The 56959-nt window shown below is 61.3% G+C and carries 52 protein-coding genes, 1 tRNA gene and 2 riboswitches (1 of these 55 cut by a window edge); of the genes, 34 read left to right on the top strand and 19 right to left on the bottom strand.

The annotated features are described in order from the left end of the window. Positions 1-321, top strand: the end of a protein-coding gene (locus tag GH659_RS09660) for a type II restriction endonuclease (protein ID WP_153111196.1). The gene continues 993 nt to the left of window position 1, outside the view; the window shows 321 of its 1314 coding nt (coding positions 994-1314); its start codon lies off the left edge, out of view; the stop codon is at positions 319-321. A gap of 81 nt (positions 322-402) precedes the next feature. Here GH659_RS09660 and thiC read toward each other — a convergent pair whose 3' ends face one another. Further along, positions 403-2319 (bottom strand): phosphomethylpyrimidine synthase ThiC, encoded by a 1917-nt coding sequence (gene thiC, locus GH659_RS09655; RefSeq protein ID WP_153111195.1) that lies wholly within the window; start codon positions 2317-2319, stop codon positions 403-405. Positions 2320-2442: 123 nt separating this feature from the next. After that, positions 2443-2542, bottom strand: a riboswitch (TPP riboswitch). Positions 2543-2755: 213 nt separating this feature from the next. On the opposite strand from thiC, the gene GH659_RS09650 reads away from it, so the two are divergent. Next, positions 2756-4024, top strand: coding sequence for a carbonic anhydrase (locus GH659_RS09650; protein WP_211364189.1), 1269 nt, complete (start codon positions 2756-2758; stop codon positions 4022-4024). On the opposite strand, the gene GH659_RS09645 is transcribed toward GH659_RS09650, so the two are convergent. Then, positions 4021-4965 (bottom strand): ROK family protein, encoded by a 945-nt coding sequence (locus tag GH659_RS09645; RefSeq protein WP_211364188.1) that lies wholly within the window; start codon positions 4963-4965, stop codon positions 4021-4023. The two genes, GH659_RS09650 and GH659_RS09645, sit on opposite strands and share 4 nt — an antisense overlap. A 112-nt stretch (positions 4966-5077) precedes the next feature. On the opposite strand from GH659_RS09645, the gene GH659_RS09640 reads away from it, so the two are divergent. Together GH659_RS09640 and GH659_RS09635 are read left to right on the top strand one after the other, a co-directional pair. Further along, the gene (locus GH659_RS09640; RefSeq protein WP_153111194.1) at positions 5078-5446 is read left to right on the top strand and encodes a DUF1840 domain-containing protein; all 369 of its coding nucleotides are present in this window, start codon (positions 5078-5080) and stop codon (positions 5444-5446) included. Positions 5447-5459: 13 nt separating this feature from the next. Further along, on the top strand, positions 5460-6164 hold the full coding sequence (locus GH659_RS09635) for an N-acetylmuramoyl-L-alanine amidase (RefSeq protein ID WP_153111193.1): 705 nt from the start codon (positions 5460-5462) through the stop codon (positions 6162-6164). A 43-nt stretch (positions 6165-6207) separates the two neighbouring features. Here the strand turns inward: GH659_RS09635 and GH659_RS09630 are convergent, their stop codons facing one another. Next, entirely contained in the window at positions 6208-7125 is a 918-nt protein-coding gene (locus GH659_RS09630; protein ID WP_153111192.1) for an EF-hand domain-containing protein, read from the bottom strand. A 391-nt stretch (positions 7126-7516) separates the two neighbouring features. Here GH659_RS09630 and GH659_RS09625 point away from each other — a divergent pair, with 391 nt between their 5' ends. Together GH659_RS09625 and GH659_RS09620 are read left to right on the top strand one after the other, a co-directional pair. Then, positions 7517-8248 (top strand): response regulator transcription factor, encoded by a 732-nt coding sequence (locus GH659_RS09625; RefSeq protein WP_153111191.1) that lies wholly within the window; start codon positions 7517-7519, stop codon positions 8246-8248. Positions 8249-8284: 36 nt separating this feature from the next. Next, positions 8285-9493, top strand: coding sequence for a sensor histidine kinase (locus GH659_RS09620; RefSeq protein ID WP_153111190.1), 1209 nt, complete (start codon positions 8285-8287; stop codon positions 9491-9493). A 4-nt stretch (positions 9494-9497) separates the two neighbouring features. On the opposite strand, the gene pssA is transcribed toward GH659_RS09620, so the two are convergent. Continuing rightward, positions 9498-10913, bottom strand: coding sequence for a CDP-diacylglycerol--serine O-phosphatidyltransferase (pssA, locus tag GH659_RS09615; protein ID WP_211364187.1), 1416 nt, complete (start codon positions 10911-10913; stop codon positions 9498-9500). Between the two features lie 93 nt (positions 10914-11006). Further along, positions 11007-12179: a benzoate/H(+) symporter BenE family transporter gene (locus tag GH659_RS09610; protein ID WP_153111189.1), complete on the bottom strand. Its 1173-nt coding sequence runs from the start codon at positions 12177-12179 to the stop codon at positions 11007-11009. Between the two features lie 98 nt (positions 12180-12277). Here GH659_RS09610 and GH659_RS09605 point away from each other — a divergent pair, with 98 nt between their 5' ends. From GH659_RS09605 to GH659_RS09595, 3 genes are all read left to right on the top strand, one after another. Further along, positions 12278-12898, top strand: coding sequence for a helix-turn-helix domain-containing protein (locus GH659_RS09605; protein WP_153111188.1), 621 nt, complete (start codon positions 12278-12280; stop codon positions 12896-12898). Positions 12899-12946: 48 nt separating this feature from the next. Continuing rightward, positions 12947-14197 carry a formate-dependent phosphoribosylglycinamide formyltransferase gene (purT, locus tag GH659_RS09600; protein ID WP_153111187.1) on the top strand — a complete coding sequence of 417 codons (1251 nt, stop codon included), beginning with the start codon at positions 12947-12949 and terminating at the stop codon, positions 14195-14197. A gap of 61 nt (positions 14198-14258) precedes the next feature. Next, positions 14259-14332: transfer RNA gene (locus GH659_RS09595), tRNA-Gly, on the top strand. A gap of 80 nt (positions 14333-14412) precedes the next feature. Here the strand turns inward: GH659_RS09595 and GH659_RS09590 are convergent. Both GH659_RS09590 and GH659_RS09585 read right to left on the bottom strand, forming a co-directional pair. Continuing rightward, positions 14413-14847: a potassium channel family protein gene (locus GH659_RS09590; protein WP_153111186.1), complete on the bottom strand. Its 435-nt coding sequence runs from the start codon at positions 14845-14847 to the stop codon at positions 14413-14415. Positions 14848-14860: 13 nt separating this feature from the next. Beyond that, positions 14861-15328, bottom strand: a complete 468-nt coding sequence (locus GH659_RS09585; protein WP_153111185.1) for a glycine zipper family protein — start codon at positions 15326-15328, stop codon at positions 14861-14863. 272 nt (positions 15329-15600) lie between these two features. Here GH659_RS09585 and GH659_RS09580 point away from each other — a divergent pair, with 272 nt between their 5' ends. The 6 genes from GH659_RS09580 to trmB all read left to right on the top strand — a co-directional run bounded on the left by GH659_RS09580 (position 15601) and on the right by trmB (position 21210). Next, positions 15601-16140, top strand: a complete 540-nt coding sequence (locus tag GH659_RS09580; protein WP_153111184.1) for a hemerythrin domain-containing protein — start codon at positions 15601-15603, stop codon at positions 16138-16140. Positions 16141-16305: 165 nt separating this feature from the next. Beyond that, the gene (locus tag GH659_RS09575; RefSeq protein ID WP_153111183.1) at positions 16306-17931 is read left to right on the top strand and encodes a bifunctional aminoglycoside phosphotransferase/ATP-binding protein; all 1626 of its coding nucleotides are present in this window, start codon (positions 16306-16308) and stop codon (positions 17929-17931) included. Positions 17932-18052: 121 nt separating this feature from the next. Then, complete coding sequence (locus GH659_RS09570) at positions 18053-19393, top strand: cyclic 2,3-diphosphoglycerate synthase (RefSeq protein WP_153111182.1); 1341 nt, start codon at positions 18053-18055, stop codon at positions 19391-19393. A gap of 42 nt (positions 19394-19435) precedes the next feature. Continuing rightward, a complete protein-coding gene (gene thiS, locus GH659_RS09565; protein ID WP_153111181.1) occupies positions 19436-19636 on the top strand; it encodes a sulfur carrier protein ThiS in 201 nt (66 codons plus the stop codon). A 33-nt stretch (positions 19637-19669) separates the two neighbouring features. After that, complete coding sequence (locus tag GH659_RS09560) at positions 19670-20452, top strand: thiazole synthase (protein WP_153111228.1); 783 nt, start codon at positions 19670-19672, stop codon at positions 20450-20452. Positions 20453-20544: 92 nt separating this feature from the next. After that, positions 20545-21210 carry a tRNA (guanosine(46)-N7)-methyltransferase TrmB gene (gene trmB, locus GH659_RS09555; RefSeq protein WP_246167798.1) on the top strand — a complete coding sequence of 222 codons (666 nt, stop codon included), beginning with the start codon at positions 20545-20547 and terminating at the stop codon, positions 21208-21210. A 3-nt stretch (positions 21211-21213) separates the two neighbouring features. Here the strand turns inward: trmB and GH659_RS09550 are convergent, their stop codons facing one another. Continuing rightward, positions 21214-21774 carry an energy transducer TonB gene (locus GH659_RS09550; protein ID WP_211364186.1) on the bottom strand — a complete coding sequence of 187 codons (561 nt, stop codon included), beginning with the start codon at positions 21772-21774 and terminating at the stop codon, positions 21214-21216. 61 nt (positions 21775-21835) lie between these two features. Between GH659_RS09550 and GH659_RS09545 the strand changes: the two genes are divergently transcribed. The 4 genes from GH659_RS09545 to murB all read left to right on the top strand — a co-directional run bounded on the left by GH659_RS09545 (position 21836) and on the right by murB (position 28711). Continuing rightward, a complete protein-coding gene (locus tag GH659_RS09545; RefSeq protein WP_170285863.1) occupies positions 21836-22951 on the top strand; it encodes an ankyrin repeat domain-containing protein in 1116 nt (371 codons plus the stop codon). A gap of 19 nt (positions 22952-22970) precedes the next feature. Beyond that, a complete protein-coding gene (gene bamE / locus GH659_RS09540; RefSeq protein WP_170285862.1) occupies positions 22971-23462 on the top strand; it encodes an outer membrane protein assembly factor BamE domain-containing protein in 492 nt (163 codons plus the stop codon). A gap of 373 nt (positions 23463-23835) precedes the next feature. Beyond that, positions 23836-23913, top strand: a riboswitch (SAM riboswitch). A 57-nt stretch (positions 23914-23970) separates the two neighbouring features. Continuing rightward, positions 23971-27651 carry a methionine synthase gene (metH, locus tag GH659_RS09535; RefSeq protein WP_153111177.1) on the top strand — a complete coding sequence of 1227 codons (3681 nt, stop codon included), beginning with the start codon at positions 23971-23973 and terminating at the stop codon, positions 27649-27651. 13 nt (positions 27652-27664) lie between these two features. Further along, positions 27665-28711: a UDP-N-acetylmuramate dehydrogenase gene (gene murB, locus GH659_RS09530; protein ID WP_153111176.1), complete on the top strand. Its 1047-nt coding sequence runs from the start codon at positions 27665-27667 to the stop codon at positions 28709-28711. A 9-nt stretch (positions 28712-28720) separates the two neighbouring features. Here the strand turns inward: murB and GH659_RS09525 are convergent, their stop codons facing one another. Further along, positions 28721-29566: a hypothetical protein gene (locus GH659_RS09525; RefSeq protein ID WP_153111175.1), complete on the bottom strand. Its 846-nt coding sequence runs from the start codon at positions 29564-29566 to the stop codon at positions 28721-28723. A 129-nt stretch (positions 29567-29695) separates the two neighbouring features. Between GH659_RS09525 and GH659_RS09520 the strand changes: the two genes are divergently transcribed. Beyond that, complete coding sequence (locus GH659_RS09520; RefSeq protein ID WP_153111174.1) at positions 29696-30595, top strand: cation diffusion facilitator family transporter; 900 nt, start codon at positions 29696-29698, stop codon at positions 30593-30595. Between the two features lie 7 nt (positions 30596-30602). After that, positions 30603-31565, top strand: coding sequence for a S1/P1 nuclease (locus tag GH659_RS09515; RefSeq protein WP_153111173.1), 963 nt, complete (start codon positions 30603-30605; stop codon positions 31563-31565). On the opposite strand, the gene htpX is transcribed toward GH659_RS09515, so the two are convergent. From htpX to def, 3 genes are all read right to left on the bottom strand, one after another. Beyond that, positions 31553-32410, bottom strand: a complete 858-nt coding sequence (gene htpX / locus GH659_RS09510) for a zinc metalloprotease HtpX (RefSeq protein ID WP_153111172.1) — start codon at positions 32408-32410, stop codon at positions 31553-31555. The two genes, GH659_RS09515 and htpX, sit on opposite strands and share 13 nt — an antisense overlap. Before the next feature lie 85 nt (positions 32411-32495). Further along, positions 32496-33434, bottom strand: a complete 939-nt coding sequence (gene fmt, locus GH659_RS09505; protein ID WP_153111171.1) for a methionyl-tRNA formyltransferase — start codon at positions 33432-33434, stop codon at positions 32496-32498. Further along, positions 33431-33934 (bottom strand): peptide deformylase, encoded by a 504-nt coding sequence (gene def / locus GH659_RS09500; protein WP_153111170.1) that lies wholly within the window; start codon positions 33932-33934, stop codon positions 33431-33433. Before def ends, fmt begins: the two co-directional genes overlap by 4 nt. A 195-nt stretch (positions 33935-34129) precedes the next feature. Here def and GH659_RS09495 point away from each other — a divergent pair, with 195 nt between their 5' ends. From GH659_RS09495 to GH659_RS09485, 3 genes are all read left to right on the top strand, one after another. Further along, entirely contained in the window at positions 34130-35164 is a 1035-nt protein-coding gene (locus GH659_RS09495; protein WP_153111169.1) for a LysM peptidoglycan-binding domain-containing protein, read from the top strand. 11 nt (positions 35165-35175) lie between these two features. Next, positions 35176-36291: a DNA-processing protein DprA gene (gene dprA, locus GH659_RS09490; RefSeq protein WP_153111168.1), complete on the top strand. Its 1116-nt coding sequence runs from the start codon at positions 35176-35178 to the stop codon at positions 36289-36291. Between the two features lie 165 nt (positions 36292-36456). After that, positions 36457-39048 carry a DNA topoisomerase III gene (locus GH659_RS09485; protein WP_153111167.1) on the top strand — a complete coding sequence of 864 codons (2592 nt, stop codon included), beginning with the start codon at positions 36457-36459 and terminating at the stop codon, positions 39046-39048. Positions 39049-39108: 60 nt separating this feature from the next. Here the strand turns inward: GH659_RS09485 and GH659_RS09480 are convergent, their stop codons facing one another. The 7 genes from GH659_RS09480 to dnaA form a co-directional block, all read right to left on the bottom strand. Next, positions 39109-40035, bottom strand: coding sequence for a hydrogen peroxide-inducible genes activator (locus tag GH659_RS09480; protein ID WP_153111166.1), 927 nt, complete (start codon positions 40033-40035; stop codon positions 39109-39111). A 42-nt stretch (positions 40036-40077) separates the two neighbouring features. Beyond that, a complete protein-coding gene (locus GH659_RS09475; RefSeq protein ID WP_153111165.1) occupies positions 40078-40794 on the bottom strand; it encodes a 16S rRNA pseudouridine(516) synthase in 717 nt (238 codons plus the stop codon). Positions 40795-40828: 34 nt separating this feature from the next. After that, positions 40829-41599 (bottom strand): type VII toxin-antitoxin system HepT family RNase toxin, encoded by a 771-nt coding sequence (gene hepT / locus GH659_RS09470; protein WP_211364185.1) that lies wholly within the window; start codon positions 41597-41599, stop codon positions 40829-40831. Between the two features lie 64 nt (positions 41600-41663). Next, a complete protein-coding gene (locus tag GH659_RS09465) occupies positions 41664-42611 on the bottom strand; it encodes a DUF5655 domain-containing protein (RefSeq protein ID WP_153111164.1) in 948 nt (315 codons plus the stop codon). A 168-nt stretch (positions 42612-42779) separates the two neighbouring features. Then, the gene (gyrB, locus tag GH659_RS09460) at positions 42780-45251 is read right to left on the bottom strand and encodes a DNA topoisomerase (ATP-hydrolyzing) subunit B (protein ID WP_153111163.1); all 2472 of its coding nucleotides are present in this window, start codon (positions 45249-45251) and stop codon (positions 42780-42782) included. A gap of 48 nt (positions 45252-45299) precedes the next feature. Next, a complete protein-coding gene (dnaN, locus tag GH659_RS09455) occupies positions 45300-46412 on the bottom strand; it encodes a DNA polymerase III subunit beta (protein WP_153111162.1) in 1113 nt (370 codons plus the stop codon). 225 nt (positions 46413-46637) lie between these two features. After that, a complete protein-coding gene (dnaA, locus tag GH659_RS09450; protein ID WP_153111161.1) occupies positions 46638-48053 on the bottom strand; it encodes a chromosomal replication initiator protein DnaA in 1416 nt (471 codons plus the stop codon). Positions 48054-48350: 297 nt separating this feature from the next. On the opposite strand from dnaA, the gene rpmH reads away from it, so the two are divergent. The 10 genes from rpmH (at position 48351) to GH659_RS09405 (ending at position 56878) form a co-directional block, all read left to right on the top strand. Beyond that, positions 48351-48485 (top strand): 50S ribosomal protein L34, encoded by a 135-nt coding sequence (gene rpmH, locus GH659_RS09445; protein ID WP_081444259.1) that lies wholly within the window; start codon positions 48351-48353, stop codon positions 48483-48485. Next, the gene (gene rnpA, locus GH659_RS09440) at positions 48482-48874 is read left to right on the top strand and encodes a ribonuclease P protein component (protein ID WP_153111160.1); all 393 of its coding nucleotides are present in this window, start codon (positions 48482-48484) and stop codon (positions 48872-48874) included. Before rpmH ends, rnpA begins: the two co-directional genes overlap by 4 nt. A 4-nt stretch (positions 48875-48878) precedes the next feature. Beyond that, positions 48879-49088, top strand: a complete 210-nt coding sequence (yidD, locus tag GH659_RS09435; protein WP_153111159.1) for a membrane protein insertion efficiency factor YidD — start codon at positions 48879-48881, stop codon at positions 49086-49088. Between the two features lie 21 nt (positions 49089-49109). Further along, a complete protein-coding gene (gene yidC / locus GH659_RS09430; protein WP_153111158.1) occupies positions 49110-50831 on the top strand; it encodes a membrane protein insertase YidC in 1722 nt (573 codons plus the stop codon). Beyond that, entirely contained in the window at positions 50818-52185 is a 1368-nt protein-coding gene (gene mnmE / locus GH659_RS09425) for a tRNA uridine-5-carboxymethylaminomethyl(34) synthesis GTPase MnmE (protein ID WP_153111157.1), read from the top strand. Before yidC ends, mnmE begins: the two co-directional genes overlap by 14 nt. Before the next feature lie 343 nt (positions 52186-52528). After that, the gene (locus GH659_RS09420) at positions 52529-53857 is read left to right on the top strand and encodes a tyrosine-type recombinase/integrase (RefSeq protein WP_343030105.1); all 1329 of its coding nucleotides are present in this window, start codon (positions 52529-52531) and stop codon (positions 53855-53857) included. 48 nt (positions 53858-53905) lie between these two features. Then, a complete protein-coding gene (locus GH659_RS09415; protein WP_153111155.1) occupies positions 53906-54187 on the top strand; it encodes a hypothetical protein in 282 nt (93 codons plus the stop codon). A 310-nt stretch (positions 54188-54497) separates the two neighbouring features. Then, complete coding sequence (locus GH659_RS09410; protein WP_153111154.1) at positions 54498-54734, top strand: helix-turn-helix transcriptional regulator; 237 nt, start codon at positions 54498-54500, stop codon at positions 54732-54734. A gap of 9 nt (positions 54735-54743) precedes the next feature. Next, entirely contained in the window at positions 54744-54923 is a 180-nt protein-coding gene (locus tag GH659_RS14790; protein WP_170285861.1) for a hypothetical protein, read from the top strand. Further along, positions 54920-56878, top strand: coding sequence for a DUF927 domain-containing protein (locus GH659_RS09405; RefSeq protein ID WP_153111153.1), 1959 nt, complete (start codon positions 54920-54922; stop codon positions 56876-56878). Before GH659_RS14790 ends, GH659_RS09405 begins: the two co-directional genes overlap by 4 nt. Positions 56879-56959 lie beyond the last annotated feature (81 nt).

The raw sequence follows: 56959 nt of genomic DNA, 5'->3' as shown, positions 1-56959 counted from the left end.
CCGAACGTGGTGACGCTCCAAAAAACTGATCGGACCTATGATGAGGCGTTGATTCTTTCTGCAAAAACGACTTTGAGAGAGCGCTGGAAACAGGTAGGTCTTGAGAAATTCCGGTGCACACTTTTTCTCGCCACTGTTGATGATCGTGTTTCCGCGAGTGCAATTTCCGACATGGAAAGCCATGGAATTCACCTTGTAGTTCCCGAATCGCTAAAGAGCTCCAAGGAAACGTGTTACGCGAAGAGGTCGAATGTCATTTCATTTCGTGACTTTTTCGATGAGGAAATAGCTAATAAGCGTGCAGTGCTGGTTTGTTGCTAAGCGCATTTCAAGTCTGGAAATAGCACGGGCCGCATTCGCGGCCCGCTTTCTTGCTGCGCCGTTATCGCGCCACGGCAGCAATTACAGCTTGTGATACACCTCGGCGCCGGTCTTCACGAATTCGATGGACTTCGCCTCCATTCCCTTTTCCAGCGCGGCTTGCTCGTCGATCCCTTGTTGTGCCGCGAAGTCGCGCACGTCCTGGGTGATCTTCATCGAGCAGAAGTGCGGGCCGCACATTGAGCAGAAGTGGGCGACCTTGGCCGATTCCTTGGGCAGCGTTTCGTCGTGGAAGCTGCGCGCCTTGTCCGGGTCGAGGCCGAGGTTGAACTGGTCTTCCCAGCGGAATTCGAAGCGCGCCTTGCTCATCGCGTTGTCGCGGATCTGCGCGCCGGGGTGGCCCTTGGCGAGGTCGGCGGCGTGGGCGGCGAGCTTGTAGGTGATGATGCCTTCCTTGACGTCGTCCTTGTTCGGCAGGCCGAGGTGTTCCTTCGGCGTGACGTAGCAGAGCATGGCGGTGCCATACCAGCCGATCATGGCGGCGCCGATGCCGCTGGTGATGTGGTCGTAACCCGGGGCGATGTCGGTGGTCAGCGGGCCAAGAGTGTAGAACGGGGCTTCCTTGCAGTGCTTGAGCTGCAGGTCCATGTTCTCCTTGATCATGTGCATCGGCACGTGGCCGGGGCCTTCGATGAAGACCTGGCAATCGTGCTTCCAGGCGATGTCGGTGAGTTCGCCGAGCGTTTCGAGTTCGCCGAGCTGGGCGGCGTCGTTGGCGTCGTAGATCGAGCCGGGGCGCAGGCCGTCGCCGAGCGAGAAGCCGACGTCGTAGGATTTCATGATGTCGCACATTTCTTCAAAGTGCGTGTAGAGGAAGCTTTCCTTGTGGTGGGCGAGGCACCACTTGGCCATGATCGAGCCGCCGCGCGAGACGATGCCGGTCATCCGGTTGGCGGTCATCGGCACGTAGCGCAGCAGCACGCCGGCGTGGATGGTGAAGTAGTCGACGCCTTGCTCGGCCTGTTCGATCAGCGTGTCGCGGAAGATTTCCCAGGTCAGTTCCTCGGCTTTGCCGTCGACCTTTTCCAGCGCCTGATAGATCGGCACGGTGCCGATCGGCACCGGGCTGTTGCGGATAATCCATTCGCGCGTTTCGTGGATGTTCTTGCCGGTCGACAGATCCATCACCGTGTCGCCGCCCCAGCGGATCGACCAGGTCATCTTCTCGACTTCTTCCTGAATCGACGAACCGAGCGCCGAGTTGCCGATGTTGGCGTTGATCTTGGTCAGGAAGTTGCGGCCGATGATCATCGGCTCGGCTTCCGGGTGGTTGATGTTGGCCGGGATAACGGCACGGCCGCGCGCGACTTCGGAGCGCACGAATTCCGGGGTGATTTCCTCGGGAATGGCGGCGCCGTAGTTGTGGCCAGGGTGCTGGCGGGTCATCAGCTCAGCCAGCTTGGCGCCCTGCGGCCCGGAGGTTTTCAGGGTTTCGATGTAGGCGCGGCGGTTGTTGTTCTCGCGGATGGCGATGTATTCCATTTCCGGCGTGATGATGCCTTGCCGGGCGTAGTACATCTGGGTCACGTTCTTGCCGGGCTGGGCGCGTAGCGGCTTGCGGTGCAGGCCGGGGAAGCGCAGTTCGTCGAGCGATTTGTCGGCGGCGCGCTGGCGGCCGAATTCCGAGGAAAGTTGCGCAAGCTCTTGGGTGTCGTTGCGCTCGGCAATCCATTTGGCGCGCAGCGCCGGCAGGCCGTTGCGGATGTCGATCTTGGCATTCGGGTCGGAGTAGGGACCGGAACAATCGTAGACAAAGATCGGCGGGTTTTTCTCGCCACCGAACGCCGTCGGGGTGTCGTCCTGCGAGATTTCACGCATCGGCACCTGAATATCCGGACGGCTGCCTTGGACGTAGATCTTGCGTGAATTCGGCAGTGGCTTGACGGCCGCTTCATCCACGTGGGCGTCCGAGGCGAGGAATTTATCTTTGGCGTTCATGGCGTTTCCTGGCAAATGCGTGAAAGCGCGTGAAAAGCAGGCCTTTTCACGGCAAAATCAAAAAAACTGTTCGGACAGGCTTGGGCGAGGGGAACGAAGGCGGGAAAAGAGGCAAACTAATTCCTCGCGAGTCTTTCGCTTCCCTGCATCGGCATTATCCGTACAGGTTCAAAGGGTCTTTCTCAGCTACGCCTGACTCGGCGCGGCACCCCCAACGAGACCGCCCAAGGTACTGTAATTACTGAATTTAGGCAAGAACTCGCCGCTCTTCGACGCCCTTGCACCGAAGAAGTTTCACCGCACAGAATCGCTTTGACACTAAAGAATCCGACGACGCGTCCGTGATTAGACGAGTAGACAGAAAAACAGCCATCGGCCCCCACAGGAAAACTCGAACATGCGAGCCTCGATTTTTGCGCTCATCCTAGGTGAACTAATGCTCCCGGTTACCGCCACAGCCGCCTCCTGGAGCATGCTGGTCGCCGAACCGGGCAAGCGCCTCGAACTCGACCGTGACAGCATCGTTGCCGACCCGGCCGGCAAACGAACGCTGGCGTCAGCGCGCATCGTGCTCGACAAGCCGATCGTCGATCCACGCACCTCGGATTCCTACCGGATCATCCAGGCGCAAAACCGCTTTGATTGCAACGCCCGCACTTACGCGACCGTCGGTCGCATCTATTTCAAGAGCGAGACCGAGATCCTGCGCGAGGACGACATCATCAATCCGAACGAAATGCCGGTGCGCTCGGGCACGCCGGTGGATCGCCTGATGCGCGAGGTTTGCCGCCCGAAGCCCGGCACGCCGGCGCTCGCCGACGCAACGCGAACGGCCGACAAGGTCAGCGAAGCCGCCGCCGAACTGCGCAAGGCGAACGAGCGCCTGGTCGCCGACGCGGTCAAGAAAGACCTGCAGCGCATCTCCCCGACGCCGCGCCCCGCCGCCCCGGCGGCAAGCAAAGCCCCCGTAGCCGACCAATCGACCGTTGCACGTCCGACGCCCCGGGCCCGCAAGGCGGCGCCCCCCGTCCATCCGGCCTGGAGCTACGCCGGCGACGGCGGCCCCGAAAACTGGGGACACCTGCATGCCGATTATGCGCTGTGCGGTAGCGGACAGCGTCAGGCGCCGATCGACATCCGCGACGGCATCGCCGTCGATCTCGAACCGATCCGCTTTTCCTACGTACCGGCACCTTTCCGCGTCAAGGACAATGGCCGCACGCTCCAGATCAGCACGGCCGCGGGCGGACTCAGTCTGCTGGGCAAGGAATATGCGCTGCTTTACGTGGAATTCCGCCGCCCGGCCGAAACCACAGTGAACGGCATACGCTCGGCGATGGAGGCGCAACTCGTGCACCGGGCCGGTGACGGCGCGCTGGCCGTGCTCTCCGTGTTGCTGGAGCAGGGAGCCGAAAACCTGCTCGTGCAGACGGCGCTGAACCACCTGCCGCTCGAAAAAGGCGGCGAAGTCGAACCGCCGGGCCGACGCATCGACATCGGCCAGTTCGTGCCCACCGATGGCCGCTACTACGCCTTCATGGGCTCGCTGACGACGCCGCCCTGTCCGGAAAACGTGCTCTGGCTCGTCCTCAAGCAAGCGCAGCAGATTTCACCCGAACAGCTTTCCATCTTCCAGCGCCTCTACCCGCCCAACGCGCGTCCGGCACAATCGCTGCACGGCCGGATCATCAAGGAATCGCGCTAAGACGCGCGGTACTCCGTCGCGTCATTCCACAACCAGGCCGCGCCGCGCACGCCGGAGGAGTCGCCGTGGCGGTTGCGCACCAGCCGCGTACAGACCGTGTCGGAAAAAACATACGGCGACCAGTACGCCGGCACGTTCGCATACAAGCGCTCCAGATTGGACAGGCCGCCGCCGAGCACGATCACATCCGGATCGAGCACGTTGATGACCTGCGCCAGCGCCTTGGCCAGCCGTCGCTCATAACGCTGCAGCGTCGCCTTGCAAGCGGCATCGCCTTGCGCGGCACGGGCGGCGATTTCGGCCGGCAACAGCGTTTGCCCCGCATGGCGCAGATGGTCGCCAGCCAGCGCCGGCCCGGACAGCCACGCCTCGACGCATCCCGCGCGGCCGCAATAGCAGAGTGGCATCTCGCCGGACTCCTCGCCGGGGTAGGGCAAGGGATTGTGCCCCCATTCCCCGGCGATGCGATTGGCCCCGGCCAGCACGCGGCCATCAACCACGATGCCGCCGCCGACACCGGTACCGAGAATGACGCCGAACACGACGCCCGCCCCCTGGCCGGCACCGTCGATGGCCTCGGACAGGGCAAAGCAGTTGGCGTCGTTGGCAAGACGCACCTCGCGACCAAGACGCGTCTGCAAATCGGCGCGCAATGGCTGACCGATCAGGCACGTCGAATTGGCATTCTTGATCAAACCGGTCGCGACCGACTCCGCCCCCGGAATTCCGACGCCGACCGTACCGCACCGGCCCAATTCGCGTTCGACACGCGCTACGAGGCCCGCCACAGCGGCGACCGTACCGGCGTAGTCCCCCTGCGGCGTCGCCACGCGGCGGCGCAGGAGTTCATTTCCGGTTTCATCGAGCGCGATGATTTCGATCTTGGTGCCGCCAAGGTCGATACCGATGCGCAACGGGGGCTGGGGGGACGGGTCTGTCATGTCTTTTCTTTCGAATACGCTGATGATGCATTCGCCCATCATTCTAACCGCGGCCGATACCGGGCGATGCGAGGTGTAGAATTCCCGTCGCCACTAACAGCGGAGGCGATTCATGCTGGTCAAACTGATATCGAGCACGTCGGGTGAAATGATCATGTTTGGGGAACACGCGCACGGCCTTTTCGAGCAGATCGGCAAAGCCTGTACGGCGCGCGGCGTCTTCACCAAGGAACAGTTGCCCGAGGCCATCGAACGACTGCAACGCGCCGTCGATGAAGAAAAACTGGCGCGCCATCTCGCCGAAGCCGGCAAGCGCACGGCCCGGGAACAGGAAGACAGCGAGCGCGACGAAAAGGAAAGGGACAAGGAGGCTGACGAGCCCGTCTGCCTCTCACAGCGGGCCATTCCGCTGATCCGGCTGATGGAATGGACGTTGAAGGAAGGCGGCTTCATCCTCTGGGAAGCTCCCGGAGATTTCTGATCTGCGTCGCACGATGACCCGGCATCGCTTGCTCGGTGCGTTCGCCTTGCTTGCCGGCCTTGCCGCGCAGGCGACCGAAGTGGCCGTCGACGTCGGACATACGCTCGCCGCGTCCGGCGCGGTCAGCGCGCGTGGCCGCAAGGAATTCGACTTCAACCGGGAATTGGCGGCACGCGTTGCCGCCGAACTTGCCGCCCGCCGGCTGGCCGTCAGAAAGATCAACTTCGACGGCCGCATCGGCAGTCTGTACGAGCGGCCGCAACAAGCCGCCGGCAGCGACCTTTTCATTTCGATCCACCATGATTCGGTGCAGGCCGCCCTGCTCGAAGAATGGGAGTTCGAAGGAAAAAAACAGACGTACAGCGACCGCCACATCGGTTTTTCGCTCTTCGTGTCGCGCGACAACCCCGATCTGGAGACCAGCCTGCGTTGCGCCTCGGCCATCGGCGCCCGGCTGCGCCGTCTCGGCTTTCCGCCGGCCACCCACCACGCGGATTCGATGCCGGGCCGCCACCGGCCCTACGCCGACGTCGAGAACGCCGTGCATTACTACGACAATCTGGTCGTGCTTTACCGCACGACGCTGCCGGCCGTTTTGTTCGAGGCCGGCATCATCAAGCACCGGGCCGAGGAAATGGCGCTGCGCGACCCGTTGCTGCAGGCGCGCATGGCCGACGCCGTGGCCACCGGCATCGCCGCCTGCCTTTCCGTTCGATGAACCGGTCCGGCAAGCGGCGGGGCCACAGCCGCTACGGAAGCAATCAGGCGCTTGTCGAGATCGCCGAGCTGAGCGTGCTAAACAGGTTGTTTTCCCCGGCCTGGAGGCCGTAAGCCTTCATCAACTCCATCATCTGCTGATAGACCTGTGAATCGGCGACGCTGCTGTCGCTGCTCGTTCCCGAGCCCGATACGCCCGACGAGTCGCTCGAAGCATTCACCGAGATATCGTTCGCCTCGGCGTAAGCCATCGCTTCGGCGTTGCTCACGGTGCCGTCCTGATTCGTATCGGCCGTATCGAAGTCCTCGAGAATGCTGCTGATCAGCGACGAGCGCGCCGAATCCGTTTCACCGATCTCGGACAGTTGTTCCGTCAATTCCTCGGCGGTGAAACCGGTCGAACTCGCGGCACTGGTGGTCGTACTTGCCGCCGTGCTGTTTTCCGGCGTAAGGCCATTGGCCTCGGCATACGACATCGCTTCCGAGCCGGTCACCTTGCCGTTGCCGTCGGCATCGGCCGTGTCGAAGTTTTCCAGCACGCTGCTGATCAGCGTCGACCGCGCCGAATCGCTGTCGCCGATTTCCGAGAGCTGCGCCGTCAGCTCTTCCTCGGTAAACCCGGTGTCTTCAGCGTTGTTGCCGGAAGGCGGAGGCGGGGGAGGCGGCGGCATCGCGCCCTGCATGCGCGTCTGGTTGAACTGCTCGTCCAGCGCGCTGGCCAAATTCTCGAGCGACGAGGAAAACTCGTCCTCGGTCACCTTGCCGTCGCTGTCGCTGTCCAGCTGGCTGAAAATCTCGCTGACATCGGTTGTCGACGATGAATCGCTGCTGCTCAAGGTCGAAAAGGCGCTCGCCAGATCGCTTTCCTCGATGTATCCCTTGCTCGTGCTGTCGATCTTCGAGAACAAGTTGGACACTGCACTGCTGTAATAACTGCTACTGAGTCCTGAAATCGCACTCATGATGCGCTCCTTGAATGATTGATCAATCGGCCAGCCAACTCCGCTCACTTATGCCGGGTCATGCCGAACCTCTTTTCCCACTGGCAAGATATCGGCCAAATGCCCGGCAGACCAACGGCGTTTTGCGTTAAGCAAGGTAAAAGTCGGTGAAATCTCGGCGCGTTTTGCGGCGGCTATCCGAAGGCCGCGCGGATCGTCCTGAACACAGCCGGCCCCCCACGTGGTTTGCGGTGCCGCCAGCCTTCATCCGGCAACAACTTTATTGTTTATATTCATTACGTTAGAAGCAGATTGCCGCTATCCCGGCAAGATTTACCGTTGGTCTGTAAATCCCGGTAAAGCGCTGCTAGCGCCACGAACGCGCCGAGCAGCCTGACGGTATCATTTCGCCATGCTTGATACGCCCATCCCCACCTCCGAAAGCGCGCATGTTCTGCTGGTCGACGACGACGTTGAACTGGTCAGTCTGCTGCGCACCTACTTGGCCAGCGACGGCTTCCGCGTTTCGCTGGCTCATGACGGTGAAACGGCCCTGCGCACCCTGCCGACCATCACGCCGGACATTGCCGTCATCGATGTGATGATGCCAGGCTTATCCGGCATTGAAGTCCTCCGCCACATCCGGGCGCGCAGCAGCCTGCCGGTGCTGATGCTGACCGGGCGCGGCGACGATGAAAGCCGTATCGTCGGCCTCGAACTCGGTGCCGACGACTATGTGCCGAAACCGTGCACGCCGCGCGAACTGTCGGCCCGCCTGCGCGCCATCCTGCGCCGGACGCTGCCCAGAACAGCCGCCGAGCAAGACAAGGCCATCGCCGTCGAACCGCTGCATGTCGGCGATTTGTCGCTTTATCCGGCGCAGCGCCGCATCACCTGGGCCGGTCAGGACATCGCGCTGACCAACGCGGAATACAACCTGCTGGAAATCCTGCTTCAGCACGCCGGCCAGGCCGTCAGCAAGACACTGCTTTCCGAACAGGGTCTTGGACGCCCCTTCGAGCGCTACGACCGCAGTATCGACGTGCACCTGAGCAGCATCCGGCGCAAGATTCCGCCACTCGCCGATGGCCGGCCGCGGATTCAGGCCGTGCTGCGCAAGGGCTACCAATTACTGACCGACTAGCCTTTGCTTCACCGGCAGGCAGCGCTGGAGACGGACATGCCGATCTTTCCCCTCGGCCGTTTATTCTGGAAATTCCTGGTTTTCTTTTTTCTCGCGCAGGCCGTGACCATCATTGGCGTCGGGCTCGCCATCTGGCTGGAGCATGACCCACACCTGCCACCGCCATACGAACCGCCGTCGGCGACCGCTTCCAGCCCCAATTTCGCGCCACCTCCCGGCCTGACAGCGGAACAGAACGCCGGCTCGCCTCCGCCGCCCCCGGCGCGACGCGGACCGAAGCCGCCGGTCATGCACATCATCGCCGGCGCCCTGGTCAGCCTGATCTTCGCCGCCTTGCTCGCCATCTACATCTCGCGCCCGATCCAGCGTCTGCGCCAGGCCTTGCAGGCCGGCGCCAACGGCCAGCTCACCCCCGGACTCAGCGACGCCATGGGCAAACGGCGCGACGAACTGGCCGATCTCGGCCACGACTTCGACCGCATGGCACAGCACCTGGCGCAACTGATGGAAGGGCAGCGCAGTCTGCTGTTCGACGTTTCCCACGAATTGCGCGCCCCGTTGGCCCGCCTGCAGGCCGTCATCGGCCTGGCGCGCCAACAGCCGGAAGCGCTCGACAACCTGCTGACGCGCCTGGAACACGAATCGCAGCGCATGGACCGCCTGCTCAGCGAATTGCTGACCCTGTCACGCCTCGAATCCGGCATGGTTGGGCCGCGCAACGAAGCTGTCGACCTCGCCGAACTGCTCGTTGACGTCGTCGACGATGCCGCGCCGGAAGCCCGGCAAGCCGACTGCACGATCGACTTGCAGACGTGCGACGGGGCACTGGTGCACGCCGATCCGGAAATGCTGCACCGGCTGTTCGACAACCTGTTGCGCAACGCGCTCAAGCACGCCACCAGCGGCAAGTGGGTGGGAATGACGGTCCGGCCCACGTTACCGGCCGCCGGCACCGAAGCGGGAGAAATCGTTGTTTGCGTCGAGGATCGGGGGCCGGGAGTTCCGGACAACGAACTGGGCCGCCTGTTCACGCCGTTCTATCGCGGCCAGCATGCCGCCGCCGTGACGCCGGAGAACGGGCACGCACACGGTCACGGCCTCGGATTGGCCATCGCCCGGCAGATCGCCGAGAACCACCACGGTCGCATCGAGGCGGAAAACCGGCCGGGCGGCGGATTCCGCGTGACCGTGACGCTGCCCCGGCTTGAAGCCTCCGACAACGCAGCCGACCCGGCGGCGAGCTAAAGGATCAGAGCATCCGATTGACGAGCCGGTCGGCACGGATGCGCGACAGGCGCTTGAGCAGGCGTTGCACCGGCAGCGGATAGTCGTTCACCGAATCGAGCGCACTGTGGTGCGCCAGCCGCCGCGTGTGCTGGAGGATGCCTTCGAGCTCGGCCACATGCTGGGCGAGCAGCAACTTCTGCGGATCGTGGATCAGCAGGCCGTTTTCCAGATCGAGACGCCAGGCACGCGGATTGATGTTGTTGCCAGTGATCAGCGCGTAATCGTCATCGACCAGCAAACCCTTCAGGTGGAAGGTGTTGTTGTCATGGCGCCAAAGATGAATGCTCAGCGTGCCGGCATCGATGGCCTTCTGATGCGCCTTGCAGAAACGGCGCAGGTTGGCTTCGTACAGATAGGGCAGGGCACCGATGGCCTTGAACGGCTCTTCGGGCGGAATGTAAAAGTCGTTCGCCGTCTTGTCGCCAATCACGATGCTGACCTGGCAACCGGCCTTGATGCGTCCGTCCAGAACGCGCCGCACCGGGTCTGGCAAATTGAAATAGGGCGTGAAGAGCACGAGGCGCTTTTCCGCGTTCCGAATCAACTGCAGCAGCACACGGTTCAACTCGTTGTTGCGTGCGCCAAGTCCGAGCAACGGCGTGATACCCACTTCGCCCGGAGCGCATTCGCCCTCGGCCACGGCGAAATCATAACGGCTCTGCATCAGCTGACGGCGCAGGCCGGGAATCACGCCCCGGACATCGACCGTTTTCGCCGTCGTCTCGGTATTGAGCAGCCGCACGGCCGGGCTCATGCGAAACACGTCGGTCAGTAGCGCGGCCATGCTGTCGGCCAGCGTCCGGTTGCGGATCACGTGGTAGCGATCGAGCCGATAACGCCCGTGCCGCTGCAGATAAACGTCGTTGAGACTGGCACCGCTGTAGAGCACCACGTCGTCGATGACAAAGCCCTTGAGGTGCAGCACGCCCATGAACTCACGCCGCTGCACCGGCACGCCGTAAACCTCGACGCCGGGACCGTGGCGCCGGGCCATCGCCTTGTACATGGCCGCATTGCCTTCCGACTTGGCCTTGCCGATCAGGCCGCGCTGGGCGCGGTGCCAATCGACGAAAACGGCGATGTCGAGTTCCGGCCGAGCCCGCTTGGCCGCGTAAAGCGCTTCGAGTACCTCGCGGCCGGCATCGTCGTCCTGCAGGTAGAGCGCGGCGATGAGAATGCGTTGCCGGGCCTGCGCTATCAGGTCCAGCAACGTCTTGCGGTAATCCTCCGGGCCGGCCAGTGTCGCGATGTTCGTCGCGGCCACGTGGATTTGCGGCAGGGCGCGCAGCGCCTGTCTGTCGCGCGAATGCTTGCGCCAGCGCTGCCAGGCCGAAGCGAGTCCGGAGGATTTGAGAAGGTGGGCTCGGGTCAAATTCACCGGCGCATTATACCGGTCCCCATTCACTGGCAAAGCCCGTATCGGAAAACCCGTACGGGAGTAGCACAACCACGCAGCCACCGTACGCCGCGCTTACCGCCCCGGATTGATGCGCAGCACGACCAGTCCGGCCAGCAGCCCCCAGAAGGCGCCACCGATACCGAACAGCGTCAGGCCGGATGCGGTAACGAGAAAGGTCATCACTGCCGCATCGCGTTCCTTCGACTCGGTCAGCGCGGCCGACAGGCTGTTGCCGATGGTGCCGAGCAGGGCAATCCCGGCAATCGCTGCCACCAGTTCCTTCGGCAAGGCGGTGAACAGGTTGGCGACCGTTGCGCCGAGCAGCCCCGTCATCACGTAAAAAATCCCGGCCCAGACAGCCGCCAGATAGCGGCGCTGCGGATTCGGATCGGCCTCCGGGCTCATGCAGATCGCCGCCGTGATCGCCGCCAGATTGAACGAGAAACCGCCAAACGGCGCCAGCAACAGGCCGGTCAGCCCGGTCCAGCCGATCAGCGGCGACACCGGCGTCGGATAGCCGTTGGCGCGCAGTACCGCGATCCCGGGCACGTTCTGCGACGACATGGTGACGATGAACAGCGGGATGCCGACGCCGATCAACGTCGAGAACGAAAACTCCGGCGACGTGAACACCGGACGCGCAAACTGCAACGCCAAGGCCTCGACGTGAATCGTCCCGCCCAATCCGGCCCAGACCAGCCCGCCAAGGAAGGTGAGCGGAATCGTGTAGCGCGAGTTGAAGCGACGCCCGACGAGATAAATCGCCAGCATCGCCGCCACCAGCCCGAGTTGCGAAGCGAGCGACAGAAACACGCCCAGGCCGAAACGCAGCAGCACACCGGCCAGCATCGCGGCAGCCAGCGATTTCGGCACATGTTTCATGAACGTTTCGACCCAGCCGGTGACGCCGCACAGCAGGAACAGCGCCGACGCGAACATGAACGCCCCGATCGCCTCGCCCATCGGCAACCCGACCAGCGCCGTCGCCAGCAGCGCCGCACCGGGCGTCGACCACGCCGTCAGCACCGGACTGCGGAAACGAAGCGACAAGCCAATGCAGGTCGCCCCCATGCCGAGGCCGAGCGCCAGCAGCCAGGAACTGATGTGCGCCGCGCTCCCGCCGGCGGCTGCAGCGGCCTGAAAGACGATCGCCGCCGAACTCGTGTAGCCGACGAGCACGGCAATGAACCCGGCGGAAATGTGCGAAAGACCGAAGAACCGGCTGAGAAACCTACCCCTACCCATAGCTGCCTCGTTGTGCTGTAATCGGAGCGGCTGTGCGTTATCACGCACACCATCGCCAATCCTAACACCGTGCGTTAAAGCGCACAACGACACCCGCCATGAGTCCACCGCCCGCCACAGAACCCAACCAATACCTCCCCGGCGCCTTGCGCGCCCTGCGCAGCGAGCGCGGCTGGAGCCTCGACCGCGCCGCCCTCGAAACCGGCGTCAGCAAGGCCATGCTCGGCCAGATCGAGCGCGGCGAGTCGAGCCCGACGATCGCCACGCTGTGGAAAATCGCCAGCGGCTTTCACGTCTCGCTCTCCAGTTTTCTCGAACCGGTGCCTGACCTGAGCGCCAGCGGCGCCGTCTTCCGCAACGCCGACACATTGCGCCACCAGCCCGGCCCGGACGGCATGCTCGTCGCGCCGCTCTTCCCCTACGAAGCGCAATTCGGTTTCGAACTGTTCGAACTCACGCTGCTGCCCGGTTACGAGCGGCGGTCGGAAGCGCACGAACCCGGCGTCACCGAATCGGTCATCGTCCTCCGCGGTGCGATGGAGGTGCTCATCGACGGCGCCTGGCGGCGGCTGGCAAACGGCGAGGCCGTGCGCTTTCCCGCCGACCGCCCGCACGGCTACCGCAACCGCGGCGAAACGCCCGCCGTCTTCCACAACCTGATCCACTACGCCCGGCCGCACCCCGGAAAGCCCGGAAAGGCTGAAGAATCAAGCACGTGATTGAATGTTAAAATCCGCGCCTCTCGAACCGGCGCAAGGAATCCTGCGATGACCACTCCTGCTCAATCCCCCTGCCAGTCCTTTCTCAAGCGCCTCGGCACCCCGCTCAGCCCTTCGGCCACCCGCGTCATGCTGCTCGGCTCGGGGGAACTCGGCAAGGAAGTCATCATTGCCCTGCAACGCCTTGGCGTCGAAACGATCGCCGTCGACCGCTATGCCGACGCGCCGGGCATGCAGGTCGCCCACCGCGCGCATGTGGTGTCGATGACCGACGGCCCGGCGCTGCGCGCCCTGATCGAAAAGGAACGCCCGCATCTCATCGTGCCCGAAATCGAAGCCATCGCCACCGACATGCTGCTCGAGATCGAGCGCGAAGGACTGGCCGAAGTCATCCCGACCGCCCGCGCCACCAACCTGACGATGAACCGCGAAGGCATCCGCCGCCTGGCCGCCGAAGAACTCGGCCTGCCGACCTCGCCTTACGCCTTCGCCGATTCGCTCGCAGGACTGCAAGCCGCCATCGATGATGGCAAAGGCGGTGGCATCGGCTACCCGTGCCTCGTCAAGCCGACGATGTCCTCCTCCGGCAAAGGCCAGTCGCTGCTGCGCGGCCCGGAAGACGTCGCCAAGGCGTGGGAGCACGCCATACAGGGCGGCCGCGTCAGCCAGACGCGCATCATCGTCGAAGGCTTCATCGATTTCGATTACGAAATCACCTTGCTCACCGTACGCGCCTTCGGCGCCAACGGCGAAGTGGAAACGCATTTCTGCGCACCGGTCGGCCACGTGCAGGCCAGCGGCGACTACGTTGAATCCTGGCAACCGCAGACGATGAACGCCGTCGCCCTCGAGAAGGCGCAGGAGATTGCCAAGGCCGTCACCGGCAACCTCGGCGGTCGCGGCCTGTTCGGCGTCGAACTCTTCGTCAAGGGCGATCAGGTCTGGTTCTCCGAAGTCAGCCCGCGCCCGCACGACACCGGTCTCGTCACGCTCGCTTCGCAACGCTTCTCCGAATTCGAACTGCACGCCCGCGCCATACTCGGTCTGCCGGTCGACGCCTCGCTGCGCGCCCCCGGCGCCTCCGCCGTCATCTACGGCGGCATCGACGCCCAAGGCATCGCCTTCGAAAGCGTTGCCGACGCGCTGCAAGTGCCCGGCACCGACCTGCGCCTGTTCGGCAAGCCGGAGAGCTTCACGAAGCGCCGCATGGGCGTCATCGTCGCCACCGGCACCGACACCGACGAAGCCCGCACCCGCGCCAAACTCGCCGCCGGCCGGGTCAAACCCGTCGCCGGTTGAAACCCCGAACCACTCAAAAAGATTGAAGCGCCGCGCCCAAACGCTTAGAATGAGCGCCTTCGCGGGCGTCGTATAATGGTAATACCCAAGCTTCCCAAGCTTGTGCCGTGGGTTCGATTCCCATCGCCCGCTCCATACGAATTCATGCAGGTCGTTGATCTGCAACAAAAAAGCCAACCGAACCCGGTTGGCTTTTTTGTTGTCTGCGGCGTTTATTACCGCCGCCGCATCTGCGCCAACTTCGGCAGAACATCCTGGAATACCGACATCAGCGCCGCCGTCGATACGCCGATCATTAACGCTCCGTTGATGGATTCCAAGGGACCGAGCAACCTGTATCTGGCCGACATGACGATGTCGCCATAACCGAGCGTCGCGAAATTCACGGCTGAATGGTAAAACGCATCGCTGAATTGCTGAAATTCATCGAGCATCACGAACAGCAGCGCCCAGACGGCAACTTGCGCCATGTTGCCGGCAACCAGAAGCAACATCACACCGGCGACGAGCGCAACGCCCGACCAGAACGAAGCTTTTCCGGGCAGATGCTCGTGCCTGCGGTAGTAACGGACGGCAGCGATGAGCAGCACGGACTGCAGCAACAAGCAAACAACCATGACTGCTAGGCCGATCAGAAGGTTTCTCAGCATCACAAAGACCGCATCACTTGACCGAGTAACCGCGACCTTCGAGGCAAACCGCTCGCGCCTTGGCAAAGGCCGCCTGTTGCTGTTGCGCGGCGGCCTGCTGTTGCTGCTGTCCCTGCTGAGCCGCCGCCGCATTCTGGCGCCGGCTTTGTGAGCGTGCGACGACGGCCCCAGCGGCAGCCCCGGCGCCTGCGTCACCGCCGACGATCTCGCCGACCAGCGCACCGCGCGCCGCGCCGCGGATCCCCGCTCCTGGCGTCGATCCGGTTGCCGTCGTCGCGGGCGTGGGGGCGGCCGCCTGCTTCGGCGGATTGGCGGGATCGAACCCCGTCTGCTGGACGGCCCACGAATGGCACGCGGCTTCATCATTTTGCTGCTGCTGGGGCGACTGCCCCTGCGCCGGATAGACGAACTGCTGCGCCAGGACTGGCGATGACAGAGCCATCCCTGCCAAAACGAGCATGCACATAGTTTGCTGTTTCATTCCGCACCCCTTTCCTGGGGAGAAACCAGAATAGCGACCCTCTCACAGCGAGCGGACTTGCCATACCGCCATCACTGCTGACCCGGCCATCGTAGCCTTTTATCATCATAGTGCCTGCTCGAACCGCACGCCTCCCTGTTTCTGCGATGCTCGGCAGCCCCGGCTACGGACAGTCATCGGACTAGCTACCGCGAGGAACCTTCCCCAACGATCCGTTGCCGAATCAACGCCTTTGTCGATATTCCCCATCTCGTCCTCGCTGGAGTCATAAAGTGCCCGATTCGCTGTTACCAAGAACGCCCGCCCTCGACGAACCGCTGGAGATGCTTGAGGCTTGCCATGACCGCATCGAAGCTCAACTCGCGACGCTGGAACGGCTGCTCGCCCACCTCCCCGATCACGGGGCAGACGAGCAGGCTCGCCAGGCGGCGCAGGCCATCCTGCGCTACTTCGGCAGCGCCGGCCCCAACCACCACGAGGACGAAGAGCGAAACCTTTTTCCCACGATCATCGCCCGGGCCAGAGCTGACGACGCCGAGGCCGTGCGCTCACTGGTGCGTGATCTGCTGGCGGATCACGGGCGGATGGCTTCCGCTCTCGACGCCGTGCAACGTCAACTGGTGCCGATTGCCGAAGGCCGCAGCGCCGCACTGGATACCGAATCGGTACGGCAATTGACCTCGCTTTACCGGCAGCACATCGAAAAGGAAAACCGTGAGCTTCTTGCCGTCTCGCGCCGACTGCTGCGCGCCGACGATATCGAGGCGTTGAGCCACGCCATGACGGCCCGGCGCAGCCCGAAACACCGATAACGCAAAACGCTTCACGTGAAACAGGCATTGGCCGCGCGGTCTCGCGCCGCCGACGCATGGCTGCAACTTCCCGATTCCACGATTGCGGGCGCCACATCGATGGTCTAGTTTCAAAGGGCTTCCTGAATACAGTGTTTGGAACCCCCTTGGCAAACCGGGAACCGCATGCGTACCATCAACCTCCCCACCGCGCCTCCGCCGGACGCGACGTCGCCCGAAACGAACGCGCGCGCGCAGCAACTGCTCGTTCGGTCATGGCCGCAAACCGATTCGTCCGTTTTCCGCCACCGGATACGGGTGGTGGAAACGCATATTTCCTACGTTTTGCTCAACGGGCGTTTCGCGTACAAGATCAAAAAACCGGTCAATCTCGGCTTTCTCGATTTCAGCTCGCTCGACAAGCGGCGCCTGTGCTGCGAGGAGGAACTTCGCCTCAACCGCCGTCTGGCTCCGGAACTCTATCTGGCGGTGGTGCCGATCACCGGCACACCACAAGCGCCGTGCCTGGCGGGCGAAGGCGCGGCCATCGAATACGCGGTCAAGATGCGCCGCTTTCCACAGTCGTCACTGCTCGACCGGCGCCTGGCCCACAACGCCGTACCAGCAGAATTAATCGATGCGCTGGCCGACCGCATTGCCGCTTTCCATGCACAGGCGCCGCGCTGCCCGGCCAGCGCGGCTTACGGATCACCAAGTGTCGTCTGGGAAGCCATGGCCGAAAATCTGCGCCAACTCCGCCACGCCCTGCCGGCAGAAAATTGCGCCGGCGGCCTCGACAGGCTGGAACGCTGGAGCCACGCTAGCTGGTGCGCGCTTGACGGGATTATCGTTTCCCGCCAGCACGTCGGCATGGTTCGCGAGTGCCATGGCGACCTGCATCTCGGCAACATCGCGCTCATGCGCGGCAAGCCGCTGATTTTCGACTGCATCGAGTTCAATCCGAACCTGCGCTGGATCGACGTCATCAATGAAGTCGCCTTCATGGTCATGGATCTGGAAGAGCGCGGCCGAGCCGACTATGCGCACCGTTTTCTCAACCGCTATCTTGAGCAAACAGGTGACTATGCCGGCTTGCCGTTGCTCGCCTTCTACCAGGTCTATCGGGCGCTGGTGCGCGCCAAGGTCGCCGCCATTCGCGCCGGGCAGGAAGAGGGGGGCGGCCAGCAGCACGAACTCGCCGTGTGCGGCCAGTATCTCGATTACGCGCAGCGTGCGACCGCCCCCCCGATGCGCCAGCTAACCCTCCTGCACGGCTTCTCCGGATCGGGGAAAAGCTGGGTTTCGCAAATCCTGCTCGAAGCGACGGGCGCCATCCGGCTGCGTTCCGATGTCGAGCGCAAGCGCCTGGCGAGCCTGCCTTTGCGGGCCGACAGCCGGGCGACGGGGCGCAACATCTATGGCGCGGAAATGACGTCCGCGACGTACGCACGCCTGAGCGAACTGTCCCGTCAGGTGCTGATGGCCGGCTATCCGGTGGTGGTCGATGCGGCCAGCCTGAAGGCGTGGCAACGGGAGTTGTTTCGCACGCTCGCGGAGCAGTTGTCAGTGCCTTTTCGACTGCTTGCCTGTCAAGCACCGGAGGAACTTTTACAGCAGCGACTAGCTGCCCGTGCCGTCGCCGGTTCCGACGTTTCGGAGGCCGATACAACCGTTTTGATGCAGCAGATGAACGCGCTCGACCCCTTGTCCGAGACCGAAAAAACAGATTGCCTGGTCATCGATACCGAGCACTGCACGCCAGCCGAAGTATTGCAAGCGGTACGCCGATCCGCTGATTTCAACGCACCCTGATTTCCCTCCACAGGCGCGACAAGAGGCACGGCTGGTGCGGTTCATCGAGCAGCGGACAAGCGCCTTGGCGTAGCTGTTTGCGTGGTCAATAATGAAATCTCCGACAACGGGAGAGTCTGCCATGACAAACAGGCGACGGATCGTGATTCTGGGGGCGGCAGGACGAGACTTCCACAACTTCAACGTGGCCTTCCGCAACGATGCGGCTATCGAAGTCGTCGCGTTTACCGCGGCGCAGATCAGCGGCATCGCCAACCGCCGCTATCCTGCCGAACTGGCCGGCGCGTTTTACCCTAACGGAATTAACATCGTTGATGAGGCAGGGCTGGAGATGCTGCTGCGCGAACATGCGGTCGACGAGGTGATCTTCGCCTACAGCGACGTTCCCCATGAATACGTCATGCACCTGGCCTCGCGAGCCCTCGCGGCCGGCGCCGACTTTTCGCTGCTCGGTCCCCGATCAACCCAGTTGCCGGCACGCGTACCGGTCATCGCCATCACGGCCGTGCGTACAGGGTGCGGGAAGTCCCAGACGAGCCGCTACCTCGCGCGCCTGCTCAAGGAGCGTGGCTTGCACGTCGGTGTCGTCCGCCACCCGATGCCGTACGGCGATCTCGCCCGGCAGGCGGCACAGCGTTTCACCTGCCTCGCCGATCTGGCCGCCGCGCAATGCACCGTCGAGGAACGCGAGGAGTACGAGCCGCATCTGGCGATCGGCCACACGGTCTATGCCGGCGTGGACTACGCGCGCATCCTGCGGCTCGCCGAGGCGGAAAACGACCTCCTCCTGTGGGACGGCGGCAACAACGATTTTTCCTTCTTCCGTCCCGACTGGAACATCTGCCTCGTCGATCCGATGCGCGTCGGGCATGAGTCTGGCTACCATCCGGGCGAAGCCGTCGTGCGCATGGCGGACACGGTGCTCATCGCCAAGACGGACACGGCGGCGCCCACCGCCGTGGCACAACTCGCAGCCAATATCCGGCATCTCAATCCGGCTGCCGAGATCATCCGCACGGCGTCCCCGGCCCGGCTCGACGAACCGGCAGCGGTGGCCGGCAAACGCGTCGTCGTCGTCGAAGACGGCCCGACCGTCACGCACGGCGGCATGCCATCGGGCGCCGGCTGGCTGGCGGCGAAGGCGGCCGGCGCGGTGATCGTCGATCCACGTCCGTGGGCCGTCGGCGTGCTGGCGGCCGCCTACGAGCGCTATCCGCATCTCGCCGATGTCGTGCCGGCGCTCGGTTACAGCGACGAGCAACTGAACGATCTGCATGCGACACTCGACGCCATTCCCGCCGACGCCATCGTGTCGGCTTCGCCTTCCGATCTTGGCCGGCTTATGGCACTTGAGAAGCCGATGCTGCGCGTTCGCTACGATTACGCCGAGGCCGAAACGCCCGGCCTGGCCGGCCGCTTGAACGCATTTCTCGAACGTATGTCTTTGGCGGGACGTCAATAAGCGAAATTGGCCCGTGCGGCGGGCGTGATAAAATCGCGCCCCATGGAAATATCACTCAACGGCGAAACACGCCAATTCCCCTCGCCCCTGACGGTGGCGGCTCTGGTTGAAACACTCGGCTATACGGGCAAGCGCATTGCGGTCGAACGCAACGGCGAAATCGTGCCGCGCGGCCGCCATGCGGAAGTCACGCTGGCGGACGGCGACAGACTCGAAATCGTCGTCGCCGTTGGCGGCGGCTAAGCACTATTTTCTGGAGATGTCATGGACAATCAAATGCACAGCCTGACCATTGCAGGCAAGACCTACCGTTCGCGCCTGCTGGTCGGCACCGGCAAGTACAAGGATTTCGCCGAAACGCGCGCGGCCATCGACGCCTCGGGCGCCGAGATCGTCACCGTCGCCATCCGCCGCGTCAATATCGGCCAGAATCCGGGCGAGCCGAACCTGCTCGACGCGCTGCCGCCGTCGCAATTCACCATCCTGCCGAACACCGCCGGCTGCTACACGGCGGAGGATGCCATCCGCACGCTGCGCCTCGGCCGCGAACTGCTCGACGGCCATTCGCTGTGCAAGCTCGAAGTGCTCGGCGATCCGACCAACCTCTTCCCGAACATGCCGGAAACGCTAAAGGCCGCCGAAGTGCTGGTCAAGGACGGTTTCGACGTGATGGTGTACTGCTCGGACGACCCGATCCAGGCCAAGATGCTTGAGGACATTGGTTGCGTGGCGGTGATGCCACTCGCTTCGCTGATCGGTTCCGGCATGGGCATCGTCAATCCGTGGAACCTGCGCCTGATCATCGACAGCCTCAAGGTGCCGGTCCTCGTCGATGCCGGCGTCGGTACGGCGTCGGACGCCACGATCGCCATGGAACTCGGCTGCGACGGCATCCTGATGAACACCGCCATCGCCCACGCCAAGAACCCGGTGCTGATGGGCAGCGCCATGAAGAAGGCGGTCGAAGCCGGCCGCGAAGCCTTCCTCGCCGGACGCATGCCGCGCAAGTACTACTCGGCCGACCCGTCGTCGCCGACGACCGGCCTGATCGGTTCGTGAGCCAGATTAGCGAGACCGTCTTGAGCGAAGAAACCAAGCAGGAAAATCAGGAGACGCCGGAAGGCGTCTACACGGCCGGCCGCGCCGGCCACATCCGCAGCTTCGTGCTGCGTCAGGGCCGCGTCTCGAACGCCCAGCAGCGCTACTACGACGAGATGATGGCGAAGATCGGCATCCCCTATGCCGCCTCGCCGCTCGATCTCGACGCCGTGTTCGGACGTAGCGCGCCGCATATTCTCGAAATCGGCTTCGGCATGGGCGAGACCTCGGCGACGATCGCCGAGACCAACCCGCAAAACGACTACATCGGCGTCGAAGTGCATACGCCGGGTGTCGGCAGCCTGTGCAAGCTGATCGCCGAGAAGGGGCTGGCCAACCAGCGCATCATCCAGCACGACGCGGTCGAAGTGCTGCGCGACATGATCGTGCCGGGATCGCTCGACGGCGTGCATATCTTCTTTCCCGATCCGTGGCCGAAGGCGCGCCATCACAAGCGCCGCCTGATCCAGCCGCCGCTCGTGGCGATGCTGGCCAGCCGACTCAAGCCGGGCGGCTATATCCACTGCGCGACCGACTGGGAAAACTACGCCGAGCAGATGCTGGAAGTGCTCTCGGCCGAGCCGGCGTTGCAAAACACGGCCGACGCGGCAACCGGTGGCTTTGCGCCACGCCCCGACTACCGGCCGCTGACCAAGTTCGAGCAGCGCGGCATCCGCCTCGGGCACGGCGTCTGGGATCTCGTCTTCCGCCGCAAGTAAGCCTTACTGCAGGCGGAAGATCACCGGCAGGATCAATTCGCGCGACGTGGCGCCGGTCAGCCGGCCCATCGCGTAGGCCGCCTTGATCGCTGCGTTGTCGAGGATCGGGTAGCCGCTGCTGGCCCCGACATGCACATCCTCGACGGCACCGTCAGCCCCCAGCTTAACGATCAGCCGAACCTCGCCCTCCAACCCCCGGGCCACCGCCTCGGGGGGATAAAACAAATGCTCTGAAATTTTGCGCTGCGCCGCCCGGACTTCCCGCTGGGGGGCTGCACGCTTGACGGGCTTGGCGGCTACCGCAGGCACCTGCCTGACTGGCGGCCTCTCGTCGATCTTTTCAGCTTTCTCCGCCTCCAGCGTATTTTTCAACAAGGCGTCGGCCGGATCGGGCATGGCGAGTGGTGGCTTCGGCGGCAGACGCAGTTCGGCCCGCAACGCCGGTCGCGGCGGCGAATCCGGAAAGCGCTTCAGAACGGTCGGCGCCAGCAGGCCGCCATGCACGACGAACGAAAGCGCAAAAGCGAGGATCAGACGGGATGACATGAGTCGGGTATTTTGCATCAGAATCCAATTTTTCCGCCGGAATGTATTTCCACCTCCGGCCGAGCAAGGAGTATTCACGATGCGTACGCTTTCCAGAAGCGGCAAGGCTCTGTTCCTGGGGCTTTGCCTGTTCGCCGGCACGGCACTGGCCGACTTGCCCGATCCCGTGGCCTTCAGCTGGGCCATCGAACGGGGCGATGTCAAAAAAGTCCGGCAATGGCTCGACGAGGGCCTCGACCCCGAATTCCAGGGCAGCCAGATCGGCACCGGCCTGATGAACGCCGCCTGGAACGGCAACATCGAATTGATGGAGCTCTTCGTCGCACGCGGCGCCAATCCCCGCCGTTCCAACCACAACGGCGAACAGCCGCTGCAACTCGCGGCCTGGAACGGCCACGCGGAAGCCGTCAAGTGGTTGCTCGAGCACGGCGCTGCGATCAACCGCGACGGCCACTACTGGGGCGCGCTGCACTACGCCGTTTTCAACGGGCACACCGAGTTGGCGAAATACCTGATCGAGCGTGGCGCCAACGTCAATGCGCGCTCGCCGAACGGTTCGACGCCGCTGATGATGGCCGCGCGCGAAGGCCGCGAGGAACTGGCCAAGCTGCTCCTCGAATCAGGCGCTGACACAAAATCGAAAAACGACTGGGGGGACAACGCCCTGACGCTGTCCATGCGTTACGACCATTACCGGCTCGGCAAGATGATTTCCTCGCCCGAGGAGTTTGAAATCGCCGTTAAGGCGCCGAAGGAAGACTTTGGCGTCGCCACGCGCTCGGCCTCGGCACCGAGCGAAATAGAGGAACTGCTGCGCAAGATCCGCGAAGCGGAAGCCGCCGGTCAGCCGAGCGAGGACTTGCGCGCGCAGCTCAAAAAGGCGATCGACGACTTCCGCGGTCGCGCCATCGCCCAGCGCAACGCACGCCGCCCGGCGCCGATTCCGTTTCAGTCGCGCAGCATCGTCATCACCGCCAAACGTGGCACGCCTGGTGCCGAACGGGCGGAAATCGTCGCCAGCAAGAGGTCAACGACAACAAAACCACCCGTCGCGGAAAAGACGGATAAAAACGTTCAGGCAACAAGGGCACGCATCGCCGAACTGATGCGGCAAATCCGCCTGACCGAGGCCGAAGGACGTCCGGCAACGGAACTGCGCCAGCAACTCTATGAAGCCGTCGAATCCCAGAAATAAGCGTCAGGAGACTACCGCCATGCTCAAACGTTTGCTCATCGGACTGTATTCCGGCCTGCTCGCCGCCGTCCTGCCCGCCTGCGACAGCGTCAATCTGGAAAAGATCCGGCCCGGCCGGACGACGATGCAGGAAGTGCATCAAATCATGGGGCCACCGACGACAGAATGGCTGGACAACGACGGCACGACGACGTGGGAATACCCGCGCACGCCGAACGGCATCGTCAATTACATGATCGATTTCGGCCCGGACAAGATCGTGCGCGAAGTGCGGCAAATCCTGACCGAGGAAAACTTCGCGAACGTCAGGGAAGGCATGACCCGCGAACAAATCCGCCGCCTGCTCGGCAAGCCCGCCCATGAGTTCTACTTCTCGCTCAAGAAGGAACACGTCTGGGACTGGAAAACGAAGGAGGAGGCCGGCTACACCCATTTTTTCAACGTGCATTTCGACGAAAGCGGCCACGTCGTTCGCACCAGTACAAATTTCGTTGCCGTTTCGGGCGGCTAACGCGCACAAAGCCTTTTTTCTGCCTTTGGATAAGTCACCGGATTCCCTGTGGATAAAGAGTGAGCTCTTTTCCACAGGCTGGATTGTGGAAAACTTATCCAAATTCATTCACAGGCGGATACAGAGTTTAAATAACGGCTGTTTTTCGATCTAACTCTTTGTACGTAAATGAAAATTTGAAGTTATCCACAAAGTTGTTTCTTGCTTTATTTTTATAGTCTTTTATTAAAAGGATTATTAGTAAACAAACCGGGATAACTTTTGCTGTCCATCGCAGACAAAACAGCATTGCTTTCCGCTGATCGTTGAAAAGCCGGTTCCTGATTGACAATCAATGGCTTAGCGCGTAGATTCGGGCCTCTTTCCGGCCTGTGGCCGGAGCCGCGCCGATTTGAAGTTCAGCTTGCGGGCGCATTAAAAATTTCGCTAAAGCGGGCGTGATTCGATGACTTTGCCGAAACCCGTTCGCCGACGATGCTGGACGGGTTTTTTCTTTTCGAGGTTTTCCATGCAGCCAGACCGCACCGCCGAACTCACTTCCTTGTTGCAGCAACGTCTTCTGATCCTCGACGGTGCGATGGGAACGATGATCCAGCGGCACAAGCTGCAGGAAGCCGACTATCGCGGCACACGTTTCGCCGATCATCCGCACGATCTCAAGGGCAACAACGACCTGTTGCTGCTGACCAAACCCGAGGTGATTCGCGGCATCCACGCCGAGTATCTGGCCGCCGGCGCTGACATCCTCGAAACGTGCACTTTCAACGCCACCTCGCTGTCGCAGGCCGACTACAAGCTGGAGAGCATCGTCTATGAACTGAACGTCGCCGGCGCGAAGCTGGCACGCGAGGTCTGCGACGAGTTCACGGCGAAGGATCCCGGCAAGCCGCGCTTCGTCGCCGGTGTCTTGGGGCCAACCTCACGCACCGCGTCGATCTCGCCGGACGTCAACGATCCAGGTTATCGCAATGTGACGTTCGACGATCTGGTGATTTCGTACACCGAAGCCATTCGCGGTTTGACCGATGGCGGCGCGGACATGCTGCTCGTCGAAACCGTGTTCGACACGCTCAACGCCAAGGCGGCGCTGTTCGCCATCGAACAGTTCTTCGAGACGACCGGCCGTCGCTGGCCGGTGATGATCTCCGGGACGATTACCGATGCGTCTGGCCGCACGCTGTCCGGGCAGACGGCCGAAGCCTTCTGGAACTCGCTTTCGCACATCAGGCCGCTGTCGTTCGGTCTCAACTGCGCGCTCGGCGCCAAGGAACTGCGCCAGTACGTTGAGGAACTCTCCCGCGTCTGTGACTGCTACGTCTCGGCGCATCCGAATGCCGGTCTGCCGAACGCCTTCGGCGGTTACGACGAAACCGCCGACCAGCTGGCCGACGAAATCGCCGACTGGGCGAAACAGGGCTTTGTGAATATCGTCGGTGGCTGCTGCGGCACGTCGCCGGAGCACATCGCCGCCATTGCGCGCCAGGTCGCTGCGATCAAGCCGCGTGCCATTCCGGAGATTGAGAAGAAACTGCGCTTGTCCGGACTGGAACCGTTCAACGTCGGACCGGAATCGCTGTTCGTGAACGTCGGCGAGCGGACCAACGTCACCGGCTCGAAAGCCTTTGCCCGCATGATCCTCGAAGGCCGTCTCGACGATGCGCTGGCCGTCGCCCGCCAGCAGGTCGAGAACGGCGCGCAGGTGATCGACATCAACATGGACGACGCGATGCTCGACGGCAAGGCGGCGATGGACCGCTTCCTCAAGCTGATCGCCTCCGAGCCAGACATTTCGCGCGTGCCGATCATGCTCGACTCGTCGAAGTGGGAAATCATCGAAGCCGGCCTCAAGTGCATCCAGGGCAAGGGCATCGTCAATTCGATCTCGATGAAGGAAGGCGAAGCCAAGTTCATCGAACAGGCCAAGCTTGCCCGCCGCTACGGCGCGGCGGTGATCGTCATGGCCTTCGACGAAAAAGGGCAGGCCGACACCTACGCGCGCAAGGTCGAAATCTGCAAACGGGCGTATGACCTGCTCGTCGGCATCGGCTTCCCGGCCGAAGACATCATCTTCGACCCGAACATTTTCGCCATCGCCACCGGCATCGAGGAACACAACAACTACGCCGTCGACTTCATCGAAGCCTGCCGCTGGATTCGCGCCAATTTGCCGTATGCGCAGATTTCGGGCGGTGTTTCCAACGTCTCGTTCTCGTTCCGCGGCAACGACCCGGTGCGCGAGGCGATCCACACCGTTTTCCTCTATCACGCGGTCAAGGCTGGGCTGTCGATGGGCATCGTCAATGCCGGCATGGTTGGAATCTACGACGATCTCGATCCCGAATTGCGCGACAAGGTCGAGGCCGTCGTGCTGAACAAATCGCCGGATGCCGGCGAAGCGCTGGTCGAATTCGCCCAGACGGTGAAAGAGGGCAAAGCCAAGGATACCGGTCCGGACTTGAGCTGGCGCGAACTGTCGGTCGAAGCGCGGTTGTCGCACGCGCTGGTCAAGGGCATCACCGAATTCGTCGTCGCCGATACCGAGGAGTGCCGCGCTGCGCTCGAAGCCGCCGGAAAGCCGCCGCTGTCGGTGATCGAAGGCCCGCTGATGGGCGGCATGAACGTTGTCGGCGACCTCTTCGGCGCCGGCAAGATGTTCCTGCCGCAGGTGGTCAAGTCGGCGCGCGTCATGAAGCAGGCCGTCGCCCACCTGATTCCCTACATCGAAGAGGAAAAACGCCGCACCGGCGCGACCAGCAAGGGCCGCGTCATCATGGCCACGGTCAAGGGCGACGTGCACGACATCGGCAAGAACATCGTCGGCGTCGTCCTCGGCTGCAACGGCTACGAAGTCATCGACATCGGCGTCATGGTGTCCTGCGACAAGATTCTGCACGCGGCCAAGGAGCACGGCGCGCAGGCGATCGGCCTGTCCGGCCTGATCACGCCGTCGCTCGAGGAAATGAGCCACGTTGCCGCCGAAATGCAGCGGCAGGGCTTTGACGTTCCGCTCTTGATCGGCGGCGCGACGACCAGCCGCGCCCATACGGCGATCAAGATCGCGCCGAATTACGAAGGCACCGTCGTCTATGTGCCGGACGCCTCGCGCGCTGTCGGCGTCGTTACCAAGCTGCTGTCGATCGACCAGGCGGCTGGCTACAAGCAGGAAATTGCCGCCGACTACGCTCGCGTGCGCGAACAGCACACCAACAAGAAGGTGACGCCGCTGGTGCCGCTCGACGCGGCGCGGCAGAACGCCTTCAAGTGGAACGGCGATGCCGGCTATCGGCCGGCGGCGCCCAACAAGCCCGGCCTGCACGTGCTGCGCGAAGTCGATCTGGCGGCGCTGGCCGAGTACATTGACTGGGGCCCGTTCTTCCAGACTTGGGATCTGGCCGGTTCCTTCCCGAAAATCCTCGACGATGCCATCGTCGGCGAGGCCGCGCGCTCGGTCTTTGCCGACGGCCAAGCGATGCTGGACAAGATCGTCAAGGAAAAATGGCTGACCGCCAACGCCGTTTTCGGCCTCTATCCGGCCAACGCGGTCGGCGACGACATCGAAATCTACGCCGACGAGTCGCGCCAGCAGGTGCAAATGGTCTGGCACAACCTGCGCCAGCAGCATGAGCGTCCATCCGGCAAGCCGCATTACTGCCTCGCCGACTTTGTCGCCGAAAAGGGCACGCCGGACTGGATCGGTGCCTTCGCCGTCACCGCCGGCCTCGGCATCGAGAAGAAACTGGCCGAGTTCGAAGCCGCGCACGACGACTACCACGCGATCATGTTGAAAGCGCTGGCCGACCGCCTTGCCGAAGCCTGCGCCGAGTGGCTGCACGCGCAGGTGCGGCGCGACTACTGGGCCTACGCCACCGACGAAACGCTGGATAACGACGCCCTGATCCGTGAAGCCTATCGCGGCATTCGCCCGGCACCCGGCTATCCGGCGTGCCCCGATCACACCGCCAAGGGGCCGCTATTCGCCTTGCTGGACGCTCCGGCCAACGCCGGCATGGGTTTGACCGAACATTTTGCGATGACGCCGGCCGCCGCCGTCTCCGGGTTCTACCTTGCCCACCCGCAGGCGCAGTACTTCGCCGTCAGCAAGATTGGCCACGATCAGCTGGAAGACTGGGCCAAGCGCACCGGCATGAGCGTTGCCGAAGCCGAGCGCTGGCTGGCGCCGATTCTCTAGGCGAGACGGCCGCATGCACGCAGCGGATTTGCCTGATTTCGTCGAGCGCGAGGCCAATCTGGCCAAGCGCAACACGCTGGGTTTGCCGGCGCATGCAGCGCTGTACGCGCGGATCACGTCAGTCGAGCAGCTGGCCGCGCTGGCCGATTTCTATGCGCCCGGCGATTGCCGCTTCTTCGTGCTGGGCGGCGGCAGCAATCTGGTGCTCTCCGGTGACTTCGACGGCCTCGTGCTGCACATGGCGATGTCCGGCCGCGCGCTGGTCGGCGAGGATGCTGACGCGTGGTACGTGCGCGCCGGCGCCGGCGAGAACTGGCACGATTTCGTGCAATGGACGCTGGCGCAGGGCTGGCCGGGGCTGGAGAATCTGTCGCTGATTCCCGGCACCGTCGGCGCGGCGCCGATCCAGAACATCGGCGCCTACGGGCTGGAAGCCGGCGACCGTTTCCACGCGCTGACCGCCTTTGACATGCAGCGTGGCGAGAGTGTGCGCTTCGACCGCGCAGGCTGCCGCTTCGGCTACCGTGACAGCGTCTTCAAACAGGAAGGCTGGCACCTCGACGGGCGTTTCGTCATCACCGATGTCACTTTCCGTCTGCCGAAACACTGGCAGCCGCTGACCGGCTATGCCGACATCGCCAAGGAACTGGCGGCCCAGGCGATCGAAGAGGCGGATGCGCGCCAGATTGCCGACGCCGTGATTGCCGTGCGCCAGAGCAAACTGCCTGACCCGGCCGAGATTCCAAACACCGGCAGCTTCTTCCACAACCCGGTTGTCGCGGCGGCGACGGCGGAGCAACTGCTGGCAGCGTATCCGAACCTGCCGCATTACCCGCAGGCCGACGGTGGCGTGAAACTGGCCGCCGGCTGGTTGATCGATCAGGCCGGCTGGAAGGGCAAGGATCTTGGGCCGGTTGGTATGTACGAAAAGCAGGCATTGGTGCTGGTCAATCGCGGTGGCGCGACGGGTGCCGATGTGTTAGCGCTGATGCAAGCCGTACAGCGCGATGTGCAGGAGAAATTCGGCGTCGAACTGACGCCGGAACCGGTTTTCCTGTAAAGCCCGCCTTCAGTCGGCTTCGACGCGCTCGAAGCTGACCTGCCCGTACATTTCCGGGCTGTTGGCAGCGATCCAGTGTCCCGCTTCGGCTTCGGCGCGTTCCCAGGTCGCCGCCCGCAGCGGCACGTCGCGCAGGCTGCCATCCGGCCTTGGCCATTCGAGCATGAAGCTGCGCACGCCGGCGCGTTCCTGCGACCGGATGCGGCGCATCCAGCGCGGCTGCTCGCGAAACAGGACCGACAGCGGCTGATCGATACATAAACGGTACAACGGCCCTTTGCCGCGATGCTGAACGATGTACTCGTCGTCGCCGGCGACTTTCTCGATCACGCGCCAATCGGCGCAGCCTTCAATGATGGCGCCGATGGCCAGCCCTTCTTCGTTATCAACGATCTCCGCCGCCACATCGTGCGGAACACCCGGGCCTTCCACGAGATCGTGCCAGGGAAGACCGTTGCGGGTCGGTGGCGGGAAGGGCAGCGGACGCTTGCCTTGCCGGATCCGGGCAAATAGCGATGACTGGAGGACATCCTCCAGCTCGATCTGCGGGAAATCGGAGCGCGGCGCCGCGGGAAAGCTGCCGGCCCCCATGTAGCCGACATTCCACAGCGTTTTCAGCCATTCAGACGCATCGAGTACCGCCTGCGCCAACTCCATATCGATATTCGTACTCGGCATTTCCGGTTCATTGACTGCAGGTTGCCCGGCCAGCAGCGCGCCTTCGCTGATGCGCGCGCGCAAACATTCCTGGAACAGGCGTTCGACCCATTCCGCCTCGGTCGGCGGCAACTGCGCGATTTTCCCGGCAAAATCCATCAATTCGTCGCCATCCAGAGGAAAATCGCTTGTTGTCATTGGTTTGAACTCCAAAGAAAGGGAATTTATGTCTATCAAGCTTCAATCATACCCATCCCGGCGCTGGCCGGCACGCGACATCAAAGTTCGGCGGTTTGTTGTTGCCATTTCACCTGCCATAATGCGCCCATGACCACACCTTCGCTCAAACGCTACGCTTGGCTGTCGATTTTTGCCGCACTGGCGACCATCCTATTGAAGGCGGTCGCTTGGTGGGTAACCGATTCGGTCGGCCTGCTTTCCGATGCGCTCGAATCCTTCGTGAATCTGGCCGGCGCCATGATGGCGCTGGCGATGCTGACCATCGCCGAGCAACCGGCCGATGAAAACCATGCCTACGGACATGGCAAGGCCGAGTATTTTTCGAGCGGCTTTGAAGGGCTGCTCATCCTGGTCGCCGCGATTGCCATCGCCGTTGCCGCCATCGAACGCCTGCTGCATCCGCAACCGCTCGAGCAGTTGGGCGTTGGTCTTGCCGTATCGGTCATCGCCTCGGCGATCAATCTATTTACCGCGCGCATCCTGCTCTCTACCGGGCGCAAACATCGTTCGATGACGCTCGAAGCCGACGCGCATCACCTGATGACCGATGTCTGGACGTCGGTCGGCGTCATTGTTGGTGTCATGGCAGTGGCCGCGACCGGCTGGCTGTGGCTCGACCCGGTGCTGGCGATCCTCGTCGCCGCGAACATCGTCTGGACCGGATGGAAACTTGTGCATCGCTCGGCCTCTGCCCTCATGGACGTGGCGCTGCCGCCGGAGGACCATACGGTGCTGACGGCTGTGCTGGCCGGCTATCAGGCGCAGGGCATCGACTATCACGCTCTGCGTACGCGCGAATCGGGAGCGCGCCGCTTTGTCGAACTGCATCTCCTTGTGCCCGGCCAGTGGACGGTAAAAAGAGGCCACGATCTGGCCGAACAGCTCGAATGCGACATCCGTGCCGCCTTGCCGCGCACGACGGTTATTACGCATCTCGAGCCGCTCGAAGATCCCGTTTCGCTCCGCGATATCGCACTTGACCGCTAGGTTTGGCATGCGCGCAACAGTTTTCATTGTGGCGCTGGCCGCGTTTCTGCCGGCGCAAGCGCTGGCGTGGAATGCCGCCGGTCACCGGCTGATTGGCAGCATTGCCTGGGAGCACATGAGTAACGCGGCGCGTACCGAATCCAGCCAATTGTTGCAAGCCCATCCCGAGTTCGAACGCTGGCGTAAACGCGCGAAGGTATCAGGCGTCGATGACCCGGATGCGGATCGTGCGGTATTCATCGAGGCTTCGACGTGGGCCGACGATATCCGCAACGACAAGCGCTTCTACGACGCCGACCGCGAAACACCGACAACAACCTTGCCCGGCTTTCCGGACATGGAAAGGCGGCGCCACTGGCACTACGTGAATCGCCCGTTCGACGGCTCATCCCGGCAAAAACCAATGTCCGGGCAGCTTGAAACGCAACTCCCTGTCCTCATTGATTTGCTCGAAGAGGAAAAATCGACGCGTGCGAGTCGGATCTATGCCTTGCCGTGGCTCCTGCATCTCGTCGGCGATGCCCATCAGCCTCTGCATACGCTGACACGGAGAATGGAAAAAGGGATCTGGGATGCCGGCGGTAACCGGGTGCGGATCGTTAACCCGTTCAACTCGCGCTACCCGGAAACGACGCTCCACACCTTCTGGGACGACCTGCCCGGGCCGCCCTGGTTGCGCGGCGAGCAACTGGACAAGGCGAGTCGGGCGATGATGGTGATTTATCCGCGACCGCCACGCTCCGTGTCGGCCAGAGGCTGGATCGAGGAGAGCTGGCAGATGGCCCGCCAGCATGCTTATCCGAAGGAGCTGGACGAGCACTTGCCGGAAGAGGCAGCCGCAATCGTCATCGACGCTGCCTTTTTCGAGAATAGCCGGGAGGTCGCCAACCGGCGCATTGCCGAAGCCGGCTACCGCCTGGCCGATGTTCTCAACCGTGTGTTCCGTTCATCGAAACCTTACCGGCGATAGCTGGACGCCAGCGCGCGCAGGCGGGCGACGCGTTCCTCGGTCGCCGGGTGGGTGCTGAACAGACCGGCCAACCCGCCGCCGGAGAGCGGATTCATGATCATCATCTGCGCCGTCGCCGGATGTTCTTCGGCCACTGGCATCGGGATGCCACGCGCGTAGTGGTCGATCTTGGTCAGCGCATCGGCGAGCGCGTTCGGATCGCCGCAAATCTCGGCGCCACCACGGTCGGCCTCGAATTCGCGGGCTCGCGAAATGGCCATCTGGATCAGCGATGCGGCGAGCGGCGCCAGCAGCGCCACCAGCAGTCCGGCGATCGGGTTGGCCGGACGCCCCTCGGAATCGCGCCCGCCAAAGAACATGGCAAAGTTGGCGAGCGCCGAAATGGCACCGGCCATCGTCGCCGAAATCGTCGAGATCAGGATGTCGCGGTGCTGCACGTGCGCCAGCTCGTGCGCCATGACGCCACGAATTTCGCGCGCCGACAGCAGGTTGAGGATGCCGGTCGTCGCCGCGACGGCGGCATGTTCCGGGTTACGCCCGGTGGCGAAGGCGTTCGGCTGTGGTTCGTCGATCAGATAGACGCGCGGCATCGGCAAGCCGGCGTTGCGCGCCAGTTCGCGCACCATGGCGTAGAACTGCGGCGCCGAGGTCTCATCGACTTCCTGCGCGTTGTACATCTTGAGCACCATCGTGTCCGAGAACCAGTAGGCGAAGATGTTCATCGCGCCGCCAAACACGAGCGCCATCATCATTCCGGACGCTCCGCCGATGTAGGAACCGATGGCACCGAACAGCGCCATGATCGCCGCCATCAGGATGGACGTCTTCAGCCAGTTTGCGAACATTGTCTTGATCTCCTCAATAACGGGGTGGCCATCTCGGTGGAGCGGCTGCCCTTCAGCGCCTTAGATTGAGCGCGAGCGCAAAAATTCAAGCCGGGAGCGGAAAGGTCGTACCCACCGCGACGTAATTTCCGGACAGGAACTGGGCGGCCGGCAGGCGCTTGCCGCCCGCTTTCTGCAATTCGGTCAGCCGCAGCCGGCCTGCACCACAGACGACGACAATTCCCTTCTTGTCAGCTGCGACGATGGTACCGGGCGTTGCTGCACCGGAACCATCACCACCGGATTCGGCCTGCGCCGCCCAGACCTTGACGCCGTTGCCGTCAAGTTGCGTCGAAGCTCCCGGAAACGGATTGAAGGCCCTGACTTGTCGCGCCAGCTGTTCCGCCGGCAGGCGCCAGTCGAGCGGCGCCTCGCTTTTTTCAATCTTCGCGGCGTAGGTTACGCCGGCCTCCGGTTGCGAACAGGGCGCCAGCGGCAGCGTGTCCAGCGCCTCGACGATCAGTTGCGCGCCCTGGCTGGCCAGCTTGTCATGCAGCGTGGCCGCCGTATCGTCCGGCGCAATCGGCAGTCGTCCGGAGAGCAGCACCGGTCCGGTGTCGAGCCCGGCTTCCATCTGCATGATGCACACCCCCGTCTCGGCATCACCGGCGAGGATTGCGCGCTGAATGGGGGCCGCGCCGCGCCAGCGCGGCAACAGCGAAGCATGGATGTTTAGGCAGCCAAAGCGCGGCATGTCGAGGACAACTTGCGGCAGAATCAGTCCGTAGGCAGCAACGACCATCGCGTCCGCCCCGACCGCGCGCACGCGCTCTTGCGCCACCGCGTCCTTCAGCGTCAGGGGTTGAAACACGTCGATACCGGTTGCCGTCGCCAATTCCTTGACCGGCGACGGCCGCAAGGCCATGCCGCGTCCGGACGGCCGATCAGGCTGGGTCAGCACCAGCGCCACTTCATGGCCGGCCTCCAGGATCGATCTGAGGGCAATGGCGGCGAATTCGGGCGTTCCGGCAAAAATCAGCTTCATGCGGTAATCCGTGCCTGCTTGGCGAGTTTAGCCTTGATGCGGGTTTGCTTGAGGATGGACAGATGATCGACGAAAACCTTGCCCTTGAGATGGTCCATTTCATGCTGCAGGCAAACGGCCAGCAAGCCGTGCGCGTCGATTGTCCGGGTCACACCGTCGAGATCAAGATAGCGCACGACGACATGTTCGGCGCGCTCGACCTTGTCGTAGATACCCGGCACGGACAGGCAACCTTCTTCGCCGATCTGGCTGCCGTCGCATTCAACCAGCTCGGGATTGATCAACACCAGCAGTTGATCGCGTGCTTCCGAGACGTCGATCACGATCACCTGTTTGTGGACATTGACCTGCGTGGCGGCCAGGCCGATGCCGGGGGCTTCATACATCGTTTCGGCCATGTCCTTGACCAAACGCTTGATCTTTTCGTCGATGTTGACGACAGGAGATGCCATTGTCTTCAGGCGTGAATCGGGGTAGCGGAGTATGGGCAGTAAAGACATAGAAATGGCATAAAAAACTTGATCGTTAAAACGATTGCGTGCAGAATCGGCCGCAACTTATTGAAAAACGGCGCATTCTTGGCCGTTTTGTTGCGATGTCCGCAGCCCGGAATCACCAGTAACAACGTCGGATCTGACCCCTCTTTTCGACAAGAGTTCACAGACGTCACCGACCGCTCGTACGAGGATATCACGATGAACCGCATTTTATCCGCGCTCGCCCTTTCCATCGCCGCCGCCCTTTGCAGCGCCAGCGAGCCGCCGATCCGGCTGGCAGAAAATGTACCTGACCGGCACATCGTCGTTCCGGGCGACACGCTGTGGGGAATTTCCGGGAAGTTTCTCAAGGAGCCCTGGCGCTGGCCAGAAATCTGGCGCATGAACAAGGAGCAGATCAAGAATCCACACCGCATCTACCCGGGCGATGTGATCGTTCTTGAATACGATGCCAATGGCAATCCGCAGCTTCGTCACCTCCAGAACGTGAGCAGCAGCAAGAAACTGCAGCCGCGGATTTATTCCGAACAGAACAGCGAGGCCATTCCGCCGATTCCGCCCAACGTGATTGAGCCGTTTCTTTCCGAGCCGTTGATCGTCGAAACCGAGAACCTCAACAGCGCTCCACGCATCGTTGCAACCCAGGAAGGCCGCGTCTTTCTCGGCAACGGCGACAAGGCCTACGTTGACAACGCAGATCCGGCCCAGAAGGTGTGGCAGGTCTATCGCAACGGAAAGGCTCTCTACGATCCGGACAATCCCAAGCAACTTCTTGGTTATGAGGCCTTTTACCTCGGCACGGCGATACAGACGCGTCCAGGGAGCCCGGCAACCTTCGAGATCAATACGGTAAAAGAGGAAATGGGTCGTGGCGACAGGCTGCTGCCGATGACCCGACCGAAATTGGTCGATTACGTGCCGCACAAGCCGGACGTGCAAATCAATGGCCGGGTGATCGGCATGTACGGCGGCGTCAGCGCCGGCGGCCGCGGTTCGATCGTATCGATTAGCCGGGGGAAAATGGATGGCCTGGAGATCGGCCATGTGCTTGCCCTCGAGCGCGATCGCAATTTCGTTCAACGCGACGAAAACGACCGGAAAATGAAGGTCGCCATTCCGTCGGAACGTATCGGCCTCATCTTCGTATTCCGTACCTTTGACCGCGTCTCCTATGCGCTTGTCGTGCAGTCGGATGGACCGGTCGAGGTCAATGACTTTGTCAGTACGCCCTGAACCGGGGCAAGATGGATTCGGAAAACGCACTCGCCGCATGGCTGCGCCTGACCCTCATTCCCGGCATCGGCGGTGAAACACAGCGCAAGCTGCTCGCCGCCTTCGGTCTTCCCGAGACCATTTTTGCCGCCAGTCGCACGACGCTGGCCGGCGTCATCGGCGACAAGGCGGCAGGGCTTCTGCTCGACACCGACAACGCCGAAGCCGTCGCCGCCGCTTGCCAATGGGTCGATGGCAAGCACCAGCATGTAATCACCCTCGCGAATCCCGAATACCCGCAAATGCTGCTCGAAATTCCCGATCCGCCAACGCTTCTTTACGTGCGCGGCCGCCTTGAATTGCTCAACCGACCGGCGCTGGCCATCGTCGGCAGCCGCAACCCGACCCCGCAAGGCCTGCAGAACGCCGGACAGTTTGCCTCGGCGCTCGCCGGCGCCGGACTGGCTATCGCCAGTGGCCTCGCGCTTGGCATCGATGCCGCGGCCCATCGCGGCGCGCTGGCGGTCGCCGGAGACACCGTCGCCTTCATCGGTACCGGCATCGATCGCATTTACCCGGCGCGCAACAAGGAACTGGCGTTCGAGATCGCCGAACGTGGTGCCATCGTCTCCGAGTTTCCGCTCGGCACGCCGGTCACCGCCTTCAATTTCCCCAAACGCAACCGGCTGATCTCCGGCATTTCGCGCGGTGTGCTGGTCGTCGAAGCCGCCGTCGAAAGCGGCTCGCTGATTACGGCCCGGCTGGCCAGCGAACAGGGGCGGGAAGTTTTCGCCATTCCGGGATCGATTCATTCGCCGCAGGCGCGCGGCTGCCACAAGCTGATCAAACAGGGAGCCAAGCTTGTCGAAACAGCCCAGGACGTGCTGGAGGAGCTGCGCTGGACATCACCGCCAGCAGCGGCTGCCAAAGTCGGGAAGGCAGAAACGGCCCAAACGGACGCCAACGGCGACGACGCAAGCGACGCCCTCCTGGCAACGATGGGATTCGACCCCTGCGGACTCGACGAGCTCGTGCAGCGCAGCGGACTGGCCGCCGACACGTTATCGGTGATGCTCCTTCACCTCGAACTCGATGGTCGCGTGGCCAGCTTGCCCGGCGGTCGCTACCAGCGGCTTTCGCCAAACTGATAAACCCTGAGGGAAGGCCATCCCGGTTGCAAGTGCTGGCTTGCCAAGCCTCGCGGAGTCCTCTTATCATGCCCCGCAACCAGGGCAACCGGCAGCGCCTAAGGTGCAGCAAGTTGTTCGACCACCTGATCAAACACCGTAACGAACCGAGAGTAACCCCACTCCATGAGCAAGAAACTGATCATTGCCGAGAAGCCTTCCGTCGCGGGCGATATTGCCCGCGCCCTCGGCGGTTTCACCAAACACGACGACTATTACGAAAATGATCAGTACGTCATCTGCTCGGCCGTGGGTCATTTGCTCGAACTGGCCTGCCCGGCGGAATACGAGGTCAAGCGCGGCAAATGGTCGTTTGCCCATCTACCGGTGATTCCGCCGCATTTCGATCTCAAGCCGATCGAAAAGACCGAATCGCGGCTCAAGCTGCTCACCAAGCTGATCAAGCGCAAGGAGGTCACCGGCCTCGTCAACGCCTGCGACGCGGGCCGCGAAGGGGAACTGATCTTCAACTACATCGCGCAGCATGCCAAGTCGGGCAAACCGGTCGAGCGCCTGTGGCTGCAGTCGATGACGCAGCAGGCGATCCGCGATGGATTTTCCCGCCTGCGTGCCGGCGAGGAGATGCGCGGCCTGGCCGATGCCGCCGTCTGCCGCTCCGAATCCGACTGGCTGGTCGGCATCAACGGCACTCGGGCGATGACGGCCTTCAACTCGAAGACCGGCGGTTTCCACCTGACGACGGTCGGCCGCGTGCAAACGCCGACACTCGCGTTGCTGGTCGACCGCGAAGACAAGATCCGCAAGTTCAAGCCGCGTCCCTACTGGGAGCTGGAAGGCGTGTTTTCCTGCGCCGCCGGCGAATACCGTGGCAAATGGTTCGACGAGAAATTCTCGAAAGGCAAGGGTGAAGAGGATGAACACCTGCGCGCCGACCGCCTGTGGGACGAAACCCGCGCCAAGGCATTGCAGGCCAAGTGTTCCGGCCACCCCGGCGAGGTCAGCGAAGAAGCCAAGCCCTCGACCCAACTCTCGCCGCTGCTTTACGACCTGACCAGCCTGCAGCGCGAAGCCAACAGCCGTTTCGGCTTCTCGGCCAAGTCGACACTCGGTTTGGCGCAGGCGCTCTACGAAAAACACAAGGTGCTGACCTATCCGCGTACCGATGCGCGCGCACTGCCGGAGGATTACCTCGGCACCGTCAAGGACACGCTGAAAATGCTGACCGGCGAAGGCGTCGGCAAGGGCCACGACGAAACGCTGCTCGCCCGCTTCTCGCCGTTCGCCCACCAGATTCTGGCACGCAGCTGGGTGCTACCGAACAAGCGCATCTTCAACAACGCCAAGATTTCCGATCACTTCGCGATCATCCCGACGCTGCAGGCGCCCAAATCGCTGTCGGAACCCGAGCAGAAGCTCTACGACATGGTCGTCAAACGCTTCCTCGCCGTGTTCTACCCGGCGGCGGAATACATGATCACCACCCGCATCACCCGCGTCGAAGACGAACCGTTCAAGACCGAAGGCAAGGTGCTGGTCAATCCGGGCTGGCTGGCCGTCTATGGCCGTGAAGGCCAGGAAGGCGACGAAGGCAATCTGGTCGCCGTGCAGCCGAAGGAAAAAGTCACCACCGACGAAATCGTGCTCAACGCCACCGAAACCCGGCCGCCCCCCCGTTACTCGGAAGCGACCTTGCTTTCGGCCATGGAAGGCGCCGGCAAGATGGTCGACGACGAGGAACTGAAAGCGGCGATGGCCGGGCGCGGTCTCGGCACGCCAGCGACACGCGCCCAGATCATCGAAAATCTGATCGGCGAACAGTACCTGCAACGCGAAGGCCGCGAGCTGCAGCCGACAGCCAAGGCGTTCACGCTGATGACGCTGCTCAACGGTCTCGGCATCCCCGAACTGACCGCTCCGGAGCTAACCGGCGAGTGGGAACACAAGCTGGCGCGCATGGAGCGCGGCGAATTGTCGCGCGATGCTTTCATGAAGGAAATCGCGGCGATGACGCAGCACATCGTCGACCGCGCCAAGACCTTCGATAGCGACACCATCCCCGGTGATTTCGGCGAACTGACGACGCCCTGCCCGAAATGCGGTGGCAAGGTGAAAGAGACCTACAAGAAATTCCAGTGCCAGGCTTGCGACTTCGCGTTGTGGAAGATCGTCGCCGGCCGCCAGTACGAGGCGGCCGAAATCGAGCAACTGCTCAGCGAGCGCAAGATCGGCCCGCTCACCGGTTTCCGCAACAAGATGGGACGGCCGTTCAACGCCATCATCAAGCTCAACGCCGAGCTCCAGCCCGAATTCGATTTCGGACAGGGCAGCGTCGGTGAAGACGGTCAGGCCGAGGAAGTCGATTTTTCCGGCCAGCCGTCGCTTGGCGCCTGCCCGAAATGCGGTGCCCGCGTCTTCGAGCACGGCATGGCCTATGTCTGCGAAAAATCGGTCGGCCCGGAAAAGAGTTGCGATTTCCGCTCCGGCAAGGTCATCCTGCAACAGCCGATCACGCCCGAGCAGATGACAAAACTGCTGAACGAGGGACGTACCGATCTGCTCAAGGAGTTCATCTCCTCGCGCACCCGCCGCAAGTTTTCGGCCTTCCTCGTGCGCGGAACTGACGGCAAGGTCGGTTTCGAATTCGAAAAACGCGAGGCCAAGGCCAAACCGGCCGCCAAATCGAAAAAAGCCGCCGACGGAAAAACCGAGGCGGCACCTGCCAAAAAGACAACGCGGAAAAAGGCCGCCGCCGAATAAATCCTGCCCCAATCGGCAGAACAAACAGCCTCCGGAGAACGACTTTCCGGAGGCTTTTTTCTAATCGATCACTTTTACCCCGGGCGGCGGCGCATCGAGGATGGCCGCACGCAGCACATCGATAGCCTGAGGCCGCGGGAAAGTGGCCCGCCAGGCGATCACGATGCGCCGGTAAGGGGCAGGTTCGGTAAACCGGCGAAATTGCAGCAGCGGCTCATTCTGTGAGCCGGAGGATGACCACGATTCGGCGGCCGAGACCGGTACCACCGAAATGCCGGCGCCACTCGCCACCATGTAGCGCACCGTTTCGAGCGAGCTGCCCTCCAGCGCGCCCTCGATACCGCCCGGCTCGGACAGTTTCGGACACGCCTGTACCACCTGATCGCGAAAACAGTTGCCACTACCGAGCAGCAACAGGTTTTCACTGGCCACGTCGTCGGCCGCAATCTTTTGCTTGGCCGCCAACGGATGATCGGCCGGCAAGGCCACGCAGAACGGTTCGTCATACACCGGCCGCGTCACGATGCCCGGTTCGGAAAAGGGCTGGGCCACGATGATCGCGTCGAGATCGCCGCGCCGCAACTGCTCGGCCAGTCGCACCGTGAAATTCTCGTGCAGGTACATCGGCATGCGCGGCGCCCGCGCGTGCATGGCCGGAATCAGGCGCGGCAGCAGATAGGGGGCAATCGTGTAAATGACACCGAGGCGGAATGAGCCGATGAGCGGATTCTTGCCCTGTTCGGCGAGCTCCTTGAGCCGCGCCGACTCCTCCAGCACACGTTCCGCCTGCTGGGCAATCTGCTCGCCGATCGGCGTCAGGCGAACATCCGCCGAGGTGCGCTCGAAAAGAATGATGCCGTAGCGCTGTTCGACCTTCTTCAAGGCGACCGACAGCGTCGGCTGGCTGACATGACATTTCTCGGCGGCGCGTCCGAAATGCCGTTCCTTGGCCAGCGCCACGATGTAGCGAAGTTCGGTAAGGGTCATGACTGAACAAGCGTAAAGGGGTCGATTCGGCAAGAATACCGCCTAAGCCGCCGCTCCACGCACGCCAATGCGTTCGAGATCGGCCGCCGTCAGCCACATCCAATGCCCGAGCGGCAAGGCAGGCGGCAGTTCGAATCCGCCGATCGCCACGCGGTGCAATCCTTCAACGCGATTGCCGGCCGCCGCGATCATGCGCTTGACGAGGTGGTACTTGCCCTCGGTCACGGTCAGGCGCAACACGTGCGGCGAGCGGATCTCGCACGCCATCGCCGCAATCGGCTCCGGCTCGTCATTCAGCACGACGCCAGCCAGCAGTGCTTCCAGTTGCGCCGAATCGAGCGGATGTTTGACCGTCGCGTCATAGACCTTCGGCACCTTCTTCTTCGGCGAAATGCAGTTGTGGTTGAACTGGCCGTCATCGGTGAATAGCAGCAACCCGGTCGTATCTTCATCGAGCCTGCCGACCGCCTGCACGTCGCGCGTCACCAGAGGCTGCGGCAGCAGGGTGTAGATGCTCGGATGGTGGCGCGGCTGATGCGAACATTCGAAATGCGCCGGCTTGTTCATGGCGAGGTAAACCTTGTCACGAAACCGCCAGGACACACCATCGACCGCGAACGCAAAACCAGCCGGTGAAAAATCGGCATTCGGGTCGTCGCACACCACGCCATCGACACTGACCCGGCCCTGACGCACCAATCCCCGGCAATCGGCCTTGCTGCCAAAGCCCTGCGCACGAAGCAAACGTTCAAGCTGCATTCTCTTTAACTCCAACCAAGTTTTCTCTCCATGCTCAAGCCGTTCTGCTTGCCGCATCGCGGCGCAGCAGCGATTGGCTGTAGAGCAGAAATTCATCCAGATGCTTCTCGATAATGCTCACCGTGATCGGCAACTGCAGCGTCTGATAATCGTGCACCGCGATATTGCGGAAGCCGACCATGCGCTTGAGGCCGTCGGCAAGATCGGCCGTAATCCAGCCGCCTTGCGCGAGCAGGGAGAACACATCGCGCGCGCTTTGCGGCACGCCCAGCCTTTCACGGCGGATCAGGTGCTGCCCCATATCCAGCGCGGCATCACAGGCACGCTGGATGTTCAGGATCGCTGCATCCTGCCGAGTGTAATCGCTGGCAAAGCCGGCCGGGTTTAGCGCGTACACCTCACGAGCCCGTGCGACACAACGCTCGATTGTCGCCGCCTTGTCGGTCGGGAAAATGTCTACTTGAGCGGTATCCAGCGCCGTTTTCTCGCTCAGGATTGCCGCCTCAAACAATCCTGCATGCGCATCCTTCGCCCACCACCGCTCGCCTGTGGTGATGATCTGGTACTGCATCACTGTCGATGCTGCGCGCAGGTCGAGCAGATCAACCGGATATTTTGCCACCTCGACCAAGTCGCCTGCCAGTCCGAACAGCGCCACCGGATCGGTATAACCGGCCACCAGAATGGCCAGATCGAGATCACTCTCCGGTTGCGCGGTGCCCTGCACGCGGCTGCCGAAAGCATGGACGGCCAGGAGGTTCGGCAATGCTGCCTGCAGTTTTCCAACGATGGCGTCACGGTTCATTTTCTTACCCTCGTCATCCCGGCTTTCGCTGGATAAAGCTAACCAATATAGCGACGTCCAGCATTCAATTTTCTTGATAGGCGCGTTCGATCAACGCTTTTGCTTTTTCGAAATCCCCCGGTTTCCGCAAAACCACTTCCAGATCACCCGTTCCCCAGTGTCCGATGTTGGTCACATCCCGGGTAAAGCCGTTTTCGAGTTCTACAATCGCCGGATCAAGCTTCAGCATCAGGAAAACATGCGGGTCTTGTCTGGAGATCAGCGACATGCAGGCGAAGTTCTTCAGGCGGCGGAAGGCGACGTAAAGCTTCAGCGGTTTTTCGATGATGTCGTCGCCCTGTGCAAGGATGAAACTGCGCGTCTGTTCAAACAAAGCCAGCAATTCCGGCGATGCCGTAGCCATCTGGTCGGCATGGGTTTTCATCGCCAAGGTGGAAGCGGCTGGCGTTTTGGCTGGTTTCTCGCTGACTGGCTCATCAACTTCCGCAACAGATTGCGTGCTCGCCGCACTCGCGCCATTGACGAGTTCAAGCAGCAGCAAATCCTCGCCAAACAGCTTGTAGCGGATCAGCTCGATGTTCCGGTTGATCTGCGCGACGGCATGCTCGTCGTAGCGCGTGAAGTCCGCTGCAATGCAGAGCAGGCGCGTGCCGTTCCACTCGATTCTGTCCGCCTCGTCCTTCCCGAGCGTATCCATCACCAGCAAGCGAAAATCCGCCTTGTGATCGAGCAGCCAGTCCAGATAAAACAGGCCTTGGTTGATCACGTTTTCGTTGCTGTGCCGCTTGTACTCGATGATCACCGGGCAACCGTTCTCGTCCAGTCCCAGCGAATCGATTCGCCCGCGATGCTTGGCGCCCGTGCTGTACTCGGTGGCGAGGAAGCGCACCCCGAGAAAGGTTTCCATCTGCGATTCGATCAAGCGCTGCAGCGTGCGCTCGATGGCCGCTGATTTGCCGGCCAGCTCGCTGGCACTGTTGTTCGCATAGCGGAAAAGTTTGATGTCGCTCACACGCTTGTCCTCTCAGATTCCATCACTTGGTGCTGCGAGTTTTGCATCGATTCCGTCCAATTTGATTGCCTTAACAAACGATTTAGCCATTGATTCTATGGTCAAAGAAAGAAAAACGGAGCCGTTTAGAGCTCCGTTTTTTCCACCTTCGCTGTCACCTGACAAATGTTAAACGTCGATATTCCGCGCCGCCAAGGCATTGCTTTCGATGAAATTCCGCCGCGGTTCAACAAGCTCGCCCATCAGCGTGGTGAAGATTTCGTCGGCGCCGATGGCGTCTTCGATCTGCACTTTGAGCAGGCGGCGGACTTTCGGGTCCATCGTCGTTTCCCAGAGCTGTTCCGGGTTCATTTCGCCCAAGCCTTTGTAGCGTTGCTTGCTGACGCCACGTTCAACTTCGTTGAGCAGCCAGCGCATCGTTTCGGCAAAGCTGGAAACCGGGCTCTTTTTCTCGCCGCGCGCGACAAAGCCGCCAGGCCCGAACAGGCCGGCCAGCGTTTCGGCCGTTTTGCGCAGTTGCGCGTAGTCGCCGCTGACGAGCAGGCTGTCGTTGATGACGCTGACTTTGAGGTTGCCGTGATGCATTTTTTCAAAGCGCAGTTGCCAGTTTTCGGCCGCTTCGTCGAACCGGGCAAAGACCTGGATACCGCTCTTGGCATCCAGGGCCTGTCTTAACGCCGTCGCGCTGGCTTCGGCCGCCGCTTCATCGTCCAGCCGGATGGAGAGATTGGCGTCGATCAGGGTGTGCAGGACGATCGGGTCGATCAGGTGCGACAGCCGGTTGATGACCGCTTCGGCCAGCAGATACTCGCGCGCCAATTCTTCGAGTGCGGCACCGGAGATTTCGGCAGCCCCCGCCTTCGGCGTCAGCACCGCCTCTTCAAGGGCGAGACCAAGCAGGAACTGGTTGAGCGCCTGATCGTCCTTGATGTAGCGCTCGGTCTTGCCGTGCTTGATCTTGTAGAGCGGCGGCTGGGCGATGTAGATGTGGCCGCCTTCGACGAGTTCCGGCATCTGCCGGTAGAAGAAGGTGAGGAGCAGGGTGCGGATGTGCGCGCCGTCGACGTCGGCGTCGGTCATGATGATGAGCCGGTGATAGCGCAGTTTTTCCGGCTTGTATTCTTCCTTGCCGATGCCGGTGCCGAGCGCGGTGATCAGCGTGGCGATTTCCTGCGAGGAAATCAGCTTGTCGAAACGCGCCTTCTCGACGTTGAGGATCTTGCCTTTGAGAGGGAGGATGGCCTGGAACTTGCGGTCACGTCCCTGCTTGGCGGAGCCGCCGGCGGAGTCACCCTCGACCAGGTAGAGTTCGCACAGGGCAGGGTCCTTTTCCTGGCAGTCGGCAAGCTTGCCGGGCAGGCCGACGCCGTCGAGCAGCCCCTTGCGGCGCGTCATTTCACGCGCCTTGCGGGCGGCGTCGCGGGCGCGGGCGGCTTCGACGATCTTGCCGGTGATGACCTTGGCGTCGGCGGGTTTTTCCTGCAGGAATTCGGTAAGTTTGGCGGCAACGACTTCTTCGACGGCCGGACGCGCTTCCGAGGAAACCAGCTTCATCTTGGTCTGCGAGGCGAATTTCGGGTCGGGCATTTTGACCGAGAGGACGCAGGCAAGGCCTTCGCGCATGTCGTCGCCAGTGATGTCGACTTTCGCCTTTTTGGCGATTTCATGTTCTTCGATGTACTTGTTGATGACGCGCGTCATCGCCGCGCGCAGACCGGTCAGGTGCGTGCCGCCATCGGCCTGCGGAATGTTGTTGGTAAAGCAGAGCACCTGCTCGGCGTAGCTGTCGTTCCACTGCATGGCGACTTCGACGGCGATCGTGCCGCCGGTCGGAATCGCCGATTCGCCCGTCGAGTAGAAGATGCTTGGATGCAGAACCGATTTCGAGCGGTTGATGTATTCGACGAAGCCTTTGACGCCGCCGGAGAAGGCGAAATTCTCTTCCTTGCCGGTGCGCTGGTCGACGAGGCGGATCTTGACGCCGTTGTTGAGGAAGGACAGTTCGCGCAACCGCTTGGCGATGATTTCGTAGTGGTATTCGATCGTGCCGAAGATTTCTTCGTCGGCCATGTAATGCACTTCGGTGCCGCGCTTTTCGGTCTCGCCGATCACGCGCACTGGCGAGACTTCAACGCCGTTCTGGATTTCGACCAGCCGGTTGGCGACCGCACCCCGATTGAATTCCAGCTGGTATTTCTTGCCATCGCGGCGAATCGTCAGGCGCAGCCATTTGGACAGGGCATTGACGCAGGAGACGCCGACGCCGTGCAGACCACCGGAAACCTTGTAGGAGTTCTGGTTGAACTTGCCGCCGGCGTGCAGCACGCACATGACGATTTCGGCGGCCGAGCGTTTCGGCTCGTGCTTGTCGTCGAACTTGATGCCGGTCGGGATGCCGCGTCCGTTATCGGTGATGGAAATCGAATTGTCGGCATGAATGGTGACGACGATATCGTCGCAATGACCGGCCAGCGCTTCGTCGATCGCATTGTCGACCACTTCGAACACCATGTGGTGCAAGCCGGTGCCGTCGGAGGTGTCGCCAATGTACATGCCGGGACGCTTGCGAACGGCTTCCAGACCTTCAAGCTGTTGAATGCTTGATTCGTCGTAGGCCGGCTGGTTATTTTCTTCAATCATGCTCAATCCAATCCTGGTTCCATTTGAAACAACTCAAGTCCTTGATTTTTATATTCTCATCGGCATAACGACGTATTTGAAGCGGTCGTTTCCGGGAATAGTCAGCAAGGAACTCGAACCGGCGTCGTTGAAGCCCCACTCGATCATTTCGGATGAGGTGTTGTTCAGCACATCGAGGATGTAACCGACGTTGAAGCCGACGTCGATCGAATCGCCGCTGTAATCGACTTCGATTTCTTCCTGCGCCTCTTCCTGTTCGGCATTGGCGGCCATGATCTTCAAGCTGCCGGTGGAAAGGATGAGACGGACACCGCGGAATTTTTCGTTGGTGAGAATCGCGGCGCGCACCATCGATTGGAGGAGGGCCGAACGGTTCATGGTCACGCTGTTTTTGAGCGAGGTGGGAACGACCCGCTCGTAATCGGGGAATTTACCGTCAATCAGCTTCGACACGAGATGAATCGAACCAAACTCGAACTGGATCTGATTGGACGCCATCTGGATCGTCAGCGCTTCATCGCTGTCCGACAGCAACCGGTTCAGTTCGAGCACTGTCTTGCGCGGCAGAATGAGTTCCTGGCGTGGCAGGTCGGCCTGGTTTTCGAGCTCCATGCTGGCGTAGGCCAGCCGGTGACCGTCCGTGGCGACGGCGCGCAGTTGATTGCCATCCACCAGCAGCAACAAGCCGTTCAGATAATAGCGAACGTCCTGCGCGGCCATGGCGAACTGGGTTTTGCTCAGTAGTTGGCGGAACTGCTTCTGCGTGACCGTTATTTTTCCCTGGCTGGTTTCGGCGATGACCATGCGCGGAAAATCCTGGGCCGGGAGGGTTTGCAACGCAAAACGGCTTTTGCCTGCTTTCAACAACAAGCGTTTTTCTTCGAGATTCAGCGAAACCTCCGCGTTATCGGGGAGTGAACGCAGGATGTCCTGAAGTTTACGTGCAGCAACCGTAACGGCTCCGTCGCCATCTCCCTGAGTACCGGTCGTGGTTGTCGTGATCTGGATTTCTATATCGGTAGCCAACAAAGTCAGCGAGTCGTCCTTCTTTTCGAGGAGGACATTCGACAGGATCGGCAGCGTATGTTTCTTTTCAACAATCCCTGAAACTGACTGCAAAGGACTGAGCAGCATGTCACGTTGGGTTTTAATAAGAACCATATATATAAATCCTATAAAAATAATCTCAAAGACAACTCTGTTGATAACTCAGTTTTTTATTGAAAAATCAGATCATTAACTGAAAAATTGGCCTCTGAAAAATTCTTGTATCCGGCTGTGGATTGATTTGAATCATTTATTCACAACCTGAGAAGCGAGTTGTTGTTCAGTAATTACCCACAGTTATTCAATTCCTTTGTGCACAGTACATAGTGCAGGAGATCTTCATCCCTTCAGGACTTGCAACAGCACGTGGACGTCGTGATTGAGCTCGTTGTCCTTGGTGCGCAGGGTTTCGATCGTGCGAACGGCGTGCAGGACCGTTGTGTGGTCGCGGCCGCCGAAGGCTTCGCCAATGGCCGGATAGCTTTGCGACGTCAGGTTTTTCGCTAGCCACATGGCAACCTGACGCGGCCGGGCAATCTGGCGCGTCCGTTTCTTGGAGTACAGATCGGCCACCTTGATCTTGAAGTAGTCGGCCACGGTTTTCTGGATGTTCTCGACGGTGATCTGGCGATTGACGGCACCGATCAGATCCTTGAGTGCCTCTTTGGCGAGTTCCAGGTCGATCTTCCGGCCATGGAACGAGGCGAAGGCCAGTACTTTTTTCAGGGCGCCTTCGAGTTCGCGGACGTTCGAGCGGAGGTGCTTGGCGATGTAAAAAGCCACCTCATCGTCGAGCGCGACATTCTCAAGTTCCGCCTTCTTTTTCAGGATGGCGACGCGCATTTCGATTTCCGGTGGTTCGATCTGAACCGTGAGGCCCCAGTCGAAGCGGGTAATCAGGCGATCTTCGAGGCCCGAGATGTCCTTCGGGTACGTATCGCAACTGATGACGATCTGCTTTCGGGATTCGATCAGCGCGTTGAACACGAAGAAAAACTCTTCCTGCGTCCGGTTCTTGCCGTTGAAGAACTGGACGTCGTCGAGCAAAAGCACGTCGAGCGAGCGGTAGTAGCGCTTGAAGGCATCGAACGATTTGGTCTGATAGGCGCGCACGACATCCGAGTAATAATCCTCGGCGTGCACATAACGGACGACCTTGCCGGGATTCTGCTCGACGATGCGGTTACCGATGGCGTGGATCAGGTGCGTCTTGCCGAGACCGGCGCCGCCATAGATGAACATCGGGTTGTACGCCGCGCCACCGGGATTCATGGCGACCTGTACCGACGCGGCGCGGGCGAGGTCATTCGCTTTGCCGACGATGAGGTTCTCGAACGTGAAACCGGGGATGAGGCGCGTTTTTTCGTAGTGAGGAAGGGTTTTCTCGACGGGTTTTTCCGGCGTGAGCGATGCCGGAGCGGCGTACGGACTGTGTGCGCTGGCCGGTACGGGGGCTGGAGTGGCCGCCATCGGTTTGGCGGCGGCAAGTACCGGTGCCGGTGCGGCCGAGCGTTCGCCGAGCATCAGCGTGACACTGACCGGCGCGGAAAAATAGGCGCTTCCGAGTTCTTCGATGCGACTCAGATAGCGTTCCTTGACCCATTTCAGGATGAAGCCATTGGGCGCGTAGAGGCGCAGGCCGTTGGCGAAGTCGTCCTCGCCTTCGAGGCGCAGGGGGCGAATCCAGGTGTTGAATTGCTGAGGCGGGAGTTCTTTTTCGAACTGACTCAGACAGGAAATCCAGAAGCTACTCATTCTATCGATTACATTAGTCCTGATTGACGCTGCGGCATCATTGCCGGAGGAAGGGGCGGAACGTCCATAAAACAATCTCTACAGAAAAGCCGGGCCTTGATCCGGAAAGAAATTGCTTCTGTTTGTTTTGAATTATTTTTTTGGCGTGGCTTTCACACCGAACGTGAAATTCTAACCCGCTGGAGGAAAGTTATCCACAGTTATCCACAGAAATGAAAAATTATCGACTTGACAAGTCCTGTCGAGGCATGTCTAATTGCGCGTTTATTTCGCAATGACTTCAAAGGTTTAAACATCATGAAACGCACTTATCAACCGTCGGTTGTTCGTCGCAAGCGTACTCACGGCTTCCTCGTTCGTATGTCTACCCGTGGCGGTCGTGCTGTGATCCGCGCCCGTCGTGCCAAGGGTCGTCATCGCCTGGCCGTTTGAGCGCCGGACAATCTTCCGGAGAGCGCCGGGTCGCAGGTACCGGGTTCCCGAAAAAGTATCGCCTGACAAAAACGGATGAATTTTCATCCGTTTTTGGTTTCAGGAAGGCGATCAGAAGCCCCCATTTCCTGTTACATTACCGGCCTCGTGCGACGGGAGAAGAAGCAACCGCCCGGCTTGGCCTGGTTGTTGCGAAGCGGCTGTTGCGCCGAGCGGTGGACAGGAATCTTGTCCGGCGTCTGGCGCGCGAAAACTTCCGGCTGTTGCGTGCCCAATTGCCACCTCGCGATTTCATTCTTCGCCTTGCGACAAAACCTGGTCGTCCAGACCGGAAGGCGCTGGCAGAAGAAATCCGGGCGGTGCTGAGTAAAACGATCTCCAAACGGTAGGCTGATGAAACTGCTGTTGCTGGCCTTGATCCGCTTTTATCAACTCGCGATCAGCCCCTTGCTGGGGCGCCGTTGCCGTTTCTTTCCCAGCTGTTCCGAATACACCGCCGAAGCCGTTGAAAAGTATGGCGCCATCAAAGGTGCCTGCCTCGGGCTCCGGCGTTTGTCACGTTGTCACCCGTGGAATCCGGGTGGCGTTGATCCTGTTCCCTGAAACCATTTTTAAAGGCCGTTCATGGATAACCGACGCCTGCTTCTTGTCTTCATTTTCTGCTTCTCGCTAGTCATGCTCTGGGATGCCTGGCAGAAGAAAAACCATCCGCCGGCAGCCGCGTTGCCAGCCGCGGATTTGTCAATTCCTGTTCCCCAGGCCAAGCCGGCGGGTACCGTTGCCGCCGCGGCGACGCCCGCGGCGATCCCGACTTCGGTTGCGGAGAAGGGCGACATCGTCAAAGTCAAGACCGATTTGTTCGTCGCCGAGATTTCAGCGCTGGGCGGCGATGTTGTCGGTCTTGAGCTCGGCAACTACAAGGCGACCGAAGACAAGTCGAAGAACTTCTCGCTGTTCGACAAGGCGCATCGCTATGCGGCGCAAAGCGGCCTGATCGGGGAAGGTTTGCCCAATCACAAGACGCTGTACAAGGTGGTGGGCGGCCAGCGCGAGCTCGTTGCCGGGAATGACAAGGTCCAGCTTCGCCTGGAAGCACCGATGGTCGATGGCGTCAAAGTGACCAAGGTGTTCACGTTCACCCCGGGCAGCTACCTGATGAACGTTGCGTATGAAATTGACAACGGTAGCCAGAAGGAGTTTGTGGCGCATGCCTATTACCAGTTGCAGCGCGATACGGTGAAACCGGCCGGCGAGAGCCGGATGGTCAGCACCTTCACTGGTCCGGCCGTCTACACCGAGCGCGACAAGTTCCAGAAGATCACTTTTGACGACATTGCCGAAGGCAAGGCCAAATTCAACGACAAGGCGGATAACGGCTGGATGGCCATGGTTCAGCACTATTTCGTTTCGGCCTGGATTCCGCAGGAAACAGTGGAGCGCGAGTTCTACGTCCGCAAGCTCGATGCCAATGCCAACGCGCCCATCACGGCGGGGGTCATCGTTCCGGTCAAGTCCGTCGCACCCGGCGCGAAGCTGACGCATGAGGTGTCGCTTTACGCCGGCCCGCAGATTCAGTCGATGCTTGAACAGCTGGCAAAACCCGCGGCAGAGGGCGGAGTCGGGGCGGAAGGGCTACCGCTGGTCGTCGATTACGGCATGCTGACCATCATTGCCGCGCCGATTTTCTGGTGCCTGCAGGCCATTCACAAGCTTGTCGGCAACTGGGGGTGGGCGATCGTTCTGCTGACGGTCGGTATCAAGGCGATTTTCTTCCCGCTGTCCGCCGCGAGCTACAAGTCGATGGCCAGGATGCGTGCCCTCGGGCCGCGCCTGCAGGCGCTGAAGGAGCGCTGCGGCGATGACCGCCAGAAGCTCAACGTGGAGATGATGAATCTCTACAAGACCGAGAAGATCAATCCGTTGGGCGGTTGTCTGCCGATTCTTGTCCAGATTCCCGTCTTCATCGCCCTCTACTGGGCCCTGCTCGGCGCGGTTGAAATGCGTGACGCTCCCTGGATCCTGTGGATCAAGGATTTGTCGTCGATGGATCCGTATTACGTTCTGCCGGTGATCATGGTTGTCACCATGCTGGTGCAGACCAAGCTGAATCCGACGCCGCCCGATCCGATTCAGGCCAAGGTGACGATGTTCATGCCGTTCATTTTTGGCGCCATGTTCTTCTTCTTCCCGTCTGGTTTGGTTCTCTACTGGGTGGTGAACAACCTCCTGTCGATCGGCCAGCAATGGCAGATCACCCGCATGATCGACGCCGGCGGCGCCGACAAGGGGAATGGCGCTAAAGGTGGCAAGGGCGGGCGATCTGCCGCCAACGATGCCAAGGCCTGACCCTTTTTCAACTCCGGCTTACACGCCGGAAACGATTGCCGCCATCGCCACCGCACCGGGGCGTGGCGGCATCGGCGTCATACGCCTCTCGGGCAGCCGGCTGCTGGCGACCGCCGAGCAGCTTTGTGGCCGGCAACCGCTGCCGCGCGTGGCCACTTATGCTTCATTCAAGGCGGCGGATGGCAGCCTGATCGACAGCGGGCTGCTCCTTTATTTTCCCGCTCCCCATTCATTTACCGGCGAAGATGTTCTCGAACTGCATGGGCACGGCGGTCCCGTCGTCATGCAGATGCTGCTTTCCCGCTGTCTTGACCTCGGGGCGCGGCTTGCCGAGCCGGGCGAATTCACCCGCCGCGCCTTCCTGAACGGCAAGCTCGACCTCGCGCAAGCCGAGGCAGTGATCGACCTGATTGACGCCTCGACGGCGACGGCGGTGCGCAGTGCCGCACGCTCCCTGCAGGGGAGTTTCTCCAAAGAAATAAATGTCTTGCTCGATCAGTTGATCGAACTGCGCGCCTTGGTCGAGGCGACGCTCGATTTCCCCGACGAGGAAGTCGACTTTCTCGAAGCGGCCGATGCCTTTGGCCGGCTTGAGCGGTTGCAGCGGAAACTGGCGGAAGTCGTTGATCGGGCCCAGCAGGGGCGGCTTCTCCAGGGCGGGTTGCATGTGGTGTTGGCCGGGCAGCCGAATGTCGGCAAATCGAGCCTGCTCAACAGTCTGGCAGGTGACGATCTGGCGATCGTGACGCCGGTTGCCGGCACGACGCGCGACGTCGTGCGCAGCGTGCTGAACATCGAAGGCATTCCGTTGCACGTGATCGATACGGCGGGTTTGCGCGAGACGACCGATGAAGTCGAGCGGATCGGGATCGAACGCACGTGGCGCGAGATCGAGCGCGCCGATGTCGTCGTCCTGATCGTCGATGCCCGGGCGGGCGTCAGTGAAGCCGACCGGGCGATTCTGGCGCAATTGCCGGAGCGGCTGGCCCGGATCACGGTGCGCAACAAAATCGATTTGCTGGGTCTTGCGCCTGAGCGCCATGACGAAGAAGGCGGGGTGGCAATTTCGCTGTCCGCGCGCCAGGGCGCCGGGACCGATTTGTTGCGCAAGGAGCTGTTGCGCGTCGCCGGATGGCATCCGGCGGAAGATGTCTTCATCGCGCGCGAACGCCATTTACGGGCGCTGTCGGACACGCGCACGCACATTGAATGCGCCCAGGCACAACTGCCGGCGCTCGAACTGTTTGCCGAAGAATTGCGGTTGGCGCAGGTGGCGCTGGGGTCGATCACCGGCGCTTTCTCGGCGGACGACCTGCTGGGCGAGATATTCGGCCGATTCTGCATCGGAAAATAACAAGCCTTCCTGACCGTTCCTCACTGTTCCGCAAAACCCCTTGAAACCCGCGCCATTGCGGGTTTTTTGTTATGTAGTGTGCTTGCATGTTCCGCACAAATCCGCTTAAATGTGTGCCCAGATGTGTGCCCAAGATAAAAGTCTGTGTGCCCAAGGTGAGGTGGTGGTGTGCCCTAGGCCCCTATTTAATTGGTGGAAAAGTCACTTTTGTATGGGCACACAAGGTAGCTAAGTCGCATGAATAACAAGCCAGACAAGGCTTTCAGGCCGTGTGCCCAAGGCGAAACGGTGTGCCCAAATCTCTCTTGTTTTTATGGGCGCACCTTGTGAATAAGTGGGGTGAATGATGGCGCTATCAGATACAAAGTTGCGGAGCTTGAAACCTGCGGGCAAGGCGTATCAAGAAGCCGATGAGGGCGGGCTGTTCGTGGAAGTCATGCCCGGTGGCACGAAGGTATGGCGGCTTCGTTACCGGATCGGCGGACGCGGAGCCAAGCAAGAGAAAATCACGCTTGGCGACTACCCGACCTATTCGCTGTCAGAAGCCCGGACATGGCGGGACGACTGCAAGGCGCTGGCCGGGCGTGGCTTGTCCCCGATGGCCTTGAGGCGTGGCGATGCGATCCCCGAAGATGCGGCCCCTGCAGCAAAGGAACTGGCGCAAGCCTTCATCCGGGAATGGTGTCTGAAAACCCGAGAGAAAGCCAAAGCCAAGGAAGCTGCAGCAAAGGAAGCCGATACGCTGGAAGCCTTCGCCCTGCGCTGGTACAAAGAAATCGTAGTTCCTGCCAACAGCAACCCCCGCAACATCTTGCGGGCACTGGAAAAAGACATCTTTCCCGCCATTGGAAGCAAGCAAGTTGCCGATGTGACCGTGACCGATATTCTGGCGATTACCGACAAGATCAAGAATCGTGGAGCCGATCAAATGGCGCTGCAAACCCGCAACGTGCTGAAACGGCTGTTTGCCTATGCGATTGCGCGGGAGAAAACCCAATTCAACCCAGCAGCGGCGATTGAGGCGAAATTCATAGCCAGCGCCAGAAGCCGGGACGTGGCTTTGAGTCCTGACGAAATCGGCAAGCTTCTGCGGGTGGTTTATCAATCGAACCTCAAACGGGCCTACAAGCTGGCAATTCACCTGCTGATTCTGTGCATGGTGCGGAAGTCGGAACTGATCGAAGCTAAATGGGAAGAGCTTGATCTTGAAAAAGCGGAATGGTCGATCCCCGGCGAGCGCATGAAGAAAGACAAGCCGCATCAGGTATCACTCTCGTCTCAGGCCGTGGCGATGTTCGAAGAATTGAAGGGGCTGTCCAGTGGTTCCGAATGGGTATGTCCGAGCCGTGGCAGTCTGAATCAACCCATTGCCCACAACACCTTGAACAAAGCAATTCAAACGCTAGACGTCGACGTGCGTGACTTCGTGATTCATGACTTCCGGCGGACGGCTTCAACGCATTTGCATGAAGCGGGGTTCAATTCGGATTGGATCGAGAAATGCTTGGCCCACGAAACCAAGGGCATCCGTGGCGTCTATAACCGGGCGCAATACGCTGAACAACGACGGGAAATGCTGCAATGGTGGGCTGACTTCGTGGATAGCCAGATTCAGGACGGCAAGGGAAAGGTAATCATCGGGCCTTTTGGCAAGGCGTATCAGGCGGCATGAGTCGTTACGCAGTAATGGCCAAGATGTTACGGCGTAACGGAGGTGGACATGGGAAAAAGCAATGCAGAGCGGCAAGCGGCCTACCGTGATCGGCACTTCAAAGCCATTCATGGCGGGCTGGAAAGGCTGAATCTGGCGGTATCGGTGCCAGCCAAGGCGCAATTAGAACGGCTGGCATCCTGTTACGCAGTAACGCAGCGGGAAGTGCTTGAAACCCTCTTGGCGCAAGCCGAACGGCGTTTGCTGGAAAGCCTTCCAGCCAGTGAGCACAGCCAGTATTACGATCAATCCGAGCCGTTACGCAGTAACGAACAATCCGTTACCGCGTAACGGCCTGCCTGTTACGGCGTAACGAATGGTGGAATAAGTCGGAAGGGATAAGACTTGCGCGGAATCATTCGTGGTATTATTTTTTCGTGTAGCCCGATTACCAAACATCGGTAAACAGATTGCAGCAATGCAACTCTTACGCGATTAGTAGGAAGCTTCGCCGGGAATCCCCCGGAAGTAATCACACGACACCCCATTAAGTGCGGTGGTCAAACTGTAGTGATGGCGACAACAAGAGCGTTTTTCGTTAAGCGCTTTTGTTGTCGCCTTTGCTTTTTGGCGGCAACGAAAGCACGCATGGAGCTTTCAAATGGCCGTACAAATTCAAACAGCCCTTACTATCATCCGCCGTAAGCAGGTAGAAGCCCGCACTGGGCTATCCCGTTCCAGTATTTACGCCCGATTGAGGCACAACCCCAAGAGGCCGGGCGACTATGACCCGACCTTTCCCAAGCCGGTATCTGTTGGAGCTAAGGCAGTCGGCTGGATTGAGTCCGAAGTAGAGGCGTGGATCGTCGCCCAAATCCAAAAAAGCCGTAAGGCATAAGGGGCGGGGATGATGACCAAAAACAACAAGGGCCGCGCCCCCGGTAAGGACGCGACCCCAAAGACTTCCGATAGCCGAAATCATACCGCAACCGATCCCCAGCTTGGCCGTGTCGATACGTGCCTGGCCGGGCAACTGGCCTTGCTTGCCGTGCTCTTCGTTCTTCTCGTGTGCGGGGTGAAGGCATGAGCGGCGATATTCAACGCATTACCGAAGCCCTGCAATTCATTGACCCGAGCGACCGCGATACGTGGGTGAGCATGGGCATGGCGATCAAGTCCGAGCTTGGCGACACCGGCTTTGACGTGTGGGAAGCGTGGAGCCTGCAGGCGGAATCGTTCAACGCCAATGATGCGCGGGACGTCTGGAAGAGCATCCGGGCCGGTGGCAAAGTGACCGTCGGGACGTTGTTCTATGAAGCCAAGGCGAACGGCTGGCGCGATGATGGGATTCACCAGAAGCCGACACCGGAAGAACTCGTCGAGCGTCAGCGCATGGCAGCGGAACGGGCCGCGCAAGATGAAGCCGAGATAGCCCGCGAACGTGCCGACACGGCGGCGATGGCAGCGGCGATCCTGAAAGCCGCAACCGAGGCGCAAGCCGATCATCCGTATCTTGTCCGTAAGCAGGTTTCCCCGGTGGCTACACTGAGAGAGATTGACGCGGGCGCGGCGGTGGCGATTCTTGGCTATGAACCCAAATCACGCGGCGACCTACTGATCGAGCGCTTGCTCGTTGTTCCTGTCAAGCAAGGCGAAGGTATTTCAACGGTGGAACTAATCGACGTCGACGGTCGCAAAACGGCACTTGCCGGACGCGGCAGCAAGGTGGGCGGGTATTGGGCAACCGAACGCCTGCCAGAAGGCGACGGCAGCGGCCTAACCCTGCAAATCGGCGAAGGCGTGGCAACTGTTCTTTCTGCCAAGGCAGCGACCGAGCACCCGACCATTGCGGCGCTGTCGTCTGGCAACTTGCCAGCGGTAGCCCGTGCCATGCGCGAACGTTACCCGGCGGCGGAGTTGGTGATTCTGGCCGATCTGGTGAAGGCGACCGGCGAACCCGACCATCATGCAATCGAGGCAGCGCGATCCGTGGGCGGCAAGCTGGCTATTCCCGACTTCGGAGACAACCGACCGAACGAGGCGACCGACTTCAACGACATGGCGGTGATGTATGGGCTGGAAGCGGTAGCACAGGTCATAGAGAACGCAATCGAGATGCCCATGGGCGAGCCTCAGCCCGGCAAAGAAGATGCGCCAGCGGGCGATGCTCAGGCCGTCAATGAAGCGCACGGCACAGCCCCATTCCCCACCGAAGAAGAGAGGCCGCGCTATGTCGTTCTGAACGACTGGGGGCAATGGCAGGGGGGCAAGCATCGCCCCGGCGTCTATTACTGTGGCATGAGCGACGGTAAAAAGGATTCTCCTCCTTTCCCCTATGAAACGTGGCTGTGCTCGCCGATCCATGTAGATGCAATCACATTTGATGGACAGGCTAACAACTTCGGACGGCTTCTACGTTTCAAGCCAACTGTCGGCAAGTGGCGAGAGTGGGCCATGCCCATGGAACTGCTGGCAGGCGATGGCACCCCCTTGCGGGCTGAACTTCTGGCGATGGGCGTAGAGCTTGATCCGAACCATGCAAAACGACTATTGCCGGACTATCTGCAGCGCGAACATCCGAAACGGCGTGTTCATTGCGCCTTGCAAGTCGGATGGGCTGGCAAAACCTTCGTGCTGCCCGACCAAGTAATCGGGCCGGATGCGTCTGACGTGATATTTCAGAGCGGCGAGCGCGGACACGAAGAGCACACCCGAGCCGGAACGCTGGAAGGCTGGAAGCAAGAACTGGCCGCGTTAGCCGTGGGCAATCCGCTGCTTCTGCTGGCGCTGTCGGGAGCTTTCGCCGGGCCGTTGCTGGCAAAGTGCAACACGGAAGGCGGCGGCGTGCATTTCTTCGGAGATTCATCAACCGGCAAGACAACCCTGATCGAAGCAGGCTGTTCTGTCTGGGGTGGGCCGAAATACAAACGAAGCTGGCGAGCCACAGCCAACGGGCTAGAAGGCGCGGCGGCGATGTTTAACGATTGCCTGATGGCGCTCGACGAGGTGAGCGAATGCGACCCCTGTCACCAGCGGTTGTAAATTGACACAGGCCAGCGATTGAAAGTTGATACACCGAACTGAGAAGATCGGCGGTTTTTGAGGCGCCGGTGATCACGAACG

This window comes from Propionivibrio limicola, assembly GCF_009469695.1.
GTDB lineage: Bacteria > Pseudomonadota > Gammaproteobacteria > Burkholderiales > Rhodocyclaceae > Propionivibrio > Propionivibrio limicola.
This window is presented reverse-complemented; position numbering and strand designations above follow the sequence as displayed.

Bases quoted from the DNA above. Each gene is read 5' to 3' on its own strand.
- GH659_RS09650 (WP_211364189.1), top strand. From the start codon at position 2,756: ATGCTCCCGGTTACCGCCACAGCCGCCTCCTGGAGCATGCTGGTCGCC.
- bamE (WP_170285862.1), top strand. From the start codon at position 22,971: ATGCTCAAACGTTTGCTCATCGGACTGTATTCCGGCCTGCTCGCCGCC.
- GH659_RS14790 (WP_170285861.1), top strand. From the start codon at position 54,744: ATGATGACCAAAAACAACAAGGGCCGCGCCCCCGGTAAGGACGCGACC.
- dnaN (WP_153111162.1), bottom strand. From the start codon at position 46,412: ATGGTTCTTATTAAAACCCAACGTGACATGCTGCTCAGTCCTTTGCAG.
- hepT (WP_211364185.1), bottom strand. From the start codon at position 41,599: ATGAACCGTGACGCCATCGTTGGAAAACTGCAGGCAGCATTGCCGAAC.
- GH659_RS09640 (WP_153111194.1), top strand. From the start codon at position 5,078: ATGCTGGTCAAACTGATATCGAGCACGTCGGGTGAAATGATCATGTTT.
- mnmE (WP_153111157.1), top strand. From the start codon at position 50,818: ATGCCAAGGCCTGACCCTTTTTCAACTCCGGCTTACACGCCGGAAACG.
- GH659_RS09575 (WP_153111183.1), top strand. From the start codon at position 16,306: ATGCGTACCATCAACCTCCCCACCGCGCCTCCGCCGGACGCGACGTCG.
- yidD (WP_153111159.1), top strand. From the start codon at position 48,879: ATGAAACTGCTGTTGCTGGCCTTGATCCGCTTTTATCAACTCGCGATC.
- GH659_RS09545 (WP_170285863.1), top strand. From the start codon at position 21,836: ATGCGTACGCTTTCCAGAAGCGGCAAGGCTCTGTTCCTGGGGCTTTGC.
- GH659_RS09415 (WP_153111155.1), top strand. From the start codon at position 53,906: ATGGGAAAAAGCAATGCAGAGCGGCAAGCGGCCTACCGTGATCGGCAC.
- GH659_RS09645 (WP_211364188.1), bottom strand. From the start codon at position 4,965: ATGACAGACCCGTCCCCCCAGCCCCCGTTGCGCATCGGTATCGACCTT.
- metH (WP_153111177.1), top strand. From the start codon at position 23,971: ATGCAGCCAGACCGCACCGCCGAACTCACTTCCTTGTTGCAGCAACGT.
- purT (WP_153111187.1), top strand. From the start codon at position 12,947: ATGACCACTCCTGCTCAATCCCCCTGCCAGTCCTTTCTCAAGCGCCTC.
- GH659_RS09480 (WP_153111166.1), bottom strand. From the start codon at position 40,035: ATGACCCTTACCGAACTTCGCTACATCGTGGCGCTGGCCAAGGAACGG.
- yidC (WP_153111158.1), top strand. From the start codon at position 49,110: ATGGATAACCGACGCCTGCTTCTTGTCTTCATTTTCTGCTTCTCGCTA.
- GH659_RS09635 (WP_153111193.1), top strand. From the start codon at position 5,460: ATGACCCGGCATCGCTTGCTCGGTGCGTTCGCCTTGCTTGCCGGCCTT.
- GH659_RS09625 (WP_153111191.1), top strand. From the start codon at position 7,517: ATGCTTGATACGCCCATCCCCACCTCCGAAAGCGCGCATGTTCTGCTG.
- GH659_RS09610 (WP_153111189.1), bottom strand. From the start codon at position 12,179: ATGGGTAGGGGTAGGTTTCTCAGCCGGTTCTTCGGTCTTTCGCACATT.
- GH659_RS09585 (WP_153111185.1), bottom strand. From the start codon at position 15,328: ATGAAACAGCAAACTATGTGCATGCTCGTTTTGGCAGGGATGGCTCTG.
- GH659_RS09410 (WP_153111154.1), top strand. From the start codon at position 54,498: ATGGCCGTACAAATTCAAACAGCCCTTACTATCATCCGCCGTAAGCAG.
- rpmH (WP_081444259.1), top strand. From the start codon at position 48,351: ATGAAACGCACTTATCAACCGTCGGTTGTTCGTCGCAAGCGTACTCAC.
- gyrB (WP_153111163.1), bottom strand. From the start codon at position 45,251: ATGATTGAAGAAAATAACCAGCCGGCCTACGACGAATCAAGCATTCAA.
- GH659_RS09605 (WP_153111188.1), top strand. From the start codon at position 12,278: ATGAGTCCACCGCCCGCCACAGAACCCAACCAATACCTCCCCGGCGCC.
- fmt (WP_153111171.1), bottom strand. From the start codon at position 33,434: ATGAAGCTGATTTTTGCCGGAACGCCCGAATTCGCCGCCATTGCCCTC.
- thiC (WP_153111195.1), bottom strand. From the start codon at position 2,319: ATGAACGCCAAAGATAAATTCCTCGCCTCGGACGCCCACGTGGATGAA.
- dnaA (WP_153111161.1), bottom strand. From the start codon at position 48,053: ATGAGTAGCTTCTGGATTTCCTGTCTGAGTCAGTTCGAAAAAGAACTC.
- GH659_RS09590 (WP_153111186.1), bottom strand. From the start codon at position 14,847: ATGCTGAGAAACCTTCTGATCGGCCTAGCAGTCATGGTTGTTTGCTTG.
- GH659_RS09515 (WP_153111173.1), top strand. From the start codon at position 30,603: ATGCGCGCAACAGTTTTCATTGTGGCGCTGGCCGCGTTTCTGCCGGCG.
- dprA (WP_153111168.1), top strand. From the start codon at position 35,176: ATGGATTCGGAAAACGCACTCGCCGCATGGCTGCGCCTGACCCTCATT.
- GH659_RS09475 (WP_153111165.1), bottom strand. From the start codon at position 40,794: ATGCAGCTTGAACGTTTGCTTCGTGCGCAGGGCTTTGGCAGCAAGGCC.
- murB (WP_153111176.1), top strand. From the start codon at position 27,665: ATGCACGCAGCGGATTTGCCTGATTTCGTCGAGCGCGAGGCCAATCTG.
- GH659_RS09495 (WP_153111169.1), top strand. From the start codon at position 34,130: ATGAACCGCATTTTATCCGCGCTCGCCCTTTCCATCGCCGCCGCCCTT.
- GH659_RS09405 (WP_153111153.1), top strand. From the start codon at position 54,920: ATGAGCGGCGATATTCAACGCATTACCGAAGCCCTGCAATTCATTGAC.
- thiS (WP_153111181.1), top strand. From the start codon at position 19,436: ATGGAAATATCACTCAACGGCGAAACACGCCAATTCCCCTCGCCCCTG.
- GH659_RS09525 (WP_153111175.1), bottom strand. From the start codon at position 29,566: ATGACAACAAGCGATTTTCCTCTGGATGGCGACGAATTGATGGATTTT.
- GH659_RS09620 (WP_153111190.1), top strand. From the start codon at position 8,285: ATGCCGATCTTTCCCCTCGGCCGTTTATTCTGGAAATTCCTGGTTTTC.
- def (WP_153111170.1), bottom strand. From the start codon at position 33,934: ATGTCTTTACTGCCCATACTCCGCTACCCCGATTCACGCCTGAAGACA.
- GH659_RS09485 (WP_153111167.1), top strand. From the start codon at position 36,457: ATGAGCAAGAAACTGATCATTGCCGAGAAGCCTTCCGTCGCGGGCGAT.
- GH659_RS09420 (WP_343030105.1), top strand. From the start codon at position 52,529: ATGATGGCGCTATCAGATACAAAGTTGCGGAGCTTGAAACCTGCGGGC.
- GH659_RS09520 (WP_153111174.1), top strand. From the start codon at position 29,696: ATGACCACACCTTCGCTCAAACGCTACGCTTGGCTGTCGATTTTTGCC.
- GH659_RS09570 (WP_153111182.1), top strand. From the start codon at position 18,053: ATGACAAACAGGCGACGGATCGTGATTCTGGGGGCGGCAGGACGAGAC.
- GH659_RS09560 (WP_153111228.1), top strand. From the start codon at position 19,670: ATGCACAGCCTGACCATTGCAGGCAAGACCTACCGTTCGCGCCTGCTG.
- htpX (WP_153111172.1), bottom strand. From the start codon at position 32,410: ATGTTCGCAAACTGGCTGAAGACGTCCATCCTGATGGCGGCGATCATG.
- GH659_RS09550 (WP_211364186.1), bottom strand. From the start codon at position 21,774: ATGCAAAATACCCGACTCATGTCATCCCGTCTGATCCTCGCTTTTGCG.
- GH659_RS09630 (WP_153111192.1), bottom strand. From the start codon at position 7,125: ATGAGTGCGATTTCAGGACTCAGTAGCAGTTATTACAGCAGTGCAGTG.